The sequence below is a fragment of the Pseudomonas sp. SWRI179 genome (genome assembly GCF_014268705.1).
Lineage (GTDB): Bacteria > Pseudomonadota > Gammaproteobacteria > Pseudomonadales > Pseudomonadaceae > Aquipseudomonas > Aquipseudomonas zanjanensis.
The window spans coordinates 57,672-115,342 of record NZ_JABWRA010000014.1 but is presented as its reverse complement, the minus strand read 5'-3'; the positions used below and the strand labels follow the sequence as shown (position 1 = coordinate 115,342).

Genomic DNA, 57,671 nt, shown 5'->3' with positions numbered 1-57,671 from the left:
CCGCCATGCCAGTAGCGGTCGAGCATGACATCGCCGACCACCAATACAGGGGCTTGATCGAATCGCGGCATGGACAACTTCATGGAGCATCCCACATACAAAATGAACAGGGGCGCGATATTAGCACAGGGTTGAGGAAGGCTCTTGCACGGCTGCAACCGGATGCAATAGCCGCTTTCAGGGGCAACGCCGTACCAATGCCCACAACCGCTCGCAGGCCTCGCTCAGCGCCAGGCCGCCCGTGTCGATATTGCCCTCGGGGGCCAGGGGAGCTTCGTACGGGCTGTCGAGGCCAGTGAAATTCTTCAAGCGGCCGGCACGCGCTTCCCGATAAAGCCCCTTTGGATCCCGCTGGGCACAGACCTCAAAGGACGTGCTGACATAGACTTCCAGGAAGCTGCCCTCGGGAAACAACTTGCGCGCCGCCTCACGGTCGGATCGAAAGGGTGAGATGGCCGCAACGATGACAATCAACCCTGCGTCGACCATCAACCGCGCCACCTCGGCGATGCGTCGGATATTCTCATTGCGCGCTTCAGGCGTCATGCCCAGGTCACTGCACAAACCCCGGCGCAGGTTGTCACCGTCAAGCAGGCTGGTGTGAAGCCCCTGCTCGTGCAGCCGCACTTCCAGCGCATTGGCCAGTGTCGACTTCCCCGCCCCGGAAAGCCCGGTCAGCCAGACGCATAGCGGTTGTTGGCGTTTGATCGCGGCCCTGGCCTCGGGGGAAACCGTCGAGGCGTGAGGCGAGTTCTGTTGATGTGTCGATACCTTTGACATCTTTTCCATGAATCAAGCATCTCCCAGCGCTGCCGGCTGCTCAAAAGTAAAGCACAGGCGGGCTCGGGCACGTCAACGAATCAGGAGCGGCTGGCCTGGCGATCATCCTGCGACGAGGCGTCCAAATGCCGAACCCAGAAAAGCTCATGCCGCCGGACCGCCTTGCGGAAGAACTCGTCTTCTCCGGTGCGCGGCCAGCGGCGCCCGGCCAGCAGGCGCTGGATGGCGCGGCGCAAACGCCGCTTGAACGGAGGACGCCCCTGCAAGTCATGTTGCATGCCCAAGGCCATGGCCTTGTCCATACGGGTGGAAGCGTCCAACGACGGACTCCACAACCCATCGGCCGGCAAGGGTTCGATGGCCGGCGGCAGCGCAATGCCATGGCCTGCCGGCCCCATCGGCCAGCGGTCGTTGTCGTGCAGATGATTGGCATAGAGCAGCAAGGTCCGCGGCCGCCAGGCACTGAGCTCGATCGCCTCCATCAGCGCTCGGGTGCTGGCGACATGATCACTGTGCGGGTCCAGCTCGGGATGCGGCGTCAACACCACCTCGGGCCGGTGATGTTCGAGCAGACGTGCCAGGTCGGCCACCAGGTTGCGCCACGTCGGCAAGCCATCACTGTCACCCGGCAGGCTCAAGGAATTGAACCTGCGGACCTGGCGGATATCACTCTCGCCTGATTCCCGCGAGCCGAAGCCTTGGTCGGGTGCCTTCGCCATGGCTTCCAATTGCAGGCAGTAATAACCCAGCTGCGCGCATTGCTGTTGCGCCACGCCTCCCCATAACGGCACGGCCAGGCTGTCCCAACTGCGCAAGCGCCCCTTGAGACGAGCGGCCTCGGCGGGGTCCAGGCCCATGTCGCGATAGCGCTCGGCTTCGATTTCCCCTTGGGTCAGCGTCACGATAGCCACATCGCTGGCACGGCTGTACAGCCCGAATGCAGCGAGTTCGGCATCATCGGCGTGGGGCGCGACGATGAGCAGGCGCTGCTGGCCGAAATCCGGATTGCTCAGCACATGCAACGTAGCCTGCGGGGCAATGCTGCAAAAACGCCCGCGCAATGCCAGGGTGCCATCCGCGAGTGCCGAACCTTGTCCGGACAGGTTGAGAAAACGCTCGCCGAAAACGCCCCGTTCGAGATCCTGGCGATCATCTCCAATCCAGACTTGGGGGTCGAGGAAGCGTCCCAGCCAATGGCTTTTTACCCGTACCTGCAAGATCAGCGTCTGCCCGGCGTCGAATTCACCCGTGAGTTGCAGCTTCCCCCCCATCGAACTGACGGGAAACCGAGGCGTACCTGGCGGGAAGTCATAGCGATAATCGTCCCCCGGGGCATAGAACAGATGGTCGGAGAACCAGGCTTCGTGGCCAACCCAGCCCAGCAGGAGAAATACCGGCAACGACCACCACGAAACCGTAAAACCGAGCACCAGCGCCGCCAGCAGCACGCCAGCGAGTACCAGGCGCTTGCGTTGCCGATGGCGTTTGAGCAGTTGCTGCTTGCGTGCGCTCACGGTTCTCTTCTCTCTCTCATGGGCTGCGTGTGCTCCCTCAAACCTGATAGACCGGAACCCGGTTGCACCAGCGATCCTTGTATTCGCGATCGGCGCGGCCGAACGAGTAGCGCAGCGGCTTGCCCGCTGCCCGGGCGAGTTCCCACTCGGCCTGGGTGTTGACGAAGCTGAGCACGCTGCCCGGACTGAAGTCGCGGCTCTGCGGATCAACCCCGCCATTGATATATTCCAGGCTGAACCAGCCGGGCGCCTCGACCCGATACAGAATCTGGATCGCCACTGGTTCGTCATTCAGATAAATCAGCGACCCAGTCATGAATTCGCGCATCAGGCTGAACACCTCGGCCAGATGCGTCTTGCCCGGGACTTCGAAATTCCAGCGACGCTGGAACAGGTCGGCATACACGGCGGCCTGTTCGCCGGGGGTCAGTTCGAGCATGGGCCGGATACTGCCCCCCGCGTCTTCCAGCAGCCGCTGTTCGCGGCGCTGGTTGTAGCGGAATTTCTTGCTGTAGTCCTCTGGCTCGCGCGCCAGCGCCAGGCCTTCCGGTTGCTCGACGAGGCCAGTGACGTGCGGGGCATTGAGTTCGGACACATACCGCACGCGGTGCCGCAGGCGAACCTGGGCGCCTTGGCTGACGGGCAGGATGACCTCGGCATTGCCCAGGTCGAGCATGCCACGCTTGCCCTCACGCTTGAGCACATCCTTGGATAGCGCCACATGCCGCCCCCAGGTGGGCATGGCGGCGCGCAGTTGGCCATCGACGAGCCATCCCAGGTAGCGCACCGGAATACCCACCAGCCCGGCCAGGCGCTCGACCACATCGGGGTGTGTCGCCACGCTGCCGCCGAACTGATGCCAGGCTTGGGCATAAGTCGCTGCGTCTATCGGGGTCCAACCGCTTTCTCGCCAGGCCCGCCAGTAACTCAAGATCAAACGAAGGACTCCTTCGCCGGCTCGTCGGCGCCCTCGACGAAATCCTTTTCGTGCAGGCGTGCATAGAAGCCATTCAGCGCCAACAGCTCGGCGTGGGTGCCGCGCTCGACGATACGGCCCTTGTCCATCAGCAGGATCAGGTCGGCTTTTTCGATCGTCGACAACCGGTGGGCAATGACGAGCGTGGTGCGTCCTTTCATCACCTGGTCCAGGGCGGCCTGGATGTGGCGCTCGGACTCCGTGTCCAGGGCCGATGTCGCCTCATCGAGGATCAACAGCGGAGCGTTCTTGAGCAACGCCCTGGCAATCGCCAGGCGCTGGCGCTGGCCACCGGAAAGCAGCACGCCGTTCTCGCCCACCAGCGTGTCGTAGCCCTGCGGCATCTGCTCGATGAACTCGGCGGCGTAGGCATCTTCGGCCGCCCTGCGGACATCTTCGAACGGTGCACCGGCGAGATCGCCATAGGCAATGTTGTTCGTCACGCTGTCGTTGAACAGCGTGACCTGCTGGTTCACCAAGGCAATGTGTCGACGCAGGTTGTTCAGCCGGTATTGCTCGACATCCACGCCATCGAGCAGTATCTGCCCCTTGTCGTGGTGATAGAAACGCGGGATGAGGTTGGCAAGGGTCGACTTGCCGCTGCCCGAGCGCCCTACCAGGGCAACCATCTGACCCTCTTCGGCGGTAAAGGAGATATCGTCGAGCACGAGTTTTTCCGTGCCCGGGTACTGGAAGCTCAGGTTGCGCACTTCCAGGCGGCCATTGACCCGGGCCATCTCCTGGGTCCCCGTATCGACTTCAGGCTCTTCGTCGAGTTGCTCGAAAATGCTCTCTGCCGCGGCAAGCCCTTTCTGGATCGTGGCGCTGACTTCGGACAACTGGCGGATAGGCTTGGGTAGCAAGCCGGCGGCGGTGATATAGGCCACCAGCTCACCTGCCGAGGCATCGCCACGCAGGTAAAGCACCAGGTACATCAACACGGCCATGCCGATGTAGATCACCAGTTGCAGCATCGGCGTGTAGATCGACTGGGTGCGCGTCATGCCCAGGCTGCGGTTCATGTTATCGGCACTGGCCTTGTGGAACCGTTCGATCTCATAGCCTTCGCCACCGAAGCTGCGCACCACGCGGTAACCCTGGATGGTTTCCGAGGCCACATGGGTCACATCGCCCATCGCCACTTGGATTTTCTTGCTTTGCTTGCGGAATTTCTTGCTCGCGCTGCTCACCAGCAGGGCAATGACCGGCAGGATCGCCAGCAACACCAGGGTCATTTTCCAGTTGCTGTAGAGCAGATAGCCGAACAGGAACACCACGGTCAACCCCTCCCGGATGACGACCTTGATGGCATCGGTAGCGGCGCCGGTGACCATGGTCACGTTGTAGGTAATGCGGGAAATCAGGTGACCGGAGTTGTGGTTGTCGAAGTAGCGGTTGGGCAAGGTCAGCAGGTTATCGAACAACGCGCAACGCAGGTCATGGACCACACCCCGGGCGACCTTGGCCAGGTAGTAGTTGCCCAGGAAAGAACCGATACCCTGGTAGACCGCGATCAGCACGATCAGCAGCGGCACCCCCAGTACCAGCGACACACCCATGAACTGGGTGTCATTGGGCTTTTGCAGTGCGTCGAGGAAATGCTTGAGCATGTCCGCCAGCATCGGCTGGCTGGATGCGAACAACACGAAGCCAACGATACTGACGGCGAAAGCGCCCCAATACGGGAGTACGTACTTTAGCAATCGCATGTAAATTTTCATGCTCGATTGCTGGTCGGAATTGGCCATTCGGTGCGCCTCGCACGTTTGAAAAGACAGACAAGCTGCAGATTGTAACAGCGAACCAATTGCAACATTGGCCCAGCCAGGACGAAGGAGTGGGAGTGCCGTCAGGAGGGCTCCTCACGGCACGGCCGCATGGTCAGGAGGCAGGAGCACTCCCACTGGGAACCTCGATGTCGGGGTTACCCCGAGCCGCCAATACTATGCTCAGCGCAATGGGCAGCCAAGTAATCAGCCAGTCCGCGTTGGGCTTGAGCCATAGGCCAATGCCATCTGTCAGCAATGACACGCCGGAGAAGACCCACAGTATCAGCAGCACCTGACCCAGCGGTTGCGCACGCGAAATCCAACCACGCCAGCCCGCAGCCAGCCATAGCAAGCCATACAACATCAGGCCAGGCACACCGAGACGTACACCGGTATCCAGGAAAAGGTTATGGGGGTGCTTGAATGGTCGCCGGATTTCGGCGATAGGAATGAGATATTCATGGAAACCCAGCCCTGTTGCCCAATGCTCCAGCATCAATCGAATGCCAGCGCCCCATAGCTCTGGACGGTAGGACACACCACGCTGCAGAAAGATTTCCGGCGCGAATACAGCGATCAATGCGATCCCGGCAATCACCGGGGCGATCAATGCTGCGGTCAGTCGCGACGGTCGCGCCACGCCCGCCATCAACAGACCGGCCAGCAGGCCGATCCATACACCACGGGTCTGGTTGAAGCCCAAAAATACCGCGTACCCCAAGGCAGGAATGATCAGAAGCATCATCACCCAAGGGCTGAAACGTTTGGTCTGCAACATGAATGTGCCGATGATCGCAAGGGCTCCCACCGCATGCGCGGCAGGGATGGCGGTGTCCCACAAACCGATGGCAAGTACCCGCGCGCTGAAAGGCCGGGCGCTGAACGGATAGAAATAGACCCAAGAGGCCAAAGCAAAAAAACCGCCCACGATCGATGCATACAGCAACATCGACTCGAACCGCCATGCACGGTTCTGTGCCGCCAACAATATGCCAGACAGCGTCAGTGTCACATAGATCGTCACCTTGACCTTGCCAAGGACGTTCTCTCCTCCCTCGATCCAAAGCACCAGCAACGTCCAGGCCATGAACAATGCGTAGAACACGCACTCGGGCTGCTTGAGCAACAACCGAAAATCCCGACGGAACAACGCCAGCAAGGCAGGCAGCCACAGCAGGAAAATCAACAACTGGTGATAAAGCTTGTTTTCCGGCAGTACCCAAGCACCACATAGAAGAACCAGAAAGCCAATGGATGCCCATGCCACCAGGACATCCTGGTCGATAAGTCTTTTTATATTTTTGAACATTCAGGTTCTGCTCAAAATCCGATCGGCGACCCGTTGCAATTGAGCCTGATCGGCATTTTTCCAGCTGCCCTTGATGCAGTAGCTCTCGGAAAGATAATGAAGGAAGTTGCGCCTCAAGCGCTCATCGAGCGGCCATTGCGGGAATCCACGGGCCAGCGCCATGACCTGGTCGGCATTATCAGCATGCATCACCAGCCCTTCCACATTGAAAAAGGCTTGGCCAAGCGTGAGCACGGGCTTGCCCAGCAGCAGGCTTTCCAGCCCCACAGTCGAATTGACCGTGATCACGAACTGACTGGCCTCGATCAACTGTTGCGTGGCATTGCCGTTGGCGAAGAGCAGGCGTTCATGGGTGCGCTCGTGCAGCTCGGGGTAGGTCTCGCGGCTGGACGGGTGCTCCTTGAACACCACTGTCATGCCTGTCTCCTCGGCGAGTCGCTCGCCTAAGGCAAACATATCGCGCATGTTCCTGATCCAGGGGGAAAACAGGCGGACCTGACTGTCGCGATCATCCTGGAACGGAATGAAGACGAACTGCGCGGGCAGCATGATCGGGGCCGGTCCGGCGCTGCGTGGCGCACGAGGAATCAGCACCGGCGCAGCTTGGCTTTCTGGCACTGGATGCGGGTAATCAAGGTAGAAACTTGCGTCGCGCGGAACCGCGTTCAGGTAGTTCACGCCACGCGGATCCACCGTGGTGGTGTTGGGCAACAGGCCGTTTTCGAAGAAGAAGGTCTTGCAACCGGCCGGCGCCAGTGCCGCCAGCAACCGGCAGTAACGATGGGCGCCGTTCCAGAACGCCAACGCATCGGGGCGCTCCCGGTCAAGCAAGGCCTGGGCGCGCAGCGCCATCCACAGGAGTTCGAGGCGTAGCAACAGGCGATACAGCGCGCCATTGTTTTTTTTCTTGACCCGACGCTCCTCGCATTTCTCTTCGATCAGGCTCGGCCAATCGATGCGCGAAACAATCCTGGAAATTCGTAAAGACCTTGGCCAGGGCATGTGTTGAGGAGAAACGACTTTACCTTGCAGCTCGGTTTCGTTGAGCAAGCGATTGAAATAAAGACCCTGGTGCTTGGCCAGGGAAATGAACAGCGTTTTCGTCATGGAATATCCAGAAAGACGGCGCCAGGCGAGCCGTGAACAAGGCGAACGCCCCGGTGAAAATTGACGCGACTATACCACAGCGGTTTTTGCCGCCTGCACACTGCGCTAACATACCCGGCTGCCCCTCCCATCGGGCCAAGCCTTGGAGCCTTGATGCAAACGCTCGACCCTACTGTTTACCTCGACCTGCGCGAAGGTGCCGATGTCCTCGAAGCCGATCGCCAAGGGGATAAAGTGCTGCGCCTGGTCGATGGCTCGATACTCAAGCTGTTCCGGCGCAAGCGCCTGCTGACCTCCGCGCTATGGTCGCCGTATGCCAGGCGCTTTGCCGACAACTGTCAGGCCTTGCACGAGCGCGGGATTGAGTGTCCGCGGGTTCGCCAGGTCTTTCGCATTCCCTCCATCGAGCGTGACGCGGTCCATTACGACCCGCTGCCCGGCCGCACCCTTCGGCAATTGCTGGACGGGGATGCCCCCGCCGACCTTCAGGCACGACTCGGTGAGTTCATGGCTGGCCTGCACCAGAAGGGCATCTATTTTCGCTCCGCGCACCTGGGCAACGTCGTGCTGACACCTGAAGACACGCTGGGGCTGATCGACGTCGCCGACCTGAGGGCTTATGGCAAGCCGCTGCGCAAAGGGCTGCGCCTGCGCAACTTCAAACACATGTTGCGCTACCGCCAGGATCGCGAATGGCTGCTCAGGGACAATCGGTTCCTGGAGCACTACCTCAGCCATCAGCAAACCTGCAACGAACGGGAGCTGAGGCTCGCGCTCGGTACCTGAATCGCCAGTCAGCCGGCGGCAGGCAGCCTGGATAATTCGAAGTCCTGCGCGGGATCTCTGTCGCGCAACAAGTCATCGACCAGCTCGACGGTTTTTGCCAACCCCTTGGAACCGTGCACCAAGTGATACTCGGCGAAGCCGCGGGCCTTGACCACGCAATCCGTATAATCGCGCTCTAGCGCCTGCAACTGCTGGGAAAAAGCCTGCTCGTCGCGCACTTGCGGCCCGAAGAACAACGCGTGGGAAAAAATATCCACATCGTTGCCAGCATTCACATGTATCACCGGCCGGCCTGCCAGCCCCGCCTCGATGCCGGCATTAGACATGATATTGACGACTACGCTGGCCTGGGCAAGCGCCTGTGCCAGCGAGCAGTCGATACCCAGCAGCTCAATGTTGGCGAATCGCGTCGCCGCGTCGATCCAGAATTGCGCCTTGCTGCGCGGGTGGCGCTTGAACAGCAGGCGATAATGCGGATTGCGCCCGGCCCAATCGCGCAGCAGCCGATAGGTATCCTCATAACCGGACTCTTTTTCTCGATCAGGCCCTACCCCCAAGACCAACAATGTCTTGATGCAGGGATCAGCGACGGGCAGGTCATAGCTTTCATCGACAAGGTAGGAACCGACCAGCACCACTGTCGACTCACCGAACCGCAGCCGACGCTCTCGCAAGGCTTCCAGCGAACTGCGCCCGAAAACGCCGTAATAATCGTAGTCGTTCATGCCCAGCCGGCGGGATGACTCCAACGTCGTGGCATGGGCCAGGTGCAGCAACCGGGCACCCCGCGCGGCCAACGCCAGGCGCAGGAACGGCGCGTGGAGACTGCCATTGCGTTCGTTGATCAATACTTTGGGTTGATAGGTCTGCACCAGCCATTGAGCGTGGGCGGCATAGACCAGGTAACGCAGGGGGACGGCCTGTGGCGGCGCCACGAGCATGCGCTGGGCGCACGCGTCGGCGGGAGCGCGCAGCGCGGCCTCCGTCAGTTGATGGCCGCGCTTGCGCAGGGCATCGATCAGCACGTTCTTGCGCTGCAGTGCCATGGACTTCGGTGCCGAATGCAACAGCAGCACTTGGCAGGGTGCCGCGCCTGTCGGACGCTTCAGGCACGCCTTGGCGCGCAGTCCAATCGCGACATCCACCAGCACATCACGAGCCAGTCGCAACAGACTGCCAAGGCGACCGTGACGCTCGCGTAGCACTTTCCAGCGATAGCGGTCCAGTTCACGCGCCTTTCGGGCCCAGCTTCCGTCGGCCTGGAACCTATTGTCGTCAGACCTCGAGGCGCTCACTTGAACAACAACCGGATGGCCTTGCGCGTGTAGGACCAGCGCGTGATAGACCGAAGATCGGTACGAATGGCCTGGGCATAAAAAACCTTGGCATTGGCATAGTCGCCGGCACTGTAGCAATCGCGGAACAACGACAGGCATCGCTGGGCCATGAAGGCTTGGCGCAGGTCCTGCAGTTCCTGCGGCATGCGTACCGGGGAAAACACTTCGTCCACCATGCCCACGCCCGCCGCCAGGCTCTGCCTGAGGTCATGGCGCATGCTGTCGCCGTGCTTGTAGATCAGCGCCAACGGCTTTGGGAGTACGGTGCACGGAAAACGCGCCAGCACCTGGGCAAACACCGGGATATCTTCGACGTTGCGCAGATGCTCTGGGTAGTTGCCCGGCCCGAATACGTCGCGATGCATTGCACAGGCGCCGTTGGACAGCGTCACCGTCTTGTCCAGCAGATAACCCCGAACACGCCCACGCGGGGTGGCCGGTAGTGGTTTTACTTCATGCTCGACGCGACGTCCGTCCGCAAACACCGACCAGTGGCCGCCGATGACCAGGCGAGTCTCGGGATGACTGGTTATATGCTGGGTCACCGCGGCAAGGGCACCGGGTGCCATCTCATCATCGGCGTCGAGGAAGATCAGGTATTGCCCCCGAGCCTCCTCAATCCCGCGGTTGCGGACCGACGACAAACCGCCGTTGGGCTTGCGCAGGGCTCGGAAGCCCCCGGCATGTTCGGCCTGCAATTGCGCCAGGACCTGGGGCGTTGCATCGGTGGAACCATCGTCGATCACCAACAACTCAGCCTGGGCTTCGCTCAACTGCGCAATGACTGAATTCACCGCACGAGGCAAGGTCTCGGCGTAGTTGTAGGCCGGAATGATGACACTGACCAGCACCTCAGTCATAAGCGTCCACACCGTCCTTGACCACCAGAATGTCTTCCATGATCAGGTACTGCAGGTCGGAACCGAAGAACATGTTCAGCGCGTCGGTCGGCGAGCAGATCATCGGCTCGCCACGACGGTTGAGCGAGGTGTTCAGCGACACGCCGTTGCCAGTCAGGACTTCCAGGGCCTTCATCATGTCGTAGTAGCGCGGGTTGTATTCACGCTTGAGCACTTGGGCGCGGGAGGTGCCGTCTTCATGGACGACTTCCGGCACGCGGGTTTTCCATTCCTCGGCCACTTCAAAGGTGAAGGTCATGAAAGGGGCCGGGTGGTCGACCTTGATCATCTGCGGCGCAACGGTGTCGAGCATCGACGGGCAGAACGGCCTCCAGCGCTCCCGGAACTTGATCTGTTCGTTGATGCGATCGGCCACGCCGCTGGCGCTTGGGCACCCGATGATCGAGCGTCCTCCCAAGGCACGTGGGCCAAACTCCATGCGCCCCTGGAACCAGGCCACGGGGTTGCCGTCGACCATGATCTTGGCGATGCGCTCCGGGGTGTTGTCGATTTTGCGCCACTCAGGCTTGCTCGGATGACGAGCGCACGCGGCGATCACATCTTCGTTGCTGTAGGCGGGGCCGAGGTAGACGTGTTCCATCTTCTCCACCGGCACGCCACGGGCGTGGGACACATAAGCCGCCGCCCCCACCGCCGTACCGGCGTCGCCGGAAGCCGGTTGCACGAACAGCTCCTTGACGTCGTCACGGGCGATGATCTTCTGGTTCAGCTTGACGTTCAACGCACAACCACCGGCGAAGGCCAGCTTGCCGGTTTCCTTGAGCACGTCGCCCAGGTAGTGGTCGATCATTTGCAGTGCGAGCTTCTCGAACAGCGCCTGCATGCTCGCCGCGTAGTGGATGTACGGTTCGTCGGCAATGTCGCCTTCACGTTTCGGGCCGAGCCACTCGATCAGCTTCGGCGAGAAGTAGAAGCCCTTGCCCTTCTCTTTATAACGGCGCAGGCCGATGACGTTGGCGTAGTCGGTGTTGATCACCAATTCGCCGTTTTCGAACGAGGCCAGGCGCGAGAAATCGTACTTGCTGGCATCGCCGTAGGGCGCCATGCCCATGACCTTGAATTCGCCATCGAGCATTTCGAAACCGAGGAACTCGGTGATCGCGCCGTACAGGCCACCCAGGGAGTCCGGGTCGAAGAATTCCTTGATCTTGTGGATCTTGCCGTTTTCGCCATAGCCGAAGAAGGTCGTGGCGTACTCACCCTTGCCGTCGATGCCCAGGATCGCGGTTTTTTCCTGGAAACCCGAGCAGTGGTAGGCGCTGGAAGCGTGGGCCAGGTGGTGCTCGACCGGTTCGATCTTGATCTTTTTCGGATCGAAGCCCAGTTGTTCCAGGCACCAGACAATCTTGCGGCGATAACGCTTGTAGCGACGGTTGCCCATCAGGATCGCGTCGAGGGCGCGGTCCGGGGCGTACCAGTAACGCTTGGCGTAGTGCCAGCGCGCTTCGCCGAACAGGCTGATCGGGGCGAAGGGGATCGCCACCACATCAACGTCGGAAGGCTTGATGCCGGCCTGCTCCAGGCAGAACTTCGCCGACTCGTAGGGCATGCGGTTCTTTGCATGTTTATCGCGTACGAAGCGCTCTTCCTCGGCCGCCGCGATCAGCTTGCCGTCAATGTACAGCGCTGCGGAAGGATCATGGCTAAGGGCGCCGGACAGGCCAAGAATCGTCAATGCCACAGGGTCTAGCCTCTTATGTCTGCATACGGGCGACAAGCGCCGCGAAAAATGGATGTGCCGCGCACCAAGGGTGCGGGGCAGCTAAAGGGCGGGATTATAGCTTAAAAGCGGCCTTAAGCCTCTAGCGGTGAGTGGCGAACGTGCAGCAGACGATTGCTTGGCGCTGTTTGCAGGGCAGCGCATCGCACCTGTGGCGAGGGAGCTTGCTCCCGCTCGGCGGCGCAGCCGTCGTAAACCGGTTGATGCGGTTTTCCTGTGGGAATGCGCCGGCCTTTTGGGGCCGCTGCGCAGCCCAGCGGGAGCAAGCTCCCTCGCCACAGGGGCATCGGCGACCTCAAGTGAGCTAAAGGGTCTTCATCTGTGGTTCATAGGGCGGACGAAGCGCTATCGACCGTTTTGGGCAACCGCTGATCGATCACCCGATACAACCCACTGTCCTGCGGCCAATTGCGCACGAACCGCGCCCGATCCCGGGCGTAGGCCGGGGCGAAGCTGGCCTGGCTACGGTGCTGGCACATGGAGTCCAGGTCGATCAGCGCCCAGCGGTCGTCTTGCCAGAACAGGTTATGCCCTTTGAAGTCACCGTGACTGATGCGCTCGCGAATGAGGTCGGCGAACAAGCGATCCAGTGCCAGCAGCTCCGTCTCGGGGGCTTCGCCGCTCTCCACGTAAGGGGCGAAGCGCTCGATGATATCCGGGCCAGGCAGGTGCTCAGTGACCAGATAGGCACCACGACGCAGCCACAGGAAACGCTTTTCCAGCAGCGCCAGCGGCTTGGGCGTGGCGATGCCGAGGAAGGCCAGGCGATGGCCTTCGCGCCAGGCATGCCAGGCACGGCTCGGACGCCAGAAGCGCTTGAGCCAATGGGCGAATCCCTTGATGTTGTAGCGCTTGATGATCAGTGTGCGGCCGTTCGCGACCACTTTTCCAACACTCGCCGCGCCGCCGGTCTTGTACAGGTGGCCTTGGTCGAGCAAGGCATCGGCCTGCTCGAGCACTGGCATCATCGCGGCCTCTTCTTCACGGCGGATCGCCCGCAGCCCGAACGGCCCGCGCTGCACACTGAAAAGGCTGCACTCGCGCCCGACTTTTTCAAGAAAGTCCTTCAGTCGCCAGGCGTGGACCTTGTCGATCTGTTTTTGCAGCGCTTCCATGGGCAGCGCGTGTTCAGCGTTGCCCAGCAAGTAATGCACCAGCAATTCTTCGTTGAACGGCTCGATGGATTTGGGAAGCTGGGCGAAAAACACGCCCAGATTCTCCAGCACCTTCTGCCGCGACAATGGCTGGCCGGGGGTTTCGACGCGAATGCCAGCGCCATCGATGAGATAAAGCTTGCCGCCGTGGCGCAGCAGATTGTCCAGGTGCAGGTCTTCCTGCCACAGGCCTTTGCTGTGCAGCCGCGCAATCGCATCCAAGGCCTCGGCCAGCACCGCCGTTTGCTCATCCGCCAGTATCGGCAGATGTTCGACCTGCTTCCAGGCGTCACCAAGGCTCTCGGCATCTTCCAGCAGCTCGAACAGCAACCAGCCACCTTCGCCTTCCTTCAAGCCATCGGCCAGTAGCAACGGCGTCGTCAGCCCCTGCTCCGCCAGCAGGCGAACGCCTTGAAGCTCACGCTGGAAATGTCGGGGTGCCTTGCTGCCCACCAGTAACTTGGCCAACACCGGGCGGCCTCGCCATATGCCGGCGCCCACGTAGCGCTGCCCTGGCAAAACCCGCAGTAGCGTCAACAACTGCAACTGCGCCGGGCCGGCGGCGTCCGCCAGCTCCAGGCTCAGGGGCAGGCCAGGATTGCGACCGGCATTTTTCAGTTCGGACAAAAGCATCAACGAGCCTCCTTGTCGCTACGTCGGGCGGCCAGCCGGGTCATCCAGCTGTCGACCAGAGCGCTGTCGAGCGGCTGCTCTAGATAAACAGACAGCAATTGGCGCACATCGTCGCTCTTCCAGGCGCCTGCCCGTCGCAACAGCGGCTCGAGGTCCTTGACCCGGTCACGTTGGCCGAACAACAGCGGCCGGGTTTTCTCCAGGTCAATCAGCTGTGCCTGGTAGTGACCGTCGATGGCTTGCAGGAAAATATGCTTGGGATAGAAACAGCCATGCATTTGATGGGCATTGTGCAGGCGACGCGCCAAGTGACCACAGGCTTGAAGGATGCCTGTACGTTGGCCGCCACTCAGCGTCGACCAGCGTTGCAGCAGTGAATCAAGGTCATCCCAGCCGTCCAGCGCACGCGTCAGCAGGACCGCCCGCGCCTCGCCGTTCACTTTGCGCTGACCGTAGAACACCGCTTGCAGCGCGGGAATGTGCAACTGCCGATAACGGCTGATATTGCGAAATTCCCGGGAAAAGCTCGGTTCGCCAAACGGGTGGGACCAAGTCCGGGTCAGGTAATTGCTCTGGCGCTTGAGGTAATAACCCTGCCCTTCCAGTTCCAGCCGGAACACGCTGCTCCAGCCATCGCCCGAGGTGTTGGGTTCGTCCACCGCGTCCAGTTGCCGCGCCCACAAGGCCTCGAAGCTGTCCAGGCCATGACGTTGCAACAACGCCCGGTCTTCAGCGGCCAAAAAATCAGTCATTCGCGCCCCTCGAAAAATCTCACCACGTGGCGGATGCGCTTCTTGTCGCACGCATCGAGCCGGTCGCGCTGGCGGTATTGCAGGTAAAAACGCAGGCGCTGCGTGGCCGACAAATGGTATTTGGCCACTTTATCCAGGCACGCCAAGTCCTTGGTGATACGGTACTTGAGCCAGAAACCGCGCCAGAAATCGCCGTTCGGGCAGTCGATCAGAAACAGCTGCGAACGGTCGTCGATGAGCAGGTTGCGCCATTTGAGATCGTTATGGGTGAAGCGGTGGTCGTGCATGGTTCGCGTATAACCGGCCAGTTGCCGGCTGACGTTATCGACCCAGGCACGGTCCGCCAGCCTCGGATCTTGGCGCTCGGCGAGGGCCGAGAGGTCTTCGGTATGCGGCAGTTCGCGGGTGATCAGCGCCCCACGGGCATAGGTCGCGCCGTTTCGCTCCAAGCCCCAGCCCACGACTTCAGCGGTGGGGATGCCCCATTTGGCGAAGCGCTTGAGGTTCTGCCATTCGGACTTGACCCGTGGCTTGCCCAGGTAGCGCCGCAAGCCTTTGCCGGCCCCGACGTAGCGCTTGACGTAATAATTCACGCCGTTGCGCTGTACCCGGATCACCTCGGACAACGGGTCGCGGGTCAAGCGCTCTCCTTGCAATGCGAACACCGCTTCGAGGCTGCCAAAATCCTCTGCCAACTCGGCATATGCCGGTTCCAGATTCCAACCCGACATCAGAGCGCGTCCCCGTACCGCTGCTTGCGGGCATACAGTTTGTTGGCCTTGCCTTCGAGCCAGGCCAGCAGCGAAGCCTCTTCGGCGAGGATTCGACGCAGCGGCTGTTGGAAATAGCCTTTGAGAAAACGCAGTTTGTCGCGGCGGGTCAGACCGATGTCCAGCGCCGAAAAATACAGCGCCGCCAGGTCCTTGTTGCGCCAGCGAGTGGTGATGGCAGGACGGGTCTGGGCGCGGTGCAGGTCGATCACCGAGAGCTTGAAATCCCCAGGCGTCACCGGTTTGTCGGTGTGCAGGAGGAAGTGGCAGATGTAGCAGTCACGATGGTTGACCCCGGCGCGGTGCATCATGCCGGTCATGCGCGCCACTTCGGCGATCAGCGCACGCTTGAGCGTCGGCTGCGGCGGCTGCTTGACCCAGTCGATGCTGAAGTCTTCGAGGCTGACGGTCGGCGCCAGCTCTTCGGTGACGATGAACGAGTGCTGGTCCGCCGGGTTGCTGCCCTTCTCGCCGTAGGCGACCGCCGTCATGGTCGGCACACCCGCTTCCTGCAAGCGCTGGATCGCCTTCCACTCCTGCCCCGCGCCGAGTACCGGCAGCTTGGCGGTGAACAGGTTCTTGAAGATCTCGCCCCAACCGATTCCGCGGTGGATCTTCACGAAAAAACCGCGACCGTCCACCTCCGTGCGCAAGGTGCGCCGGGCCTCCAGTTCGCGATAGACCTCGCCCTTGAGCGCTTCGACTTCGGCGAACGCATCGCGCCCGGCCCAAAGGCTCTTGAACGGTTCGGCCAGCATCAACTTCATTGCGCGTGCTCCGCCAATATCACATCCGCCGCGTGCTGCGGCATGCTGTAGAGGTCGGCCGTCTCGGCGAAGGCCAGACCGTTGCGGCTCCAGGCCGCCCGTGCCTGGGCGTCGTTCAACATGCGCCCCAGGTAGTCGGTGAGCTGGGCTTGTTCGAACGGCTCATCCAGCACCAGGCCACTGTCGGCCTCGGCGATGTAATGGGCGTACCCACACACCGCGCTGACCAGCACCGGCAACCCGGCCACCAGTGCTTCGAGCAATACGGTGCCGGTGTTCTCGTTGTACGCCGGGTGGATCAACAGGTCGGCGCCCAGCAGGAAACGCGGGATATCGCTGCGGCCCTTGAGGAACCGCACGTTGTCGCCCAGGCCCAGCGCGGCGCTTTGCAGTTGGAATACTTTGGGGTCGTCCTGGCCAATTACAAACAGCCGGGTGCGTTTTCTCAGCTCGGCTGGCAACGCGGCCAGGGCCTTGAGGCTGCGATCCACGCCCTTGGTCTTGAACCCGGAGCCGATCTGCACCAGCAGCAGGTCGTCGTCGGCCAGCTCGAATTCGGCCCGGAACGCGGCGCGGATCTCGTCGGCGTCGGCGGGCCGGCGACGGTCCTGGGCGATGCCCGGCGGCAGCAGGTGGAAACGTTCCAGCGGCGTGCCGTAGTGCTTGATGAACAGCGGCTGCTGGACTTCGGAGATCATCAGGACTTCGGTCTTGGCATCCTTGGCGAACACGGCCCGCTCATACTCGGCGAAATGCCGGTAGCGGCCCCAGCGCCGGTACAGCGAATTGCGCAGGTTCTGCGCCTTGTCTTCGAAGCAGCCGTCGGCGGCGTAGTACACGTCCAGGCCGGGCATCTTGTTGAAGCCAATCAACCGATCCACCGGGCGCTTGGCCAGGTCGGCCTCCATCCACGCACTGAGTTTCTCGTTGCGACGATGATTGAACAGCGCCTTGACCGGTGCCACCAGCACCTCGAAGCCTGGCGGCACGTCACCTTCCCAGATCAGCGTGTAGACGCGGATCTGGTGGCCGCGTCGCTGACACTCCAGGGCGATGCGCATGAAGTCACGCTGCAGGCCACCGAAGGGGAAATACTTGTAAAGGACAAAAGCCAATTGCATCAGCGCGGCTCCTCAGCCAATAACGTGCTCAGGTGGCTGGCAACACGCTCGGGGTTCAGACGCGTGAAGCACAGGGGCTGCTCGCGTTTCAGGTCAAACCGCCGGGCATCCTCGGCGGTTGGCGGATAAGTGCAATGTTTCTGCATGCACGGCGCACAAGGGAAATCACTGGCGAGGTGAATCTGGCCCCTGCCATAGGCGCCGGTCAGCACCGGATTGGTTGGGCCGAGCAAGGAAATGGTCGGCACGTCCAGGGCCGCGGCCAAATGGCCGAGACCGGTGTCCACGGCCACGCAAGCCTGGGCCCCGGCAAGCACCTTGCCCATGCCGCCGAGGTTCAGCTTCGGCAGTACCAGGGCGTTGCGCAGCCCGTTGGCGATGCGTTCGGCCCGGGCCTTCTCGGCAGGGTTGCCCCACGGCAGCTTGACGACCACGCCGAACTGGCCCATGCGCTCGGTGAGCTGGCGCCAGTAAAGTTCGGGCCAATGCTTGGATTCCCAGGTCGTGCCATGCAGGAACACCACATAAGGGTAAGGACGCGGCAATTCGACCAGTCGGTCGATGTCGAGGCCATAGCTGCCTTGGGTTTTCGGTAAGTCATAGCCCAGCGCCAAGGCGAACAATTGACGCACCCGCTCGACCGCATGTTGACCACGGGCCACGGCCAGGCGACGCGAATAGAAGCGCGCCGCGAGGGGCTCACGCGCAGAGTCCTTATCCAGGCCAGCCACCGGCGCCTTGACGTAGCGGGTCAGCCAGGCACTTTTCAACAGGCCTTGGGCATCGATCACCAGGTCGTACTTTTCGGCGCGCACGCTCTGCTTGAAACGTCGCCATTCGCCACTCTTGATGGTCTGCCAAAGGTTCTTGCGCCAGCGACGGATCGCCACGGGAATGACTTTGCCCACGGCCGGGTGCCAGGTGGGGATTTCGGCAAAGCCTTCTTCCACCACCCAGTCGAACTTGATGCCGGGAATCGCCCGCGCCGCGTCGGTCAGCGCCGGCAACGTGTGGACCACATCCCCCAGCGAAGAGGTCTTGATCAGCAATACCCGCAAGTTACCGGACCTCCACGGGGGTGCCCTGCAAACGCTCCAGGGCCTCGTTCACCGACGGCGGCATGAGCTGGCGCAGGCAGTTGTAATGACCGAAACGGCAGGTACGATCGAAGCATGGACTGCACTCGATGCCCAGGCGCACGACTTCGACCTGGTCGGCCAGCGGCGGCGTGAAGCCTGGCGAGGTGGAACCGTAGACCGCCACCAATGGACGATTCAAGGCCGCGGCCACATGCATCAGGCCCGAGTCGTTGGAGACCACCGAATCGGCGCAGGACAGCAGGTCGATGGCCTCGGCCAGGGACGTGTCGCCACTGAGGTTCACCGACTCTTCCCGAAGACCCGGGATCAGCCGCGAGCGGATGTCCTCGCCCACCGGGTGATCTTTTTTCGAACCGAACAGCCAGACTTGCCAGCCTTCGCGAATTTTCGCCTCGGCCACCTGGGCGTAGTGCTCCGCCGGCCAGCGCTTGGATTCGCCGAACTCCGCACCTGGACACAGGGCGAGCACTGGGCGATCCAGGCTCAGGCCGAACTTGGCCAGCGCCGCGTCACGGGTCACCGGGTCGATCCGCAGGCTCGGCCGCGGATACGGCTTGGGCAACTCGGAGCCAGGTTCGTAGGCCAGGGCCATGAAGCGCTCGATCATCAACGGATAACGTTCTTTGTCCAGCTTGCGCACGTCGTTGAGCAGGCCGTAGCGAAACTCGCCACGCCAGCCGGTGCGCTTGGGGATGCCGGCGAAGAACGGCACCAGCGCCGACTTCAACGAGTTGGGCAACAGGATCGCCTGGTCGTACTGACCGGCCAGGGATTTACCGATGCGCCGACGGGTCGCCAGCTCCAGCGCGCCGTGGCCGAGCGGGAAGCTCAAGGCCTTGCGCACTTCGGGCATACGTTCCAGGATCGGCCGGCTCCACTCAGGGGCCAGGACGTCGATTTCGCACTGCGGATGACGCTGTTTCAAACACTGGAACAGTGTCTGCGCCATCACCATGTCACCGACCCAACTGGGCCCAACGATCAAAATATTCATGTGCTTTCCAAAAACGATACGGGGAGGCCTACGCCTCCCCGCCTCGAGAATCACTGTGGCTTAGGTCGTTGCCTGTTGCCCTAATCTACAACACACCGCCAATCAACTGTGGCAGTACTCATCTGTTTCAAGTACCGCGCAGCACCGCCAATCCACTGTGGGAGCGGGCTTGCTCGCGAAAGGGCCAGCCCATCCAACATCAATGTCGCCTGACACTCCGCTATCGCGAGCAGGCTCGCTCCCACAGGGGGCCTGCATACGTTTCCAACACCGTGCAGAACCACAAATCCATTGTGGGAGCGAGCCTGCTCGCGAAGGGGCCAGCACATCCAACATCAATGTCGCCTGACACTCCGCTATCGCGAGCAGGCTCGCTCCCACAGGGGGCCTGCATACGTTTCCAACACCGTGCAGCACCACCAATCCATTGTGGGAGCGAGCCTGCTCGCGAAGAGGCCAGCCCATCCAACATCATTGTCGGCTGACACTCCGCCTTCGCGAGCAAGCCCGCTCCCACAGGGGCCCGCAGAGGTTTCAAGCTCTGCGCAGCACCACCAATCCATTGTGGGAGCGGGCTTGCTCGCGAAGAGGCCGGGACATCCAACATCAATGTCACCTGACACCCCGCTTTCGCGAGCAGGCTCGCTCCCACAGGGGGCCTGCATACGTTTCCAACACCGTGCAGCACCGCAAATCCATTGTGGGAGCGGGCTTGCTCGCGAAGGGCCAGCCCATCCAACATCAATGTCGCCTGACACTCCGCCTTCGCGAGCAAGCCCGCTCCCACAGGGGCCCGCAGAGGTTTCAAGCTCTGCGCAACACCACCAATCCATTGTGGGAGCGAGCCTGCTCGCGAAGAGGCCGGGACATCCAACATCAATGTCGCCTGACACTCCGCTTTCGCGAGCAGGCTCGCTCCCACATTTAAAGCTTCAGCTCAGCCCCAGCTCCCGCCAGATCCGCACTACCTGCCGGCGCTCATCCACGAACTGGTCGCCTGCGATCACCCCGGCATCTTTCTGCAAGGCTTGCCGGTGAGCGGCGGAGCGGTAGGCTTTGTAGGCCTCGCGTAACAGCGTCGCGTCTTCGGACGGCATCAACCCGACTTCCTGCAACCCGTCCAGGATGCGGATGTTATCGGTGTAGCGCACCAGCGATGGATGCTCTTCGGACCACGCCAGGGCCGCGTATTGCACCATAAATTCAATATCGACGATACCTCCGGCATCCTGCTTGAGGTCGAAGGGCGCCGCGGCCTCGAAGGCATTCGGCGCGGTCCCGGCGGCGGTGGCCTTGCTGCCAAGGTTGTCACGCATCTTGGCGCGCATCTCGCTGACTTCCTGGCGCAGCGTCGGCAAGTCACGCTTGCGTCCCAACACCTGGATGCGGACCTTTTCGAACGCCTGGCCCACGTCCTGACTCCCCACCAGCACACGGGCTCGCACCAGCGCCTGATGCTCCCAGGTCCAGGCTTCGTTCTCCTGGTAGCGGGCAAACGCCCCGAGGGAACTGACCAGCAACCCCGACGCCCCGGACGGTCTCAGGCGCATATCCACTTCATACAACTGCCCGGAGTTGGTCTGGGCGGTCAGCAGGTGAATGATCCGCTGGCCAAGCCGGGTGAAGAATTGCGCGCCGTCGATGGGTTTCGGGCCGTCGGTTTCCGCCTGCGGGTCGCCATCGTGGATGAACACCAGGTCCAGGTCGGAACCATGGCCCAATTCCAGGCCGCCGACTTTCCCATAACCGACAATAATGAAGCCCGGGTCACACAGGCTGCCGTCGGTGCGCAACGGCACGCCGTGCTTGGCGGCCGTCTGGCGCCAGGCCAGGGCCAGCACTTGTTCGAGAATCGCCTCGGCCAGCCAGGTCAGGTAATCGCTGACCTTCATCAACGGCAGGCTGCCGGCGATTTCCGACGCCGCCACCCGCAGACGGTGCGCCAGCTTGAAATGCCGCAACGCCTCCATTTGCTGCTCCAGATCATCCTCGGGAATGCGCGTCAGGCGCTCACGCAACTCCGCCGCCAATTCCGGCGCCAGGGGCGGTTTGAACAGCCGGCCCTCGTTGAGCAACTCATCGAGCAGCAGCGGGAAACGGGTGATTTGCTCGGCAATCCACGGGCTCGCCGCGCACAGCGTCAGCAAGCGCCGCAGGGCACCGGGGTTTTCCGTCAACAACACAAGGTAGGCCGAACGGCGAGCCACGGCTTCTACCAAGGGCAGCACCCGCTCCAACACCAGGTCCGGATCGGCATGCTCCACAGCCTGGGCCAGCAGGCGCGGAATGAACGCATCCAGGCGTTCGCGCCCCAAGCGCTGCATGGCGCGCAATTGCGGGCTGCCGCGCAGGACGGCCAGGGCCTTGAGGGCTTTGGGCGCATCGACGAAGCCGCCCTCTTCCAACTGACGGCACGCCACTTCTTCATTCTGGCTGTCTTCCCACAACGGCAACCATTCGCCGCCGACCACCACTTCGCTTTCACCGCCCTCTTCTTCATCCGGGTCGGCGATGACCTGGCCGAAATGCCAGGCCACGCGCCCGCGCCAGTACATCAGTCGCTCATGAAAGGCCGACCAGTCGGCAAAACCCAGCATGAACGCAATGCGCGCCTGATCCTGCGGGCTGTCCGGCAGCATCTGGGTCTGGCGATCGGCAATGGCCTGGATCGCATGCTCGGTATAACGCAGGAATTCGTAGCCCTGGCGCAGCTCATCGATCACCTTGGCCGGCAGGTAACCCTGGCCCTCCAGGGTGTTCAACACCTTGAGCAGCGGTCGCTGCTGCAAGCTCAAGTCGCGTCCACCGTGGATCAGCTGGAAAGCCTGGGCAATGAACTCGACCTCGCGAATGCCGCCCGAGCCCAACTTGATGTTGTCGGCCATGCCCTTGCGCCGCACCTCCTGCTGGATCAACTGCTTCATGGTGCGCAGCGCTTCGATGGCGGAGAAATCCAGGTAACGGCGATAGACGAACGGACGCAGCATGTCGAGCAGTTGCGCGCCGGCCACCTGGTCGCCGGCCACCACCCGCGCCTTGATCATGGCGTAGCGTTCCCAGTCGCGGCCCTGGTCCTGGTAATACTGCTCCAGGGCATTGAAGCTCAGCACCAGCGCACCGGCCGAGCCGTAGGGGCGCAGGCGCATGTCGACGCGGAATACGAAGCCGTCGACGGTCATCGGGTCGAGGGCCTTGATCAGGCGCTGGCCGACGCGGATGAAAAATTCCTGGTTATCCAGCGGCCGCTTGACGCCCACGGTTTCACCGCCCTCGGGGTACGCGAAGATCAGGTCGATGTCCGACGACAGGTTCAGTTCCACCGCCCCCAGCTTGCCCATGCCGAGGATGACCATCTGCTGCGGCTCGCCGCTGCGCCGCCCGGTGGGCGTGCCGAATTGCTGGCTGAGGCGCTGATACAACCATTGGTAAGCCTGGTCGATGCAGGTGTCGGCCATGTCCGAGAGGTCGCGACAGGTCTGGACCAGATCGGCCTGGCGGGTCAGGTCGCGCCAGATGATCCGCACTTGCTGGCGGGTACGTTGGCGGCGCAGGACGCGGCCCAGTTCGTCTTCGGTTTCGGCGGCCTGGACGGCGGCGCCGATCTGCGCACACATTTCGCCGGGTGCCAGGCTACGGTCCAGTTCGCCGCTGCGCACCAGCTCCAGGAGCATCACCGGGTCACGAACACTCTGCTCGATGACAAAGTCGCTGGCGGCGGCAATGCGGTTGAACGCCTCCCAGCGTTGCGGGGTCCAGGCCGACAGCCCATGATCGTCGTCGAGGCAGGCGACCGCCGCACGGAACGACTGCTCGGCACGACTGACCAATGACTGGAGAATCGCAGGTACTTCGACAAGCGAGGGCAGGCTCATGGTCTATCCTTGATCGGCGCGGGAAAGGCTGGATGTAGTGTTTTTTCAAAAGACACTACCTGATCGACTGTCGAACAAAGATGATAAATAGCTGAAAATCTGATTTTATTGGCAGCCGGCATCAAGTTTTTACCTGTTCGAGTTGGCTAAAGACCAACAGTAACGATTATTCTCACAACGAAACGAGGGGCCACGAGCCGCTCAGGTGTAGTTTTACTACTCGTCTATACATTCGAAAGGCTGAAACGGCCGACGATTTGTAGTAAAACTACACGCCGCCGAAACAACCTTCGGCAATCCAAGAATTTATATCGTCTGCCCACAAGGCCAGTCGCAAACTCAGGCAACCGATTCTGGTAGCCTTTCCGCCCTGGAGCAAGCCATGCAAGACCTCGATCCCGTCGAAACCCAGGAATGGCTGGACGCCCTGGAATCGGTTCTCGACAAAGAAGGCGAAGACCGTGCTCATTATCTGATGACCCGTATGGGCGAACTCGCGACCCGCAGCGGTTCGCAACTGCCCTACGCCATCACCACGCCGTACCGCAACACGATCCCCGTTACCCACGAAGCACGCATGCCTGGCGACCTGTTCATGGAACGCCGCATTCGCTCGCTGGTACGCTGGAACGCGTTGGCCATGGTCATGCGTACCAACCTGAAAGATTCTGACCTGGGCGGTCACATCTCCAGCTTCGCCTCCAGCGCGACGCTGTATGACATCGGCTTCAACTACTTCTTCCAGGCCCCGACCGACGAACACGGCGGCGACCTGATCTACTTCCAGGGTCACGCATCGCCAGGCGTCTACGCCCGTGCGTTCATGGAAGGCCGCATTACCGAAGACCAGATGAACAACTTCCGCCAGGAAGTGGACGGCAACGGCCTGTCCTCGTACCCGCACCCTTGGCTGATGCCGGACTTCTGGCAGTTCCCGACCGTTTCCATGGGCCTGGGCCCGATCCAGGCGATCTACCAGGCACGCTTCATGAAGTACCTGGAAGCCCGTGGCTTCATCCAGCCAGGCAAGCAGAAAGTCTGGTGCTTCATGGGCGACGGCGAGTGCGACGAGCCGGAATCCCTGGGCGCAATCTCCCTGGCCGGCCGCGAGAAGCTGGACAACCTGATCTTTGTCATCAACTGCAACCTGCAGCGCCTCGACGGCCCGGTTCGCGGCAACGCCAAGATCATCCAGGAACTCGAAGGCGTGTTCCGTGGCGCCCAGTGGAACGTCAACAAAGTCATCTGGGGCCGCTTCTGGGACCCACTGCTGGCCAAGGACGTCGACGGTATCCTGCAACGTCGCATGGACGAAGTCATCGACGGCGAATACCAGAACTACAAGGCCAAGGACGGCGCGTTCGTCCGTGAGCACTTCTTCAACTCGCCTGAACTCAAGGCCATGGTCGCCGACCTGTCCGACGACGAGATCTGGAAGCTCAACCGTGGCGGCCACGACCCGTACAAGGTCTACGCGGCGTACCACCAGGCGGTCAACCACAAAGAACAGCCGACCGTCATCCTGGCCAAGACCATCAAGGGTTATGGCACCGGTGCCGGCGAAGCGAAGAACACCGCGCACAACACCAAGAAAGTCGATGTCGACAGCCTGAAGTTGTTCCGCGACCGCTTCGATATTCCGGTCAAGGACAGCGAGCTGGAAAACCTGCCGTTCTTCAAGCCTGAAGAAGGCAGCGCCGAAGCCCGTTACCTGGCCGAGCGCCGTGCCGCACTGGGCGGTTTCGTGCCACAGCGTCGCGCCAAGAGCTTCAGCATCCCGACCCCGCCACTGGAAACCCTCAAGGCGATCCTGGACGGCTCGGGCGACCGTGAAATCTCCACCACCATGGCCTTCGTGCGGATCCTCGCGCAATTGGTCAAGGACAAGGAAATCGGCCAGCGCATCGTCCCGATCATCCCGGACGAAGCCCGTACCTTCGGTATGGAAGGCATGTTCCGCCAGTTGGGCATCTACTCGTCCGTCGGCCAGCTCTACGAGCCAGTCGATAAAGACCAGGTGATGTTCTACCGCGAAGACAAGAAGGGCCAGATCCTCGAGGAAGGCATCAACGAAGCGGGCGCCATGAGCTCCTTCATTGCCGCCGGTACTTCGTACTCCAGCCACAACCAGCCGATGCTGCCGTTCTACATCTTCTACTCGATGTTCGGCTTCCAGCGTATCGGTGACCTGGCCTGGGCCGCTGGCGACAGCCGTACCCGTGGCTTCCTGATCGGCGGTACCGCCGGCCGTACCACGCTGAACGGTGAAGGCCTGCAGCACGAAGACGGCCACAGCCACATGCTGGCCGGGACTATCCCGAACTGCCGCACCTATGATCCGACCTACGGCTACGAGCTGGCGGTGATCATCCAGGACGGCATGAAGAAGATGACCGAAGAGCAACAGGACGTCTTCTACTACATCACCGTGATGAACGAGTCCTACCAGCAGCCAGCCATGCCGGCCGGCGTGGAAGCAGGCATCGTCAAGGGCATGTACCTGCTCGAGGAAGACACCCGCGAAGCGGCGCACCATGTCCAACTGATGGGCTCCGGCACCATCCTGCGCGAAGTGCGTGAAGCGGCGAAGATCCTGCGTGAAGAGTTCAACGTCGGTGCCGACGTCTGGAGCGTCACCAGCTTCAACGAACTGCGTCGCGACGGCCTGGCCGTAGAACGCAGCAACCGCCTGCACCCTGGCCAGAAGCCAAAGCTGAGCTACGTCGAAGAGTGCCTAAATGGCCGCAAAGGTCCGGTCATCGCCTCCACCGACTACATGAAGCTGTTCGCCGAGCAGATCCGCCAGTGGGTGCCTTCCAAGGAATTCAAAGTGCTGGGCACCGACGGTTTCGGCCGTAGCGACAGCCGCAAGAAGCTGCGTCACTTCTTCGAAGTCGACCGTAAGTTCGTTGTGTTGGCAGCCCTGGAAGCCTTGGCTGACCGTGGCGATATCGAACCTAAAGTGGTGGCCGAAGCCATCGCCAAGTTCGGCATCGATCCAGAAAAACGCAACCCACTGGACTGCTGAGGAGAATTTTCGTGAGCGAACTCATTCGCGTACCTGACATCGGCAGCGGTGAAGGTGAAGTAATTGAACTGTTTGTGAAGGTCGGCGACCGTATCGAAGCCGACCAGAGCATCCTGACGCTTGAATCGGACAAGGCCAGCATGGAAGTGCCCGCGCCGAAGGCCGGTGTCATCAAGAGCCTGAAAGTGAAGCTGGGCGACCGCTTGAAGGAAGGCGACGAACTGCTGGAGCTGGAAGTCGAGGGCGCCGCTGCGGCGCCTGAAGCGGCCGCCCCTGCGGCTGCCCCGGCAACGGCTGAAAAGCCTGCCGCCGCGCCGGCTGCCGAAGCGGCTCCCGCGCCCGCTGCGGCGCCTGCCGCTGCCAGCGTCCAGGATATTCATGTCCCGGACATCGGTTCGTCGGGCAAGGCCAAGATCATCGAAGTGTTGGTCAAGGCTGGCGACACCGTCGAAGCCGACCAGTCGCTGATCACCCTGGAATCCGACAAGGCCAGCATGGAAATCCCATCGCCGGCCGCCGGTGTGGTGGAAAGCGTCGAGGTCAAGCTGGACGACGAAGTCGGCACCGGTGACCTGATCCTGAAGCTGAAAGTAGCCGGCGCCTCGGCACCTGCCGCGCCTGCCCCGGCCGCTGCGCCAGCCGCCAAGGCTGAAGCCGCTCCAGCACCAGCCGCCGCGCCTGCGACCAAGGCTGAAGCAGCCCCTGCTCCTGTCGCCGCTGCGCCTGCGCCTAGCGGTGCCAAGGTGCATGCCGGCCCTGCGGTGCGTCAGTTGGCCCGTGAATTCGGTGTCGAGCTGTCCGCCGTAGGCCCGAGCGGCCCTCACGGTCGCGTGCTCAAGGAAGACGTGCAAGCCTACGTCAAGGCCATGATGCAGAAGGCCAAGAACGCACCGGCCGAAGGCGCCACCGGCGGCGCGGGCATCCCGCCGATCCCGGCGGTGGACTTCAGCCGCTTCGGCGAAACCGAAGAAGTGGCCATGACTCGCCTGATGCAGATCGGCGCGTCGAGCCTGCACCGCAGCTGGCTGAACATCCCGCACGTGACTCAATTCGACCAGGCCGATATCACCGAGCTGGAAGCTTTCCGCGTCGCGCAGAAAGCCGTGGCGGAAAAGGCCGGCGTGAAGCTGACCGTGCTGCCACTGCTGCTCAAGGCCTGTGCACACCTGCTCAAGGAACTGCCGGACTTCAACGCCTCCCTGGCCCCAAGCGGCAAGGCTGTGATCCGCAAGAAATACGTGCACATCGGCTTTGCCGTCGACACCCCGGAAGGCCTGCTGGTACCGGTCATCCGCAACGTCGACCAGAAGAGCCTGCTGCAACTGGCTGGCGAAGCCGCTGCCCTGGCCGAAAAAGCCCGGAACAAGAAGCTCACCGCCGACGACATGCAGGGCGCCTGCTTCACCATCTCCAGCCTCGGCCACATTGGCGGCACCGGCTTCACGCCGATCGTCAACGCGCCGGAAGTGGCGATCCTGGGCGTCTCCAAGGCCACCATCCAGCCAGTCTGGGACGGTAAAGCCTTCCAGCCGAAGCTGATGCTGCCACTGTCGCTGTCCTACGATCACCGAGTGATCAATGGCGCCGCCGCCGCACGCTTCACCAAGCGTCTGAGCGACTTGCTGGGCGACATCCGCACCATCCTGCTGTAACACCGGGCGGCCCTCCCTTGGGAGGGCCATTCGGCGCACCGTTTCCGAGCGCCACGCTCGTACCTCAACCCCGTCCGTTTGGCGGGGCTTTTTTTGCCTGGAATTCAGACCTGTGGGAGCGGGCTTGGTGGGAGCAAGGCTTGCCCGCGATGAAAACACCGCGGTCTCTTGAGTGCTGCGGTGCCTGGATCGCGAGCAAGCTTTGCTCCCACCAGGCTCGCTCCCACAATGGATTTGTGGCGCTGCACCTTAACTTGAAACCAACCAAGCCCCCCCTGTGGGAGCGAGCCTGCTCGCGATGGCGGTAGGTCAGGCGACGCGGTAATTTTCCTACCGCCCAAGTTTTAAATGACTACGCCCCCTGTAGTCATTCCCCACACCCCGCGCCCCCTTCCCTATCGATATTTATCGCCCACCGAGCTTTAGCATCGAACCGCCAAGGCACCTTGATGGGTGTCCCATTAAAACTTCGAATGGATTCGAATATGTTCAAACCTACCGTCGGCCCGATTGTCGGGCACACGACCACGGACCATGCCCGGATATTCCTGCGCGGTGATCATGGCAACAGCCAGGTATTTGCCGGCATTCGCCACCGACGCCGAGGGGACACAGGCTGGTCGATAGGGCAATTTGTCCAACTGAAGGCCTACCGCGACATGTCCGATGTCATCGTGTTGAAAGGTCTTCAACCCGACACCGCCTACGAATACCAGGCCGGCTGGTTCAGCCCCCTGAGCCCGACCCACACCGTGGAAACCATCCAGGAACTGCCCTTGCAATGGCCCAGGAACACCTATTGCTTGCGCACGCCGACCGATAAAACCGATGCGCCGCGGACTTACATCGTGGGCTCATGTCGCTACTTGCGGATCGTCGCCAATACCCCGCTGCTACCCGCGCTCGGGGATCGCACCTTTGCCGGCATCAATCGCGTCGTCGAACAAGCCGACCCGCCGATCAGCGCGGTAGTGATGACCGGCGACCAGGTTTACCTCGATGACCTGAATGTCATCGGCCCGGACCGAACCTATGAAAACATCCTCTTCAGATACCGAACGGTATTTGCCCAGCCGCAGATCCGCAAGCTGATGGCTGGCACCCCGACCTACATGATCCTCGACGACCATGAAATCGAAGACAACTGGCCCGCCAGGAGAACCGCCCAGGACGACCTCCTGTATGCCAATGCCATGAGCGCTTATCGGCTTTACCAGGCCAGCCACGGACCCGTCCATGAACTGTCGGGCGACGGAACATTGAACAGGGCGTTGACCCGCTACTGGTACACCTTTGCCCACGGGGATATCCATTGGTTCGTTACCGACAGCCGGACGCAACGCAACCTGTCGGCGGACGACCGGCGCATCCTCGACCAGGAACAGGAACAGGCCCTGCTTGAATGGCTTGTCAGCAGCCCCGCCCGGGTCAAGCTCGTCGTCACCAGTGTGATGTTTTTCCCTGACCACAAGCGCAATGACGGCGATGCCTGGCAGGCGTTTCCGGCACAACGGCTGCGACTGCTGGACAGCATCCGTCGCCAGCGGATCAAAAACGTAGTGTTCATTTCGGGTGACGTCCACGGTTCCATGACCAGCCGGCTGCGCCACAGCGAGGATCCTGATTTCGAGGTCAACACCGTCGTTTCCTCGCCGTTCTACAACAGCAAACTGCTGCCTTTTGCAAAAGCCGCGGATTTTATTTTCCATCGGCCCATGGCCCGCACGGACAGCGGTGAGTACCGCTATGAACTGACCAGCGAAGTGGTGAGCCAGGACAACTTCGCCCGCCTGCAGGTCACGGCGCAGAGCCTCCAAGTCACCTTCCACGACCGTGACGGCAGGCCCTTGCAGACGGTCGATATCCCGCTGCGATGAACTTCCATGCCCTCTGATCGGCTGGCGACTGGAGAAATCCCGTTGTCGGCCGATAAAAGGTTTATAGCACTTGGCCTTCATCTCTCTTGTCAGCCAGTGCCGCAATGATGCAACCTTGCGCCAATCCGTAATAACGAGGGCGTCAGCCCGGCGCGATCAGCATTTTCGAAGCGAGTTTCCCCATGAAAAGCCAACCCGATGCCGCCAGCCGTATGGCGGCCGAGGTAGTGACGCAGTTACCGGTGCCCGCGCGGCTCGGTATGCTGCGTTTCGAACGGCTGAATGAAGCTAGCTGGGCGCTGTTGTTCCTCGACCCCAATTGCGAGCGACACTTCGGCCTGCCGGCGGTAGAGCTGTGCTCGCTGGTCAGTTCGCCCTACGCCAGCCTGATGGAACCCGAAGCGCGCTATCAACTGCATGACGCCATCCAGCAGCAGTTGGCCCAGGCCGCGCATTACCAGATTCGCTACACGCTCCACACCGCCAAGGGGCCGATGAACGTGCTGGAGACGGGCGAAGCCTATAAACAGCACAATCGCCACCTGCTGCGCGGCTACCTGCTGGTGGTGGACAATTTGCTGCAAAGCGAACCCTCCATGCCGGCCCTGGACCTGGAAACCCAGAACTCGCGCCTGCAGATCGCCCTGGAACTGAACCAGCGCGCCCAGCAAGAGCAGCTCCAGCATCTGGACCGCGTACGCGCCCAACAGGACCTGATCCTGCTGCTGACCCGCCAACGCTACAGCGCCAACAATTCCCTGCTCGAAGCGGCCGAACTCATCACTCGCAGCGCCTGCGACATCTACCAGATCGATTGCGCCAGTATCTGGAACCTCGACGATGGCAAGCTGGTGCCGATTTCCGCCTATAACCGCGCATCCCAGGAATATTTCCTGCCAGCGGTGATCGACGCCAACGAGTTTCCCGACTACATGGAGGCGCTGCAGACCTGCCGCGCCATCGACGCCCACAATGCGATGCGCGACCCGCGTACCCGGGAAATGGCCGGGAACCTGCGCGCTCGCGACGTCAACGCCATTCTAGACGCCAGCGTGCGTATCGACGGCCAAGTGGTGGGCGTGCTGTGCCTGGAACAAGTGGGCGCCACCCGCGCCTGGCAGTCGGATGAGATCGCCTTTGCCGGCGAGCTGGCGGACCAGTTCGCCCAAGTCATCAACAACCACAACCGACGCACCGCCACCAGCGCCCTGCACCTGTTCCAGCGCGCCGTGGAACAGAGCGCCAACGCGTTCCTGCTGGTCAATTGCGACGGCGTGGTGGAGTACGTCAACCCAAGCTTCACCGCCATCACCCAGTACACCACCGAGGAAGTCCACGGCCAGCGCCTCTCGGAACTGCCGGCCCTGGAAAACCTCAGCGAACTGCTGTTCGATGCGCCCTCGGCACTGGCCCAGAGCAACAGCTGGCAGGGTGAGTTCAAGAGCCGGCGCAAGAACCTGGAGCCCTACTGGGGCCAGTTGTCGATTTCCAAGGTCTACGGCGACAACCGCGAGTTGACCCACTATATCGGCATCTACGAAGACATCACCCAGACCAAGCTGGCCCAGCAGCGCATCGAGCGCCTGGCGTACACCGACAACCTGACCAACCTGGGCAACCGCCCGGCGTTCATCCGCAACCTCGATGAACGCTTCGCCCGGGACAGTGACTCGCCCATCAGCCTGCTGCTGGTGGACATCGACAATTTCAAGCGCATCAACGACAGTCTCGGCCACCAGACCGGCGACAAACTGTTGATCAGCCTGGCCCGGCGCCTGCGCAACAGCTTGAGCCCCAGTGGCAGCCTGGCGCGCTTCGCCAGTAACGAATTCGCGGTGCTGCTGGACGACACCGATCTGGAGGCCGGGCAGCAGATCGCCAGCCAGTTGCTGATGACCCTCGACAAACCGATGTTCGTCGACAACCAGTTGATCAGCGTGACCGGCTCCGTGGGCCTCGCCTGCGCGCCGCTGCACGGTCGCGACCCGCAGACCCTGATGCGCAATGCCGGCCTCGCCCTGCACAAGGCCAAGGCCAACGGCAAGCACCAGGTCCAAGTGTTCACCGAAGCACTGAATGCCGAGGCCAGCTACAAGCTGTTCGTGGAAAACAACCTGCGACGTGCCTTGACCCAGAACGAACTGGATGTCTTCTACCAGCCCAAGCTGTGCCTGCGCAGCGGCCGCCTGCTGGGCATGGAAGCGCTGCTGCGCTGGAACCATCCGGAAAAGGGCATGATCCGCCCGGACCAGTTCATCAGCGTGGCCGAAGAAACCGGCCTGATCATCCCCATTGGCAAATGGATCGCCCGCCAGGCCTGCCGGATGAGCAAACAACTGACCGCCGCCGGCCTGGGTAACCTGCAAGTGGCGATCAACTTGTCACCCAAGCAGTTCTCCGACCCGGACCTGGTCGCCTCCATCGCCAGCATCCTCAAGGAGGAACAACTGCCGGCGCGGCTGCTGGAGCTGGAGCTGGAGCTTACCGAAGGCCTGCTGCTGGAAGCCACCGAAGACACCCACTTGCAGCTCGACCAGCTCAAGCGCCTGGGCCTGACCCTGGCCATGGACGACTTCGGCACCGGTTATTCGTCCCTCAGCTACCTGAAGAAATTCCCGATCGACATCATCAAGATCGATCGCAGCTTCATCCATGAGATCCCCGACAACCAGGACGACATGGAAATCACCTCGGCGGTGATCGCCATGGCCCACAACCTGAAACTCAAGGTCGTGGCCGAAGGCATCGAAACCGCCCAGCAACTGACGTTCCTGCGGCGTCATCGTTGCGACGTCGGCCAGGGCTACCTGTTCGACCGGCCAATCCCTGGCGCGGAGCTGATCGAAAAGCTCAAGCGCTACCCGCGCGGGCCTCTGGTCTGACAGCTGCGTATAGCTTGCGGCGGCTTTTCTGAGGCACACTGACGGTCTATTTCGCTCAACTCCATCTGACTGAGAGGACTGATCATGGTCTTGCGCTCGGAAATCCTGGTGAATAAAAACGTGCTTCCTACTCCTGATCAAGCTCTGCCTGGCCGTGAAACCCCGATGACCGTGCCGGAAAAACACTTCGTCCACGACGCGCCCCTGCTGGGCCCGTTTGCCATGGACGTAGACTTCGCAATCTTCGGCCTCGGTTGCTTCTGGGGCGCAGAGCGCAAGTTCTGGCAGCGTGAAGGCGTGGTCAGTACCGCGGCGGGTTACGCCGGCGGTTTCACGCCGAACCCGACGTATGAAGAGGTCTGCTCGGGCCTTACCGGCCACAGCGAAGTGGTGCTGGTGGTCTACGAGCCAGCGAAAGTCAGCTACGAAGAGCTGCTGAAGATGTTCTGGGAACTGCACAACCCGACCCAGGGCATGCGCCAGGGGAACGACATCGGCACCCAGTACCGTTCGGTGATCTATGCCACGAACCCGGCTCAACTGGCAGCGGCCAGACACAGCGAGCAAGTCTTCCAGGCTGAGCTGACCAAGGCCGGCAAAGGCACCATCACCACCGAAATCGAAGAAGCGCCGACGTTCTACTTCGCCGAGGCCTATCACCAGCAATACCTGGCGAAGAACCCTGAAGGCTATTGCGGGATCGGCGGCACCGGCGTGACCTGCCCGATCTGACTACAAGCTTCGCGAGCAGGCTCGCTCCCACAGGTCCAGCGGCATATCCAAATGTTGCATGCACACCAGGGCCAATGTGGGAGCGAGCCTGTGGGAGCAAGGCTTGCCCGCGATGCAAACACCTCGGTGTAGCTGGTAGACCCAGGCGATGCCATCGCGAGCAAGCTCGGCTCCCACAGGGGCCCGGGGCGGGCACGATAAGGGGGTACACCCCAAAAGCCATGTGGGAGCGGGCTTGCTCGCGAAGGCGCCCTTCCAGACGCCATCAAACCATCAGCTCTCAGCGATCAACCAATCCATCTGCCACCCACCTTGGGTCTGCCCGAGCTTTTTCGACAGCCATGGCAGCAGCTCACGCAACTCTTCTTCCAGTCCCCACGGCGGGTTGGCAATCGCCAGGCCGGAACCGTTCAGGCTGTTGGGCGTCGCCAGCGGGTGCACCAACAGTTCCACCCGCAACAGCTTCGGCGCGCCCGTGCCAGCCAGGTCTTGGTAGAAACGACGCAACATCCGTTGGTCCTTCACCGGGTACCAGATGGCTGCCACCGTCTGGCGCATCCGGCCAATCGCCTCCTTGAGCGAGGCGGCACAGCGCTGCATTTCGTCAAGCTGTTCGAAGGGTGGATCGATCAGCATCAGCGCACGCTTTTCCGCCACCGGCAGCAACGCCCGCGGCACATGCCAGCCTTCACCCAGGTGCACCACCACGCGACGGTCGCCTTTCATGTTGTCCTTGAGCAACACGCCGTCTTCCGGATGTTTCTCATTAAGCAGCACACGGTCCTGAGGCCGGGTCAGGCGCCGCGCCAGCTCCGGCGAGCCCGGGTAGTAGCGCAATTGCCCGTCCGGGTTCATCTCGTGCAGCACTTTCATGTAGTCGGCAGTCAACGGCGGCAGGTCGCCCTCGCCCCACAACCGCGCGATGCCTTCCAAATACTCACCGGTACGGTTGGCCTGGTCGCCCTGCAAGTCATACAGCCCGATGCCCGCGTGGGTATCGAGGTAGGCAAAGGGCTGTTCCTTGCGCGACATCAGCGCGATGAGGCGGGTCAAGGTCAGGTGTTTGAACACGTCGGCGTGATTGCCGGCGTGGAAGGCGTGGCGATAATTCATGGCGGCTCCTGCGAAGGGCGACGAGTTTACCTTGAAGCGCGCCGAACGTCAGGGGGTGGCAGCCCGGCGGACACGCCACGATCAGCCTAGCTCGCGCAGCAAGTACGCCTGCAAGGGCGCCTTGGGCGCGGCAAGCGGCTTCGATCGCTGAAGAAAGTGGGCAATCTTGCACCGCAGGATGCGCTGGTCGACCCGCTCACACAGAGATGGATGCTCTTCGCCCAGCCATGTGAGCAAGTTATCCACAAGACACTCCGTCGGCGCCTCGGCCATGGCTTCCAGCAGCGCCACCGGTACGTCCCACCAAGGAAAAATCCGGGCCGGCCGCTGGGCATCTCCCACGAACTCAAGGGATCGACCGTTGATCAGGCAACGGTTGATCACCGGCAAGAGCTGCCCGGCGTCCACCGCCGTCGATTGCAGGATCGGCCCCATGAACCGCCCATCCCAAAAGCGCAGGAAAACCGCCTTGCCACCTGGCAGCAACACCTGGGTGAGCCCACGCAAATGCTCGGCAAGGTCTTCCTGGTCGGCACGCGACACTGCCAGCCACCCCCAATCGAGTGAATCGGTGGCCGCTATCCAGTCAAGGAACTCACTGTCTGCGCGAACAAGCCCCACATAGGGCATGACCGCTTCCCACCCGGCGTACAGCGTGTCGGCCCAGATCGGTGTGGGTGTCGCGCCAATCGAGCGCCGCCAGGCCGATAACGCCCCGGCGCTGCTGGCGTTGCTGAATATAGCGAAAAGCTGCTCGGACGCCAGCAACGGACGGTGCTCAAGCCAGGCGCGGGGCGTTTGATCGCTGTTCATGGGCGCTCCTGTATGTCGACAGATGTGTGAAAGCCCGACGGCACTGCGCAGACGCCGTTTCTGCAACGTTCACATTCCTCGCAGAACGGCGCCGAGCCTTGGAAACTGAGGATTTGCGCCAGGGAAAGCCGAGGTGCCGCCGCAGGGACCGGCCTTCCGGCGCTGCCCGGCGAAACCGCTGCCGCGCCCATGACCGCCATCGGCGCCCCACCGACCTCGATCGGCACGCTGCTGAAAATCCCGTCGGCGCCGATGTTGATCCAATGGCCGCCAGCCTGCAGGGTCACACTGGCGCCAGCCTCCAGGACCACTTGCTGGCCGGCGCTGACATGAAACTGCTTGCTGGCGTTCAGGACCTGGCTGGTCACACGGATATGCCGATCGCCACTCACCAGCAAGTGATCGTCCTGGCGGACTTCAGCCCGGCGCCTTCCGTGGGTCACGCGCTGCTCATCGGCCTTGAGCTCGTGCCGCGCCGTGCCGGTGACGACGATACTGCGCTCGTGATCGACCCGCACCCGCTGGTCATGCAACACATGCTGGGTCCAGTTTCGCTGGGCCCGCAGGTAGATCTCCTCGCCCCCCTTGCGGTCCTCGATGCGCAGCTCGTTATAGCCTTCCCCACCAGGGCTGCTCCGGCTGCGCCAGATACTGCGGGTGTTGTCCGCCGGCAGTTCCAGCGGAACCTGGTTGGCGCCATTGGGCAGGCAACCGACCACCAGCGGCTTGTCCACGTCGCCATCGATGAACCCCACCAGCACTTCCATGCCGACCCGGGGAATCATCACTGCACCATAGTGATCATGGGCCCAGCCCGTGGCCACGCGCAGCCAGCAACTGGAATGCTCATCGCGCCGGCCGTGACGATCCCAGACCAGTTGCACCTTGACCCGCCCGAATTCATCGCAATGGATCTCGCTGCCCTGCGGCCCGGTCACCACCGCTGATTGATAGCCGTGGGCATGGGGCTTTTCGTGCTGCAAGGACGGCCGAAAGAACACGTCCCATGGCGTGGCGAGAAAGGTATTCCTATAACCCTGGAATTCATCCGGACTGGAGGAGGCTGTTTCTTCCAGCACCTGGGGTTGACGGCCATGATGGTTGATCTGGGTCAGGAGCCACAGATCGTTCCACTGTTCCCGGGGATGGTCCTTGATGCGCATGAAATGCCCGCTGACGAAGGCGCTGTCATCGCTGTCGCCCTGTGCCACGCGATAATGGGCGCCGTGACGCTCAAGGGTGCGTCGGGTCAGGTGCTTGCCATCGTCACGGTCGCAGAACCCACCGGGGTACCGATAGTCCTCCAGGACAGGACGTTGCCGATTGTAGAGCTCGGCTTGCAATGTCACGCCAGGCTTGCGGAAGTCGTAGTCGCGCAACGTCACGGCCGTGGTATGGGTCTGGATTCGCACCGCCAAGCGCTTGATGGCCGGCGCGTCGGCAGCCATGCCGCTGTCGGGAAGGTACAGCGTCGATTCGGGCAGGCAAGGAAACACGGTCTGGTCATCACCGAACACCAGCAGATGACCGTCAGGGCGGTGGCGAAAATGGTAGTGGATACCGACTTCAGCGCAGATCCGCTCAATGAACGTCAGGTCGCTTTCACCGTACTGCACACAGTATTCACGCTCGGGGTATTGCCCTGCGAGCGTGAATTCGAAGGCACCCGCCAGGATCCCGTGATCCTTCAAGACTTGGGCGACGATAGCGGGCACGCTCAAGTGCTGGAAGATCCGCTGGTTGATACGATGGCGCAAGTAGGCCAGGCGCGGCACCAAAGTGACCTGGTAGCGGGTCAGACGCTTGCCCGAGTCGCCTTGGGCGACGCTATAGAGCTGACCGTGTATGCCACCCTCCCGGTCGTCGAACCCCAGAAATGCCTGACGATGCAGAAGCTCTTCCAGTGCCAGGTCGGACCGTTCGCTGACCAGTTCCAGGTCAAAACGATAGGGCTGGCTGATGGCTTCCGTGCCCTTGAACTCAAGCACCTTGAGCTCGCTCGGCGGGTTGTCGAGCGTCAGCGTGAATCGCGGCGGGAACATCCTATGTGCCTCTGCTGAATGGAGGCGGATGATTCTGCATGAGCACCAGGGACGTGTATTGGAGGCGCAAAAAAACAGATTTGCCCTACATCCAAGAAGCTAAAAGCTGCTAAGCGTGATGCATTTTCCGATAGACATTCGAAGCATCACGACCAACCGCTACCGTCCTACAAACGAATCAGCAGTTTCTTGCAACGTGCTCGATCTCTTGCCAACAGTGGGCGTGATAACGTGCGCCGGTCGCAAAAAAGCAAAGGACGCAGGACATGACGACACGCTACGCAAAAATCGCAATGACCCTGGCACTCGCTGCATTCGCCTTCCTGACGGTGTTCAACAACCTCACGGACTACCGCTCCAACTTCAATTTCGTCCAGCATGTACTGAGCATGGACACCACCTTCCCCGACAATGCCGCCCGGTATCGCGCCCTCGATAAACCGTGGATGTGGCACGGCGCCTATTGGCTGATCATCTTCGGCGAGGCATTGACGGCGGGGCTGCTGGGCTACGGCGCAGTGAAACTGTGGCAGGCACGCCGGGCCGAGGCCGGGGCATTTGCCCGCGCCAAACGATGGACCGTGGCCGGCTTGACGGTCGGTTTCTTCGTCTGGTTCTTTGGTTTCATGGTGGTCGGCGGCGAATGGTTCCTGATGTGGCAATCAGAAATCTGGAATGGCCAGGACGCTGCGTTCAGGTTCTACATGGCGATCCTGGGCGTGTTGATCTTTCTCAACCAGCCTGATGCCGAGATGAAGTGATATCCGTGGCGAGGGAGCAAGCTCCCTCGCCACATTGGATCACCTGCGGGCTCAAGGCCGCGCAGAAAGTCTTACTGGTTCAGACGGAAGTCTTTCTCGGCCGCTTCGAAGCGCTGCACCATACCGGTGGTAGGCGTGCCCATCTTGCTGACGAAGTAGATAGCCAGGCTGGCGAAGATGAAGCCTGGGATGATTTCGTACAGACCCAGCAGTTCGAAATGCTTCCAGACCACGACGGTGATCGCACCGACCAGGATACCGGCCAGGGCGCCGTTGCGAGTCATGTTCTTCCAGACCACGGAGATCAGGACCACCGGACCGAAGGCGGCACCGAAGCCGGCCCAGGCGTAGCTCACCAGGCCCAGTACGCGGTTTTCCGGGTTGGCGGCCAGGGCAATGGCGACCAAGGCCACCAGCAGCACCATGGCGCGACCGACCCAGACCAGTTCCAGCTGGGAAGCGCTCTTGCGCAGGAAGGTCTTGTAGAAGTCTTCGGTCAGGGCACTGGAGCACACCAGCAGCTGGCAGCTCAGGGTGCTCATCACCGCCGCCAGGATGGCCGACAGCAGGACACCGGCAACCCAAGGGTTGAACAGGATCTTCGCCAGCTCGATGAACACGCGCTCAGGGTTTTCGGTCACGGGACCGGCGACTTCAGGGTGCGCAGAGAAGTAGGCGATACCGAAGAAGCCAACCGCCACGGTGCCGCCCAGGCACAGGATCATCCAGGCCATGGAGATACGACGCGCCTTGGCAATCGACTTGACCGAATCCGCCGCCATGAAGCGCGCCAGGATGTGCGGTTGGCCGAAGTAGCCCAGGCCCCAGCCCATCAGCGAAATAATGCCGATGAAGGTGGTGTTTTTCAGCATGTCGAAGGACGTAGGATCTTTCGCTTCGATCGCCAGGAACGTGGTGTCCACGCCGCCGGTGGCCAACAGTACGATGATCGGCGTGAGAATCAGCGCGAAGATCATCAGGGTGGCTTGTACGGTGTCGGTCCAGCTCACCGCCAGGAAACCACCAACGAAGGTATAGGCGATGGTCGCGGCAGCACCGGCCCACAGCGCGGTCTCGTAGGACATGCCGAAGGTGCTTTCGAACAGACGGGCACCGGCCACGATGCCGGAAGCGCAGTAGATGGTGAAGAACACCAGGATCACCACCGCAGAGATGATCCGCAGCAGGCCGCTCGTGTCTTCGAAACGGCTGGAGAAGTAATCCGGCAGCGTCAGGGCGTCACCGTTGTGCTCGGTCTGCACTCGCAGGCGACCGGCCACGAACAGCCAGTTCAGGTAGGCACCGATGACCAGGCCGATGGCGATCCAGCTTTCCGACAGGCCGGACATGTAGATGGCACCCGGCAAACCCATCAACAACCAGCCGCTCATGTCGGAAGCACCGGCGGACAACGCCGTGACCACGCTGCCGAGGCTGCGACCGCCCAGGATGTAGTCGGAAAGGTTATTGGTGGAGCGGTAAGCCATCAGGCCGATCAGGACCATGGCTGCGATGTAGATCACGAAAGTGATCAAGGTGGGATTACTAACACTCATGAGTTACGCCCTGGCTTTGTTTTTATGATGCGGTGGCAGTTGAAAGCGTCGACAACGCTGAAGTTGTAGCAACGATTTGCAGTCCCGCGAATTTATGACTGATGTTTCCCCAGGAAAGCCATCAGCCGATGCCCCTCGGCTTGGAACCGGTTGCACCTTGGCCGCGAATGCTATTCAACAAATCAAATAAGGTGCAACCAGTTTCGCTCGAATAAGTTGCACCTGATCGGTTTTGTCGCGAAATCACTGTTTTTTGCGCCCTTTTAGTGCAGTGAACGGCCCTTCTCTAGAAGCCAAAGCACTAAGGCGGTGCAGGAATGGCGGGGCAGTATTTACTTCCAGATGAGCTGCCTGTCATTTCGAGAAAAAAAGGGTTGCACCCGGTTGCACCTCAATCAGCGCGCAGCTAATCTTGCCGCCAGCTGATGCCACGCCATACGTGGTAAACATGAGGATAAAAATATGGCTACCACCACCCTTGGGGTCAAACTCGACGACCCGACCCGCGAACGCCTCAAGGCGGCCGCAACCTCGATTGATCGCACGCCGCACTGGCTGATCAAGCAGGCAATTTTCAATTACCTGGAAAAACTCGAGGGTGGTGCAACCCTGACCGAGCTGAACGGTTCCCCTCGTGCCGACAGCGACGACGCTGGCGATGTACAGGTCGACCACGCTCACCAGTGCTTCCTCGAGTTTGCCGAGAGCATCCTGCCGCAATCGGTCCTGCGCGCCTCCATCACCGCTGCTTACCGTCGCCCGGAGCCGGAAGTGGTGCCGATGCTGATGGAGCAGGCCCGACTGCCGGCCGAAATGGCCGAAGCCACCAATAAGCTGGCGGCGTCGATTGCTGAAAAACTGCGTAACCAGAAGAGTGCCGGCGGCCGTGCCGGTATCGTTCAGGGCCTGCTGCAGGAATTTTCCCTGTCGTCCCAGGAAGGCGTGGCGCTGATGTGCCTGGCCGAGGCGCTGCTGCGCATCCCGGACAAAGGTACCCGCGATGCCCTGATCCGCGACAAGATCAGCACCGGCAACTGGCACCCACACCTGGGCAACAGCCCGTCGCTGTTCGTCAACGCCGCCACCTGGGGCCTGTTGCTGACCGGCAAGCTGGTCGCCACCCACAATGAAGCAGGCCTGACTTCGTCCCTGAGCCGCATCATCGGCAAGAGCGGCGAGCCGATGATCCGCAAGGGCGTCGACATGGCCATGCGCTTGATGGGCGAGCAATTCGTCACCGGCGAAACCATCGCCGAAGCCCTGGCCAACGCCAGCAAGTTCGAATCCAAGGGTTTCCGCTATTCCTACGACATGCTGGGTGAAGCCGCACTCACCGAACATGACGCCCAGAAGTACTTGGCCTCGTACGAACAAGCCATTCACTCGATCGGCAAAGCCTCCCATGGTCGTGGGATTTATGAAGGCCCGGGCATTTCCATCAAGCTCTCGGCCCTGCACCCGCGCTACAGCCGCGCCCAGTACGAGCGCGTCATGGACGAGCTGTACCCGCGCCTGCTGTCGCTGACCCTGCTGGCCAAGCAATACGACATCGGCCTGAACATCGACGCCGAAGAAGCCGACCGCCTCGAACTGTCCCTGGACCTGCTGGAGCGCCTGTGCTTCGAGCCGCAGTTGACCGGCTGGAACGGCATCGGCTTCGTGATCCAGGCGTACCAGAAGCGCTGCCCATACGTGATCGATTACGTCATCGACCTCGCCCGCCGCAGTCGCCACCGCTTGATGATTCGCCTGGTAAAAGGCGCGTACTGGGACAGCGAGATCAAGCGCGCCCAGGTCGAAGGCCTGGAAGGCTATCCGGTCTACACCCGCAAGGTGTACACCGACGTGTCCTACATCGCTTGCGCCCGCAAGCTGCTGTCGGTGCCGGAAGTCATCTACCCGCAGTTCGCCACGCACAACGCCCATACCCTGTCGGCCATTTACCACATCGCCGGTCAGAACTATTACCCGGGCCAGTATGAATTCCAGTGCCTGCACGGCATGGGTGAACCGCTGTACGAACAGGTTGTAGGCAAGGTCTCCGAAGGCAAGCTGAACCGTCCGTGCCGTGTGTACGCCCCGGTCGGCACCCACGAAACACTGCTGGCCTACCTCGTACGTCGCTTGCTGGAAAACGGCGCAAACACTTCGTTCGTCAACCGCATCGCCGACCAGTCGATTTCCATCCAGGAACTGGTCGCCGATCCAGTGGCCAGCATCGAGCAAATGGCAACCCTGGAAGGCGGTTTCGGCCTGCCGCACCCGCGCATCCCACTGCCACGCGACCTGTACGGCAGCGACCGCGCCAACTCCAGCGGCATCGACCTGGCCAACGAACATCGCCTGGCATCGCTGTCTTGCGCCCTGCTGGCTACCGCCCATAACGACTGGAAAGCCGTGCCTATGCTCGGGTGCGCCGCTAGCGAAGAAAGCCCGGCAGCGGTGCTCAACCCGTCCGATCACCGCGATGTGGTTGGCCATGTGCAGGAAGCCACGGTTGCCGACGTCGACAACGCCATTCAGTGCGCCCTCAACGCCGCACCGATCTGGCAGGCCACGCCACCGGCCGAGCGCGCTGCGATCCTCGAGCGCGCCGCCGACCTGATGGAAGGTGAGATCCAGCCGCTGATGGGCCTGCTGGCCCGCGAAGCCGGCAAGACCTTCGCCAACGCGATTGCCGAAGTACGTGAAGCCGTGGACTTCCTGCGCTACTACGCAGTGCAGGCGCGCAACGATTTCACCAACGACGCCCACCGCCCATTGGGCCCGGTGGTCTGCATCAGCCCGTGGAACTTCCCACTGGCAATTTTCAGCGGCCAGGTCGCTGCCGCTCTGGCCGCCGGCAACCCGGTTCTGGCCAAGCCCGCCGAACAGACCCCACTGGTCGCGGCCCAGGCGGTGCGCCTGATGCTCGAAGCCGGTATTCCAGAAGGCGTCCTGCAACTGCTGCCGGGTCGCGGCGAAACCGTCGGCGCCCGCCTGGTGGGTGACGAGCGCGTCAAGGGCGTGATGTTCACCGGTTCCACCGAAGTTGCCCGCCTGCTGCAACGCAACATCGCCGGACGCCTGGACAACCAGGGCCGGCCGATCCCGCTGATCGCCGAGACCGGTGGCCAGAACGCGATGATCGTCGATTCCTCGGCCCTGACCGAACAAGTGGTCATCGATGTGGTGTCGTCGGCCTTCGACAGCGCCGGCCAGCGTTGCTCGGCCCTGCGGGTCCTGTGCTTGCAGGAAGATTCCGCCGACCGCGTCATCGAAATGCTCAAGGGTGCCATGGCCGAATCGCGCCTCGGCAATCCTGAGCGCCTGTCCGTGGACATCGGCCCGGTAATCGACGCCGAAGCCAAGGCCGGCATCGAGAAACACATCCAGGCCATGCGCGACAAGGGTCGCGCCGTGTACCAGATGGCAATCGCCGACAGTGACGAGTGCAAGCGCGGCACCTTCGTGATGCCGACCTTGATCGAACTGGAAAGCTTCGACGAGTTGCAGCGTGAAATCTTCGGTCCGGTGCTGCACGTGGTGCGTTACAAGCGCAAGGAGCTGGATCAGTTGATCAACCAGATCAACGCTTCCGGCTATGGCCTGACCCTGGGCGTGCACACCCGCATCGACGAGACCATCGCCAAGGTCATCGACAATGTGCATGCGGGCAACGTGTACGTGAACCGCAACATTGTCGGCGCCGTGGTCGGTGTCCAGCCGTTTGGTGGCGAAGGCCTGTCGGGCACCGGCCCCAAGGCCGGTGGTCCGCTGTATCTGTACCGCCTGCTGTCGATGCGTCCTACCGATGCGATCCAGCAATCCTTCGTCCGTGGCGATGCGCTGGCGGCGCCGGACCTGCGTTTGCGCGAGGCCATGGGCAAACCGCTGGCGGCGCTGCAAGCCTGGGCTGACAGCCAGAAGCTCGCCGAACTGAGCGCCCTGTGCGTGCAGTTCGCGGCTCAGTCGCAAAGCGGTATTACCCGCCAGCTGACCGGCCCGACCGGTGAACGCAACAGCTACGCCATCCTGCCGCGCGAGCACGTGCTGTGCCTGGCCGACGTGGAAGGCGACCTGCTGACGCAACTGGCGGCCGTTTTGGCCGTAGGCGGCTCAGCCGTGTGGCCGGAAACCGACACCAGCAAGGCCGTACTCACACGCTTGCCGAAGGATATTCAGGCGCGCATCCAGCGGGTGGCCGACTGGACCAAGGACGAAGTGCTGTTCGACGCGGTCCTGCACCATGGCGATTCGGACCAACTGCGCGGCGTTTGCCAGCAAGTGGCCAAGCGCGCCGGCGCCATCGTCGGTGTGCATGGGTTGTCCCAGGGCGAAACCAATATTGCCTTGGAGCGCTTGGTGATCGAACGCGCGCTGAGCGTCAACACCGCCGCGGCGGGTGGCAACGCCAGCCTGATGACCATCGGCTAAATGCTGTAAGCCAGGCACCTGCAATAGGTGCCTGGCAATCAAAATCCAATGTGGGAGCGAGCCTGCTCGCGAAGACGGAGTATCAGACGACTTTAATGTGGCTGATCCGCCGCTTTCGCGAGCAGGCTCGCTCCCACATTTTTGATTAGCGTCACCCTCGCTCCTCCATCACCCAAATCAATCATCCTGTTCAGCCTCCATCCCCACGCCTAGACTCGGCCCATTCCAAAAAAAGGTAGGCCGCCATGTCCGAGACGTTGCTCAGTTCCCGCAATCTGGCTTTCGAGCTGTACGAAGTCCTCGATGCAGAGGGCCTGACTCAGCGCGAGCGGTTTGCCGAGCACAATCGCGAAACCTTCGACGCTGCCCTCGGCACGGCCCGCAGCATCGCCGAGAAATTTTTCGCGCCTCACAACCGCAAGAATGATGAAAACGAACCGCGCTACGAGAACGGCGAGGCGATCCTGATTCCCGAGGTGAAACCTGCGGTGGATGCCTTCCTGGAGGCCGGGTTCCTCAATGCCGCGCGCAGTTTCGAGGCCGGTGGCATGCAACTGCCTACATTGCTGTCCCAGGCCTGTTTCGCGCACTTCCAGTCAGCCAATGCCGCGTCGACCTCTTACCCGTTCCTGACCATGGGCGCGGCGAACCTGATCGAAAGTTTCGGCAGCGATGATCAGAAGCAACGCTTCCTGCAACCGATGATCGACGGACGCTTCTTCGGCACCATGGCCCTGACCGAGCCCCACGCTGGATCATCGCTGTCGGATATTCGTACGCGCGCAGAGCCGGCATCCGACGGCACCTATCGACTCAAGGGCAACAAGATCTTCATCTCCGGTGGCGATCATCCGCTGTCGGAAAACATCGTGCACATGGTCCTGGCGAAATTGCCGGATGCACCGCCGGGCGTGAAAGGCATTTCGCTGTTTATCGTGCCCAAGTTCCTGGTCAACGACGACGGCAGCCTCGGCCCGCGTAACGACGTGCTGCTGGCCGGGTTGTTCCACAAGATGGGCTGGCGCGGCACCACGTCCACCGCGTTGAACTTCGGCGACAACGGCGACTGTGTCGGTTACCTGGTTGGCAAACCGCACCACGGCCTGAGCTATATGTTCCAGATGATGAACGAGGCGCGGATCGGGGTCGGCATGGGCGCGGTGATGCTCGGTTACGCCGGTTACCTGTATTCCCTTGAGTACGCCCGCGAACGCCCGCAAGGACGGGTGCCCGACAGCAAGGACCCGACCACCGCCCCCGTGGCAATCATCCAGCACGCCGACGTGCGGCGCATGCTGCTGACCCAGAAGGCCTACGTCGAGGGTTCGTTTGACCTGGGCCTTTATGCAGCCCGGCTGTTCGACGACACCACCACCCTGGAAAGCGAAGCCGAACGTCGGCGCGCCCATGAACTGCTGGACCTGCTGACCCCCATCGTCAAATCCTGGCCCTCGGAGTTCTGCCTGAAAGCCAACGAACTGGCGATCCAGATTCTCGGCGGGCACGGCTACACCCGCGAATACCCGGTGGAGCAGTACTACCGCGACAACCGCTTGAACCCGATCCATGAAGGCACCCACGGTATCCAATCCCTGGACCTGTTGGGACGCAAATTGGCGCAGAACGGCGGTGCCGGTCTCAAGCAGTTGATCCGCCTAGTGGCCGACACCACGGAGCGGGCCCAGGCGCACCCATCGCTGACGCCGCTGCGCCAGCCGCTGGAAGCGTTGGTGGCGCGCCTGCAAACCGTCACCCTCGGTTTGCTGACGGACTTGGCCCAGGGCAAGGTCAACGGCAGCCTCGCCAACTCGGCGCTGTACCTGAAGGTGTTCGGGCACATGGTGATTGGCTGGCGCTGGCTGGAGCAAGCGATTCGTGCCGAGGAAGGCCTGGCCAAGGGCAACGCGGCGGACAGCGACTTCTATAGAGGCAAGCTGCAAGCGGCGCGCTATTTCCTGACCTGGGAAGTACCGGGGTGTCACCATGAGCTGGCGATTCTTGAGGCGCGGGATGATACGTGCCTGGGGATGCGGGATGAGTGGTTCTGAGCCGGACTTTGCTGCGCTGCTGAATTCATTCGCGAGCAGGCTCGCTCCCACAATTAGCTCACTGCCAGACCTTGGTCAGACCTGCTGAATCGTCTTGGCAATCACCTCGACCGTGGCGCTGACTTGCTCTTGGTAACGGTCGAGTTCCGCTTGATGCTGCTTCTGCATTTCCATTTGCTGCGAACACAGGTTCATCGCCGCCAATACCAGCAGGCGATCACCGATCAGCGTCGGGTATTTCCTTTTGGTATCGGCCAGTGCGGCCTTGAGCATCGAAGCGGCGTCCAGCAGGGCCTGTTCCTGCCCGGCCGGCGCTTTGATTGAATAGTCTTCTCCCAGGATCGAGATGACCGTCACCCCGTCGGCGCCGTGCTTCATGCGCTGACAGGACCGGCGCTGGCGCGCTCGATCAGGGCCTGGATGCGGGCCGCGGTGGCGCCGTGCAGTTCTTCCTGTTCCATCAGGCTCAGTTGCAGGCTTTCGTTTTCATCCTTGGCCTTGGCAAGTTCGGCGCTCAGGGTTTCGTTCAGGCCGGTGAGGTGCAGGTTCTGTTGCACCAGGTCATTGACCAGTTGCTCCAGTTGGCTGAGGGATGCTTCCAACATATTGATTTCCAGGCTTTTCCAAGGGGCGCGTACGATAAAGAAAAGTCACCGCCGATGCCACGCTTTACACGGGGCGGTGCTTCGCTCGCGAGCTGTAGAGACTGTGATTCAAGCATCTGGTTCCTACCCTTCGTCGCACGGCGACTGCTGCACTGCGACAAAAGCACGCACGCCGCTCAAGACTTCGGTCGCTAGACCGATAAGTCAGTGAAACCAGTCACAGCCCCGCACGGACGCGCTTCTTCACGGTAACTTCCATGTCCCTACGTAATATGAACATCGCGCCGCGGGCGTTTCTGGGGTTTGCCCTGATCGGCGCCCTGATGCTGGCCCTTGGGGTGTTTGCCCTGACACAGATGAATAAGATTCGCGTGTCTGGCGACAACATCGCCCAGAACAGCGTGCCCAGTATCAAGGCCCTGAACGAGTTCACCCAGCTCACCCTGCGTTTACGCGTGTTGTCCTATCGCCTGCTGACCAACCGCGAAGCGGATACCCAGCAAAAAACCCTGGATCTGTTCGAGCAGCGCAACCAGCAGGTCCGCGCCGCACAGGTTGCCTATGAAAAACTCATCAGCGCTCCTGAAGAACGGGCCGCATATGAGCAGTATGTGCAGTTGCTCAATCAGTACCGCCAGCTCGAAGAGCGGATGAAAACCCTGTCGCGCAACAATCAGGTCAACGAACTGCAAGCGCTGCTCAACACCGAGCTGATGAGCAATTCCGACGCCGTCAACGCCGTGCTAGCTCGCTTGACGGACATCAATAACCAGCAAGCGGACGCATTCAATAAAAACGCGGCGCAACAATATTCCACCGCGTTCAACTGGGTCGTCACCCTGCTGGTCATCGCCACTGGCCTGACCGTGCTGTTCGCCTGGCTGCTGACCAACAGCATCACCAAGCCGATCGCCAACGCATTGGATGCCGCCGAGGAAATCGCCAAGGGCAACCTGACCCGGCCGATCACCGTGGACGGCAGCGACGAAGCCGGCCGCCTGCTGCGGGCGATGTCGACCATGCAGGACAAACTGCGCGACACCCTGCAGCGGATCTCCGGCTCGGCCACGCAACTGGCGTCCGCCGCTGAAGAACTCAACAGCGTCACCGACGAAAGCGCCCGTGGCCTGACCCAGCAGAACAACGAAATCGAACAGGCCGCCACGGCGGTCAACGAGATGACCAGCGCCGTGGAAGAAGTCGCCCGCAACGCCGTCAGCACGTCGGAAGCGTCCAGGAACGCCACTACGTCCGCTGGTGACGGCCGCGATCTGGTGCAGGAAACGGTCGGCGCCATCGAACGCATGAGTGCCGACGTACAAAGCACTGCCTCGTTGATCGGCAACCTGGCCAATGAGTCCCGGGATATCGGCAAGGTTCTGGATGTGATCCGCGGCCTGGCCGACCAGACCAACTTGCTGGCCCTGAACGCCGCCATCGAAGCCGCTCGCGCCGGTGAGGCCGGACGAGGCTTTGCCGTGGTCGCCGACGAAGTCCGTGCCCTGGCCCATCGCACCCAGCAGTCGACCAGCGAAATCGAACGCATGATCGGCAGCATCCAGAGCGGCACCGAACAGGCCGTGGATTCGATGCGCAACAGCACCGAACGCGCCGAATCGACGCTGAACATCGCCCGCGGCGCCGGCATGTCCCTGGACACAATCAACAGCGCCATCGTCGAGATCAACGAACGCAACCTGGTGATCGCCAGCGCCGCCGAGGAGCAGGCCCAGGTGGCCCGTGAAGTGGATCGCAACCTGGTGAACATCCGCGACCTGTCGGTGCAATCGGCCACCGGCGCCAACCAGACCAGTGCCGCCAGCGCCGAACTGTCGCGCCTGGCCGTGGACCTGAACAGCATGGTTGGGCGGTTCAGCCTCTAATCCGCGCAGTTGTTGATCGCTCACCAAATGTGGGCGATCAACTATCCGGCTTTTGTGGCGAGGGAGCTTGCTCCCGCTGGGTCGCGCAGCGGCCCCGTCCTGAAAAGCGACGACTGCTTCGCAGCCGAGCGGGAGCAAGCTCCCTCGCCACATGGGCTGCACCCAGAACCCGATCTCCCAAACCTTTTTTGACAGCATCACATTTCAACAGGTTAGAATCGCTGGCACGCAGACTGCATGGTCAGTTTGCGCCCGTCCTTCAGTTCTCCCGGAGTAACGCCTTTGACTGCAACGACCATCAACAGCCTGTTCTTGATCGGCGCGTTGCTGGTAGGTGCGAGCATCCTGGTGAGTTCTCTTTCGTCCCGCCTGGGCATTCCGATCCTGGTGATCATCCTGGCCGTGGGCATGGCGGCCGGTGTCGACGGCGCCGGTATTCTTTTCGATAACTACGCCACGGCCTATCTGGTCGGCAACCTCGCGTTGGCGGTCATCCTGCTCGATGGCGGCTTGCGTACGCGGGTGTCGAGCTTTCGCGTGGCGCTGTGGCCGGCGTTGTCGCTGGCGACGGTCGGGGTGTTGATTACCACCGGACTGACCGGCCTGGCGGCGGCGTGGCTGTTTGACCTCAATTTGATGCAGGGCTTGTTGATCGGCGCCATCGTCGGCTCCACCGACGCCGCAGCGGTGTTCTCGCTACTGGGCGGCAAAGGCCTGAACGAACGGGTCAGCGCCACCCTGGAAATCGAGTCCGGCAGCAACGACCCCATGGCGGTGTTCCTCACCGTCACCTTGATCGGCATGCTGTCCAGCGGTGAAACCGGCCTGCACTGGAGCTTGTTGGGGCATCTGGTGCAAGAGTTCGGGATTGGCGCCGTGATCGGCCTGGGCGGTGGCTGGCTCATGCTGCAGATGGTCAACCGCATCAACCTGGCCAACGGGCTCTACCCGATCCTGGTTATCAGCGGCGGCCTGGCCGTGTTCGCCCTGACCAACGCCCTGCACGGCAGTGGCTTCCTGGCGGTGTACCTGTGCGGCCTGGTACTGGGCAACCGTCCGGTGCGCAGCCGCCATGGCATCCTGCACATGCTCGATGGCATGGCATGGCTGGCGCAGATCGGCATGTTCCTGGTGCTGGGGCTGCTGGTCACGCCCCACGACCTGTTGCCGATCGCCCTGCCGGCCCTGGGGCTGGCGTTGTGGATGATCCTGTTTGCCCGCCCGCTGTCGGTCATGGTCGGCCTGCTGCCGTTCAAGGCGTTCCATGGTCGTGAAAAAGCGTTTATCTCCTGGGTCGGGCTGCGCGGCGCGGTGCCGATCATCCTGGCGGTGTTCCCGCTGATGGCCGGCTTGCCCCAGGCGCAGCTCTATTTCAACCTGGCATTTTTTATCGTGCTGGTCTCGCTGCTGGTGCAGGGCACGAGCTTGCCGTGGGTCGCCAAGTTGTTGCATGTGACCGTCCCGCCCGAGCCACTGCCGATTTCCCGGGCGGCGCTGGAAGTGCACGTCACCAGCGAGTGGGAGCTGTTCATCTATCGCCTGGGCAAGGAAAAATGGTGCATCGGCTCGCCCCTGCGGGACCTGAAAATGCCCGATGGAACCCGCATCGCGGCCCTGTTCCGTGGCCAGCAATTGCTCCATCCGTCGGGTAGTACGGTGCTGGAAGTCGATGATTTGCTGTGTGTTATCGGCCATGAACACGATTTGCCAGCCCTGGGAAAACTGTTCAGCCAGGCACCGCAACGAGGCCTGGATTTGCGCTTCTTCGGCGACTTCGTACTCGAAGGAGACGCCCAGCTGGCCGCGGTTGCCGCACTCTACGGGTTGAAGCTGGACGGCATCGATCCAGACATGACCCTGGGCCGCTTCATTGCCCAGAAAGTGGGCGGTGCGCCAGTAGTCGGCGACCAAGTGGACTGGAACAATACCCTGTGGACCGTCGCGGCCATGGACGGGAACAAGATCGGCAAAGTGGGCGTCAGATTCCCCGAAGGAAGTCGCCCGGGTCCCGGCTTGTTCCTCTAAACTGCTCCCACTCTCACTTGCTTGACCGGTCTCTATGCCTACCCTGCGCTCCTTTTTCGCCATTGCCCTGCTCGGCCTGAGCCTTTCCATCTGCACGGTGCTCGCCGCCGAGCCGCCCACCAGTGTCTCGGTACAGGCCAGCCTGGACAAGATCGGCGACCGCAAGCTCCCGGAAGCTGATCAGAAAGCCCTGCAGGCCGTCTTGCAGAACACGCTGACCCAGCTCAACAACAAGGCTGATTACGAACAGAAGCTGCAGGCGCTCAAACAGCAACTGGCCACGGCGCCCAAGCAGAACATCGAGAACCAGCGCGAACTGGCGCGGCTCAAGGGCACCACGGTGGTGCCGGTGGCGCAACGCTATGCCAACCTGCCGATTCCCCAGCTCGAACAAATGCTCACGGAGCGCTCCACCCAGCAGAGCGACCTGCAAAAAGCCCTGGCCGATGCCAACAGCCTGGTCATCACCGCCCAGACCCGCCCCGAGCGCGCCCAGGCGGAAATCTCCACCAGCCAGACCCGCATCCAGCAGATCAACACGATTCTCAAGGCCGGGCGAGACGCCGGCAAGGCCCTCAGCGCCGAGCAGCGCGACCAGCTCAACGCCGAGTTGGCGGCACTCAATGCACTGATCCCGCTGCGCCGCCAGGAACTGGCCGGCAACAGCCAACTGCAGGACCTGGGCAACGGCCAGCACGATCTGCTGATGGAAAAAATCGCCCGCATGGAGCAGGAAATCCAGGACCTGCAGAACCTGATCAACCAGAAGCGCCTGGCCCAGTCCCAGGAGACAGTGACCCAGCAGTCCATCGAAGCCCAGAAGGCCGGTGGCAGCAGCTTGCTGGCGACCGAAAGCTCAGCCAACCTGAAGCTCTCCGACTACCTGCTCAAGAGCACCGACCGCCTCAACGAAGTCACCCAGCAGAACCTGCAGACCAAGCAACTGCTGGACAGCGTGACCCAGACCGACGCGGCCCTGGACGAGCAAATCAGCGTGCTCAAGGGCAGCCTGCTGCTCTCCAAGATTCTCTACAAGCAGCGCCAGACCCTGCCGCGCCTGAAGCTGGACCAGACCCTGGCCGACCAGATCGCCGACATCCGCCTGTACCAGTTCGAAGTCAGCCAACAACGTGAGCTGCTGAACAACCCCAGTGCCTATGTCGACAACCTGCTGGCCTCGCAACCCTCGGAACAAGCCACGCCGCAACTGCGCAAGACCTTGCTGGAGCTGGCACTGACCCGCGTCGACCTGCTGGAGCGCCTGAACCGGGAGTTGAGCGCGGTACTCAACGAATCCATCACCTTGCAGCTCAACCAGAAGCAACTGCTCAGCACCGCCCAGAACCTGCGGGCGACGCTTGAAGAGCAGATGTTCTGGATTCCCAGCAACAAGCCGCTGGATTTCGAATGGATGCGTGCCGTGCCGACGCGCCTGGAGAAACAGATCGACTCGCTGCCTTGGGCGTCGAGCCTCAGTGAACTGGCCGATGGCCTGACCCAACGCCCGTTGCTGTTCCTGCCCCTGGTGCTGCTGATCGGCGTGCTGCTGTGGCGGCGCAAGAATCTCTATGCCCGCTTGAACAAGGTTCACCAGGACGTCGGCCACTTCAAGCGCGACAGCCAGTGGCACACGCCCCAGGCGATCCTGATCAACATCCTGCTGGCCATGCCGGTAGCCCTGGCACTGACCCTCTGCGGTTATGCCTTGCAGATCGACGCACGCGGCCAGAACGCCAACCTCGGCGCGGCGCTGCTGCAGATCGGCCAGGCCTGGCTGGTGTTCTACACCGCCTATCGGGTGCTGGCGCCAGGCGGCGTGGCCGAGTTGCATTTCCGTTGGGAGAAACCCCAGGTCGAATTCCTCCAAGGCTGGATTCGCCGGCTCGGGCTGGTGGTACTGGCGCTGGTGGCCGTGGTGGCCGTGGCCGAGTTGCAACCTTCGACCTTGGCCGATGACGTGCTCGGCATGCCGGTGGTGCTGACCTGCTACGCGCTGATGGCGTGGCTGCTCAGTCGCCTGTTGCTGAGCAGTCCGACGCACAAGAACACTTCGCTGTTTCGCAAGGCCGTCGGGGTGCTGTTCACCGCGCTGCCGATCGCCCTGTTCGTGGCGGTGTGCTTCGGCTACTACTACACCGCGCTGAAACTCAGCGACCGACTGATCAATACCTTGTACCTGCTGATGTTCTGGCTGGTGATCGAAGCCACCTTCGTGCGCGGCCTGTCGGTCGCGGCGCGGCGCCTGGCCTACCAGCGCGCCCTGGCCAAGCGCCAGGCGGCCAAGGAAGCCGGCGACGGCGAAGCGGTGGTCGAAGAGCCGACCCTGGATATCGAGAAGGTCAACGAGCAATCCCTGCGCCTGATCCGCCTCGCCCTGCTCGGCGGCTTCATGGCCGCGTTGTATTGGGTCTGGTCGGACCTGATCAGCGTGTTCTCGTACCTGGACAACATCACCCTCTACGAGTACACCAGCGGTACCGGCGTCAACATGAGCATGGTGCCCATCAGCATTGGTGACATGCTCGGCGCGCTGATCATCATCGGCATTACCTTCGCCCTGGCACGCAACCTGCCGGGCTTGCTGGAAGTGTTCGTGCTGTCAAAGCTCAACCTTGCCCAAGGCAGCGCTTACGCGACCACCACGCTGTTGTCCTACGTCATCGCCGGCGTCGGTTTCGTCACTACGCTCTCTACCCTGGGCGTGAGCTGGGACAAGCTGCAATGGCTGGTGGCGGCACTGTCGGTAGGCCTGGGTTTCGGCATGCAGGAGATCTTCGCCAACTTCATCTCCGGCATCATGATCCTGTTCGAGCGCCCGGTGCGCATCGGCGACACCATCACCATCGGCAACCTGTCGGGCACGGTCAGCAAGATCCGCATTCGCGCGACCACCATCACCGACTTCGATCGCAAGGACATCATTGTCCCGAACAAGACCTTCATCACCGGGCAACTGATCAACTGGTCGCTGACCGACACCGTGACCCGCGTGACCCTGAAGCTGGGCGTGGACTATGGCTCGGACCTCGACCGAGTGCGCGAACTGCTGCTCAAGGCCGCCCGCGACAACCCGCGCGTGCTGAAGGAGCCAGAGCCCATCGTGTACTTCCTGAACTTCGGTGAAAGCACTCTGGACCATGAACTGCGCATGCACGTACGCGACCTGGGCGACCGCAACCCGGTGCTGGACGAGATCAACCGTTTCATCAATCGGGAATTCAAGAAGGAGCACATCAACATCTCCTTCCGGCAGATGGAAATCTATCTGAAGAACCTGCAAGGCCAGGAATACAAGCTGGTGCCTGCCGAGCCCGACAAAAAGACCATTCCGCCCGTGCCCTCGGCTGTCGCCAGCATCAAGCCGGTGCCTGAGCCGCCGCAAGGCACACTCGACTGATTGCGGGTTGCCTGCGAGCGTCCCGCCGGAGAAGGCCATGAAAACGCTGGAAACGCTGACCTTCGATAACCGTTTCGCTCGCCTGGGCGACGGTTTCTCGGCCCACGTGCTGCCCGAGCCCATCGACAATCCACGGCTGGTGGTCGCCAGCCCGGCGGCCATGGCGTTGCTGGACCTCGACCCCGCTGAAGCCGACGCACCGCTGTTCGCCGAGATCTTCGGCGGCCACAAGCTCTGGGCTGAAACCGAGCCTCGGGCGATGGTGTATTCGGGGCATCAGTTCGGGCATTACAACCCGCAATTGGGTGATGGCCGCGGGTTGCTGCTGGGCGAGGTGTACAACGAGGCCGGCGAGCACTGGGATCTGCACCTCAAGGGCGCCGGCCAGACGCCGTTCTCACGCATGGGCGACGGGCGCGCGGTGCTGCGCTCCTCGATCCGCGAATTCCTCGCCTCGGAGGCCTTGCACGCCCTGGGCATCCCCACCACTCGCGCCTTGTGCGTGATCGGCTCGGACACCCCCGTGTGGCGCGAAAAACAGGAGCGCGCCGCCATGGTGCTGCGCCTGGCGCCGAGCCATGTGCGTTTCGGCCATTTCGAATACTTCTACTACACCAAGAAACCCGAACTGCACGCAGCCCTCGCCGAGCACGTCTTGAACCTGCATTTTGCCGAGTGCCGTGAGCAGCCGGAGCCGTACCTGGCGATGTACCGCGAAATCGTCGAGCGCAACGCCGAGCTGATTGCCAAATGGCAGGCCTACGGTTTCTGCCACGGCGTGATGAACACCGACAACATGTCGATCCTGGGCATCACCTTCGACTTCGGGCCGTTCGCCTTCCTCGATGACTTCGACGCCAACTTCATCTGCAACCACTCCGATGACCAGGGCCGCTATTCGTTCAGCAACCAGGTGCCCATCGGCCAGTGGAACCTCAGCGCCCTGGCCCAGGCCTTGACCCCTTTCATCAGCGTCGACGCGCTGCGTGAGACCCTCGGGCTGTACTTGCCGCTGTACCAGGCTCACTACCTGGACTTGATGCGCCGCCGCCTCGGTTTGACCGTCGCCGAAGAGGATGACCAGAAACTGGTGGAACGCCTGCTGCAACTGATGCAGAACAGCGGCGTCGACTACAGCCTGTTCTTCCGTCGACTCGGCGACCAGGCGCCCGAGCAAGCCATTGCCACCCTGCGCGACGACTTCGTCGACCTCAAGGGCTTCGACGCCTGGGGCGAGCTCTATACCGCCCGCGTCAACCGCGAAGGCCCCGTCGATCAAGACCAACGCCGCGCCCGCATGCACGCCGTCAACCCGCTGTACGTGCTGCGCAACTACCTGGCACAGAAAGCCATCGACGCCGCCGAATCAGGCGACTACGACGAAGTCCGCCGCCTGCACACCGTCTTGAGTCACCCATTTGAAGAACAACCGGGCATGGACAGCTACGCCGAGCGCCCGCCGGAATGGGGCAAACATCTGGAGATCAGTTGCTCGTCGTAGCGCAGGCCCTGGCTAAAACAGACCTCCCACCAAACACATAACCCTGTGGCGAGGGAGCTTGCTCCCGTTGGGCTGCGCAGCGGCCCCAAGCCCTCAAAAGCGACGACTGCTTCGCAGCCGAGCGGGAGCAAGCTCCCTCGCCACAAGAGCCCTGCAATCACCGCGTTTATTTCGATGTAGGACCACGTAGGAGCAGGCTACGCCGCCTTGCGCCATTGCCTACAACTACGCCAGAATCCGCCGGCTTGTGCGCCTTGGGCTCGGGCTTTATCGTTTCCCCGTCGCTGAAAATCAGCGATCGGGTTTAGCAGCTCGAACAACATCAAGGCACGCCAGCGTCGCCATTCGAACAGTCGATCATCATCGACTTGTCAGCATTATGGCGGCTATGCGTGGGGCACTTCGGTGCGCCGGGTTCCTTGATGCCTGGTCTGCTAACCCGCGTACAGCCGCCACCCTCTTCGTTTAGCAGCGACGGGGGACGACTCCACTCATCAAGGAGTTTCATCTATGTTCAAAGCAACCCCCAACCCGCCAGATACCGACCCAGCCAACCCGAACTCAAAAGAGTTCGACGAAACAGCTGACCGCGTCCTCGACTACTACCTCAACCCAAAACCCAGCAAACCCGAGGCCGATCCAAGCCAACTGTTCACCGTCGTCAATGGCGTCGACACCGAAACCCTGCTCGCCAACCTCAGCGAAAACCTGGCCTCGGCCAACGCCATGGTCAGCGACCTGGCATTCGACCTGAAAGGCTCCAGGCGGCAAGTCGCCCTAGGCATTCAGCAATTGATCGAACTAAGCGTTTTACTGGCGAACCGGGCACTGGACAACGTCGAACCCCGCCAGTCGACATAGCGCATCCCCCTGTGGCGAGGGAGCTTGCTCCCGTTGGGTTGCGCAGCGGCCCCAAGCCCTCAAAAGCGACGACTGCTTCGCAGCCGAGCGGGAGCAAGCTCCCTCGCCACAGTTAGTGCGCCAAGCCATCAAATAAAGGTCTCAACCGATACGCCGAAGCGCTCCGCCAGCCAGCGGATCTGCCTTAAATTGAGCTGACGCTTGCCGCTCAATATCTCCGATACCACCGACTGGGTACCGACACCCGGCAAGTCGCTCTGGCTCTTCCCATGCTCGCGCATCAAATAACGAAGCGCCTCAACGCCAGTGGCCTTGGGCATCGGTCGGTGTTGATGATCCCAGGCCTCGATCCATTCACCGATAATGTCCACCAGGCTCATCAGCGGATGGGCTTCTTCTTCGCCAACCAACTCCAACAATTCATCGAGCGCTGCGACCAACCGGTCGTAATCCTCTTCGCTCCTGGGCTTACGCAGCAAGGGAGACACAAACTCCCAATGGGCGGCGACTTGTTCTATTAGGGGACTCATATTTTTTCTCATCGCATTTTGCTATGGATGAGCTAACCACAGATTGGATCTATCGTAAATTGCGATAACCTCGGCAAGAGAGATTACGCAGCCTTTGTGGCGAGGGAGCTTGCTCCCGCTGGGCTGCGCAGCAGCCCCAAAACCTCAAAAGCGACGACTGCTTCGCAGCCGAGCGGGAGCAAGCTCCCTCGCCACGGATTCAGGATGTCTGGACGAGAGTCATCGCGAGCTTGCTCGCGATGGCAATCTTCAATTTATCGCAGGTTACTCACCCAACCTTATCGTTCCCCTGCTCAGGCGTCTCGATCCCCGGCTCTGCCTCTTCAACCCCCTTCTCCTTGGGTTTTGCCGGCGGCTTTTCCTCGGGATAACCGGGCATGCCGCGGGCGTCTTCAGGGGTCAGTTCGTCCCGATCATGGCGACGGTCGGTGGCGTAGGCCGGGGCGGCGTTGGGGTCTTCATCGCGGCCGGCGGTGCCGAGGACGAAGCCGTCGTCGTTGGGGTTGTCCACTGTTTGGGGAGTGGCTGGGTCTTGAGGATGGCTCATGGGACCTCCTGAGTCTGCAAA

40 protein-coding genes (1 of these 40 only partly in view) are annotated in these 57,671 nt (G+C 61.8%); 14 read left to right on the top strand and 26 right to left on the bottom strand.

Translation table 11 applies throughout. From position 1 onward, the window contains the following. The 7 genes from hldE to HU767_RS10635 form a co-directional block, all read right to left on the bottom strand. Positions 1 to 83 carry the start of a bifunctional D-glycero-beta-D-manno-heptose-7-phosphate kinase/D-glycero-beta-D-manno-heptose 1-phosphate adenylyltransferase HldE gene (gene hldE, locus HU767_RS10665; RefSeq protein WP_186708047.1) on the bottom strand. The gene continues 1,339 nt to the left of window position 1, outside the view, so the window shows 83 of its 1,422 coding nt (coding positions 1–83); the start codon lies at positions 81 to 83; its stop codon lies beyond the left edge, outside the window. A 94-nt stretch (positions 84 to 177) separates the two neighbouring features. Further along, on the bottom strand, positions 178 to 789 hold the full coding sequence (gene cysC / locus HU767_RS10660) for an adenylyl-sulfate kinase (protein ID WP_186708049.1): 612 nt from the start codon (positions 787 to 789) through the stop codon (positions 178 to 180). A gap of 71 nt (positions 790 to 860) precedes the next feature. Next, the gene (locus HU767_RS10655; RefSeq protein ID WP_186729497.1) at positions 861 to 2,294 is read right to left on the bottom strand and encodes a PIG-L family deacetylase; all 1,434 of its coding nucleotides are present in this window, start codon (positions 2,292 to 2,294) and stop codon (positions 861 to 863) included. A 37-nt stretch (positions 2,295 to 2,331) separates the two neighbouring features. Further along, entirely contained in the window at positions 2,332 to 3,228 is an 897-nt protein-coding gene (locus HU767_RS10650) for a GNAT family N-acetyltransferase (RefSeq protein ID WP_186729502.1), read from the bottom strand. Then, the gene (gene msbA, locus HU767_RS10645; RefSeq protein WP_186708053.1) at positions 3,228 to 5,018 is read right to left on the bottom strand and encodes a lipid A export permease/ATP-binding protein MsbA; all 1,791 of its coding nucleotides are present in this window, start codon (positions 5,016 to 5,018) and stop codon (positions 3,228 to 3,230) included. The genes HU767_RS10650 and msbA overlap by 1 nt, the downstream gene beginning before the upstream one ends. A 133-nt stretch (positions 5,019 to 5,151) precedes the next feature. Then, positions 5,152 to 6,348 carry an O-antigen ligase family protein gene (locus HU767_RS10640; protein ID WP_186708055.1) on the bottom strand — a complete coding sequence of 399 codons (1,197 nt, stop codon included), beginning with the start codon at positions 6,346 to 6,348 and terminating at the stop codon, positions 5,152 to 5,154. Then, on the bottom strand, positions 6,349 to 7,455 hold the full coding sequence (locus tag HU767_RS10635) for a capsular biosynthesis protein (RefSeq protein WP_186708057.1): 1,107 nt from the start codon (positions 7,453 to 7,455) through the stop codon (positions 6,349 to 6,351). Positions 7,456 to 7,608: 153 nt separating this feature from the next. Here HU767_RS10635 and HU767_RS10630 point away from each other — a divergent pair, with 153 nt between their 5' ends. After that, the gene (locus HU767_RS10630) at positions 7,609 to 8,241 is read left to right on the top strand and encodes a toluene tolerance protein (RefSeq protein ID WP_186729496.1); all 633 of its coding nucleotides are present in this window, start codon (positions 7,609 to 7,611) and stop codon (positions 8,239 to 8,241) included. A gap of 8 nt (positions 8,242 to 8,249) precedes the next feature. Here the strand turns inward: HU767_RS10630 and HU767_RS10625 are convergent, their stop codons facing one another. The 11 genes from HU767_RS10625 to glnE all read right to left on the bottom strand — a co-directional run bounded on the left by HU767_RS10625 (position 8,250) and on the right by glnE (position 23,381). After that, positions 8,250 to 9,536 carry a capsule biosynthesis protein gene (locus HU767_RS10625; RefSeq protein ID WP_186729495.1) on the bottom strand — a complete coding sequence of 429 codons (1,287 nt, stop codon included), beginning with the start codon at positions 9,534 to 9,536 and terminating at the stop codon, positions 8,250 to 8,252. After that, positions 9,533 to 10,438: a glycosyltransferase family A protein gene (locus HU767_RS10620; RefSeq protein ID WP_186708063.1), complete on the bottom strand. Its 906-nt coding sequence runs from the start codon at positions 10,436 to 10,438 to the stop codon at positions 9,533 to 9,535. The genes HU767_RS10625 and HU767_RS10620 overlap by 4 nt, the downstream gene beginning before the upstream one ends. Continuing rightward, positions 10,431 to 12,179: a carbamoyltransferase gene (locus HU767_RS10615; RefSeq protein WP_186708065.1), complete on the bottom strand. Its 1,749-nt coding sequence runs from the start codon at positions 12,177 to 12,179 to the stop codon at positions 10,431 to 10,433. The genes HU767_RS10620 and HU767_RS10615 overlap by 8 nt, the downstream gene beginning before the upstream one ends. A 365-nt stretch (positions 12,180 to 12,544) precedes the next feature. After that, positions 12,545 to 14,005, bottom strand: coding sequence for a lipopolysaccharide kinase InaA family protein (locus HU767_RS10610; protein WP_186729494.1), 1,461 nt, complete (start codon positions 14,003 to 14,005; stop codon positions 12,545 to 12,547). Continuing rightward, on the bottom strand, positions 14,005 to 14,757 hold the full coding sequence (locus HU767_RS10605; RefSeq protein ID WP_186729493.1) for a lipopolysaccharide kinase InaA family protein: 753 nt from the start codon (positions 14,755 to 14,757) through the stop codon (positions 14,005 to 14,007). The genes HU767_RS10610 and HU767_RS10605 overlap by 1 nt, the downstream gene beginning before the upstream one ends. Then, complete coding sequence (locus HU767_RS10600) at positions 14,754 to 15,488, bottom strand: lipopolysaccharide kinase InaA family protein (RefSeq protein WP_186708072.1); 735 nt, start codon at positions 15,486 to 15,488, stop codon at positions 14,754 to 14,756. Before HU767_RS10600 ends, HU767_RS10605 begins: the two co-directional genes overlap by 4 nt. Further along, positions 15,488 to 16,294 carry a lipopolysaccharide core heptose(I) kinase RfaP gene (gene rfaP / locus HU767_RS10595; protein WP_186708074.1) on the bottom strand — a complete coding sequence of 269 codons (807 nt, stop codon included), beginning with the start codon at positions 16,292 to 16,294 and terminating at the stop codon, positions 15,488 to 15,490. The genes HU767_RS10600 and rfaP overlap by 1 nt, the downstream gene beginning before the upstream one ends. Continuing rightward, positions 16,291 to 17,415 (bottom strand): glycosyltransferase family 4 protein, encoded by a 1,125-nt coding sequence (locus tag HU767_RS10590; RefSeq protein ID WP_186708076.1) that lies wholly within the window; start codon positions 17,413 to 17,415, stop codon positions 16,291 to 16,293. Before HU767_RS10590 ends, rfaP begins: the two co-directional genes overlap by 4 nt. Further along, the gene (gene waaC / locus HU767_RS10585; RefSeq protein WP_186729492.1) at positions 17,415 to 18,473 is read right to left on the bottom strand and encodes a lipopolysaccharide heptosyltransferase I; all 1,059 of its coding nucleotides are present in this window, start codon (positions 18,471 to 18,473) and stop codon (positions 17,415 to 17,417) included. Before waaC ends, HU767_RS10590 begins: the two co-directional genes overlap by 1 nt. Before the next feature lies 1 nt (position 18,474). Further along, positions 18,475 to 19,509: a lipopolysaccharide heptosyltransferase II gene (gene waaF, locus HU767_RS10580; protein ID WP_186708080.1), complete on the bottom strand. Its 1,035-nt coding sequence runs from the start codon at positions 19,507 to 19,509 to the stop codon at positions 18,475 to 18,477. Between the two features lie 932 nt (positions 19,510 to 20,441). Then, entirely contained in the window at positions 20,442 to 23,381 is a 2,940-nt protein-coding gene (gene glnE, locus HU767_RS10575; protein WP_186706018.1) for a bifunctional [glutamate--ammonia ligase]-adenylyl-L-tyrosine phosphorylase/[glutamate--ammonia-ligase] adenylyltransferase, read from the bottom strand. Positions 23,382 to 23,763: 382 nt separating this feature from the next. On the opposite strand from glnE, the gene aceE reads away from it, so the two are divergent. The 5 genes from aceE (at position 23,764) to msrA (ending at position 33,552) form a co-directional block, all read left to right on the top strand. Then, positions 23,764 to 26,409: a pyruvate dehydrogenase (acetyl-transferring), homodimeric type gene (aceE, locus tag HU767_RS10570; protein ID WP_053117793.1), complete on the top strand. Its 2,646-nt coding sequence runs from the start codon at positions 23,764 to 23,766 to the stop codon at positions 26,407 to 26,409. 11 nt (positions 26,410 to 26,420) lie between these two features. Continuing rightward, complete coding sequence (aceF, locus tag HU767_RS10565; protein ID WP_186729491.1) at positions 26,421 to 28,061, top strand: dihydrolipoyllysine-residue acetyltransferase; 1,641 nt, start codon at positions 26,421 to 26,423, stop codon at positions 28,059 to 28,061. A 485-nt stretch (positions 28,062 to 28,546) separates the two neighbouring features. Beyond that, positions 28,547 to 29,938: an alkaline phosphatase D family protein gene (locus HU767_RS10560; RefSeq protein WP_186729490.1), complete on the top strand. Its 1,392-nt coding sequence runs from the start codon at positions 28,547 to 28,549 to the stop codon at positions 29,936 to 29,938. 182 nt (positions 29,939 to 30,120) lie between these two features. Beyond that, positions 30,121 to 32,820 carry a GGDEF and EAL domain-containing protein gene (locus tag HU767_RS10555; RefSeq protein ID WP_186729489.1) on the top strand — a complete coding sequence of 900 codons (2,700 nt, stop codon included), beginning with the start codon at positions 30,121 to 30,123 and terminating at the stop codon, positions 32,818 to 32,820. An 84-nt stretch (positions 32,821 to 32,904) separates the two neighbouring features. Further along, entirely contained in the window at positions 32,905 to 33,552 is a 648-nt protein-coding gene (gene msrA / locus HU767_RS10550; RefSeq protein ID WP_186729488.1) for a peptide-methionine (S)-S-oxide reductase MsrA, read from the top strand. A gap of 273 nt (positions 33,553 to 33,825) precedes the next feature. Here the strand turns inward: msrA and rlmJ are convergent, their stop codons facing one another. From rlmJ to HU767_RS10535, 3 genes are all read right to left on the bottom strand, one after another. Next, a complete protein-coding gene (rlmJ, locus tag HU767_RS10545) occupies positions 33,826 to 34,665 on the bottom strand; it encodes a 23S rRNA (adenine(2030)-N(6))-methyltransferase RlmJ (protein ID WP_186729487.1) in 840 nt (279 codons plus the stop codon). 81 nt (positions 34,666 to 34,746) lie between these two features. Continuing rightward, the gene (locus HU767_RS10540; RefSeq protein WP_186729486.1) at positions 34,747 to 35,478 is read right to left on the bottom strand and encodes a DUF4123 domain-containing protein; all 732 of its coding nucleotides are present in this window, start codon (positions 35,476 to 35,478) and stop codon (positions 34,747 to 34,749) included. After that, positions 35,475 to 37,520, bottom strand: a complete 2,046-nt coding sequence (locus HU767_RS10535; protein WP_186729485.1) for a type VI secretion system tip protein VgrG — start codon at positions 37,518 to 37,520, stop codon at positions 35,475 to 35,477. The genes HU767_RS10540 and HU767_RS10535 overlap by 4 nt, the downstream gene beginning before the upstream one ends. A gap of 266 nt (positions 37,521 to 37,786) precedes the next feature. Here HU767_RS10535 and HU767_RS10530 point away from each other — a divergent pair, with 266 nt between their 5' ends. Continuing rightward, positions 37,787 to 38,281, top strand: a complete 495-nt coding sequence (locus HU767_RS10530; protein WP_186706026.1) for a DUF2165 domain-containing protein — start codon at positions 37,787 to 37,789, stop codon at positions 38,279 to 38,281. 71 nt (positions 38,282 to 38,352) lie between these two features. On the opposite strand, the gene putP is transcribed toward HU767_RS10530, so the two are convergent. Beyond that, entirely contained in the window at positions 38,353 to 39,837 is a 1,485-nt protein-coding gene (gene putP, locus HU767_RS10525) for a sodium/proline symporter PutP (RefSeq protein ID WP_186706027.1), read from the bottom strand. 462 nt (positions 39,838 to 40,299) lie between these two features. Here putP and putA point away from each other — a divergent pair, with 462 nt between their 5' ends. Together putA and HU767_RS10515 are read left to right on the top strand one after the other, a co-directional pair. Continuing rightward, positions 40,300 to 44,253: a trifunctional transcriptional regulator/proline dehydrogenase/L-glutamate gamma-semialdehyde dehydrogenase gene (putA, locus tag HU767_RS10520; protein WP_186729484.1), complete on the top strand. Its 3,954-nt coding sequence runs from the start codon at positions 40,300 to 40,302 to the stop codon at positions 44,251 to 44,253. Positions 44,254 to 44,498: 245 nt separating this feature from the next. Further along, positions 44,499 to 46,301: an acyl-CoA dehydrogenase gene (locus HU767_RS10515; RefSeq protein ID WP_186729483.1), complete on the top strand. Its 1,803-nt coding sequence runs from the start codon at positions 44,499 to 44,501 to the stop codon at positions 46,299 to 46,301. 75 nt (positions 46,302 to 46,376) lie between these two features. Here the strand turns inward: HU767_RS10515 and HU767_RS10510 are convergent, their stop codons facing one another. Together HU767_RS10510 and HU767_RS10505 are read right to left on the bottom strand one after the other, a co-directional pair. Next, positions 46,377 to 46,679 (bottom strand): cell division protein ZapA, encoded by a 303-nt coding sequence (locus HU767_RS10510; RefSeq protein WP_186706030.1) that lies wholly within the window; start codon positions 46,677 to 46,679, stop codon positions 46,377 to 46,379. After that, the gene (locus HU767_RS10505; RefSeq protein WP_186706031.1) at positions 46,676 to 46,906 is read right to left on the bottom strand and encodes a hypothetical protein; all 231 of its coding nucleotides are present in this window, start codon (positions 46,904 to 46,906) and stop codon (positions 46,676 to 46,678) included. The genes HU767_RS10510 and HU767_RS10505 overlap by 4 nt, the downstream gene beginning before the upstream one ends. 257 nt (positions 46,907 to 47,163) lie before the next feature. On the opposite strand from HU767_RS10505, the gene HU767_RS10500 reads away from it, so the two are divergent. The 5 genes from HU767_RS10500 to HU767_RS10480 all read left to right on the top strand — a co-directional run bounded on the left by HU767_RS10500 (position 47,164) and on the right by HU767_RS10480 (position 56,573). Further along, positions 47,164 to 48,789, top strand: coding sequence for a methyl-accepting chemotaxis protein (locus HU767_RS10500; RefSeq protein ID WP_186729482.1), 1,626 nt, complete (start codon positions 47,164 to 47,166; stop codon positions 48,787 to 48,789). A gap of 282 nt (positions 48,790 to 49,071) precedes the next feature. Then, a complete protein-coding gene (locus HU767_RS10495) occupies positions 49,072 to 50,814 on the top strand; it encodes a potassium/proton antiporter (protein WP_186706033.1) in 1,743 nt (580 codons plus the stop codon). A 34-nt stretch (positions 50,815 to 50,848) separates the two neighbouring features. After that, a complete protein-coding gene (gene mscK / locus HU767_RS10490) occupies positions 50,849 to 54,211 on the top strand; it encodes a mechanosensitive channel MscK (protein WP_186729481.1) in 3,363 nt (1,120 codons plus the stop codon). 37 nt (positions 54,212 to 54,248) lie between these two features. After that, positions 54,249 to 55,712 carry a protein adenylyltransferase SelO gene (locus HU767_RS10485; RefSeq protein WP_186729480.1) on the top strand — a complete coding sequence of 488 codons (1,464 nt, stop codon included), beginning with the start codon at positions 54,249 to 54,251 and terminating at the stop codon, positions 55,710 to 55,712. Between the two features lie 510 nt (positions 55,713 to 56,222). Next, positions 56,223 to 56,573 (top strand): DUF6124 family protein, encoded by a 351-nt coding sequence (locus HU767_RS10480; protein WP_186706036.1) that lies wholly within the window; start codon positions 56,223 to 56,225, stop codon positions 56,571 to 56,573. Between the two features lie 128 nt (positions 56,574 to 56,701). On the opposite strand, the gene HU767_RS10475 is transcribed toward HU767_RS10480, so the two are convergent. Continuing rightward, entirely contained in the window at positions 56,702 to 57,103 is a 402-nt protein-coding gene (locus HU767_RS10475; RefSeq protein ID WP_186729479.1) for a transcriptional regulator, read from the bottom strand. A 268-nt stretch (positions 57,104 to 57,371) separates the two neighbouring features. Beyond that, on the bottom strand, positions 57,372 to 57,650 hold the full coding sequence (locus tag HU767_RS10470; RefSeq protein ID WP_186706038.1) for a hypothetical protein: 279 nt from the start codon (positions 57,648 to 57,650) through the stop codon (positions 57,372 to 57,374). Between the last annotated feature and the right edge of the window lie 21 nt (positions 57,651 to 57,671).

What these genes read in the sequence shown, in the direction of transcription:
- HU767_RS10535 (WP_186729485.1), bottom strand. Translation starts at nt 37,520, where the DNA reads ATGTTCCCGCCGCGATTCACGCTGACGCTCGACAACCCGCCGAGCGAG.
- HU767_RS10640 (WP_186708055.1), bottom strand. Translation starts at nt 6,348, where the DNA reads ATGTTCAAAAATATAAAAAGACTTATCGACCAGGATGTCCTGGTGGCA.
- msbA (WP_186708053.1), bottom strand. Translation starts at nt 5,018, where the DNA reads ATGGCCAATTCCGACCAGCAATCGAGCATGAAAATTTACATGCGATTG.
- mscK (WP_186729481.1), top strand. Translation starts at nt 50,849, where the DNA reads ATGCCTACCCTGCGCTCCTTTTTCGCCATTGCCCTGCTCGGCCTGAGC.
- msrA (WP_186729488.1), top strand. Translation starts at nt 32,905, where the DNA reads ATGGTCTTGCGCTCGGAAATCCTGGTGAATAAAAACGTGCTTCCTACT.
- HU767_RS10540 (WP_186729486.1), bottom strand. Translation starts at nt 35,478, where the DNA reads ATGAACAGCGATCAAACGCCCCGCGCCTGGCTTGAGCACCGTCCGTTG.
- HU767_RS10605 (WP_186729493.1), bottom strand. Translation starts at nt 14,757, where the DNA reads ATGACTGATTTTTTGGCCGCTGAAGACCGGGCGTTGTTGCAACGTCAT.
- waaF (WP_186708080.1), bottom strand. Translation starts at nt 19,509, where the DNA reads ATGAATATTTTGATCGTTGGGCCCAGTTGGGTCGGTGACATGGTGATG.
- HU767_RS10510 (WP_186706030.1), bottom strand. Translation starts at nt 46,679, where the DNA reads ATGAAGCACGGCGCCGACGGGGTGACGGTCATCTCGATCCTGGGAGAA.
- HU767_RS10600 (WP_186708072.1), bottom strand. Translation starts at nt 15,488, where the DNA reads ATGTCGGGTTGGAATCTGGAACCGGCATATGCCGAGTTGGCAGAGGAT.
- rlmJ (WP_186729487.1), bottom strand. Translation starts at nt 34,665, where the DNA reads ATGAATTATCGCCACGCCTTCCACGCCGGCAATCACGCCGACGTGTTC.
- HU767_RS10470 (WP_186706038.1), bottom strand. Translation starts at nt 57,650, where the DNA reads ATGAGCCATCCTCAAGACCCAGCCACTCCCCAAACAGTGGACAACCCC.
- putA (WP_186729484.1), top strand. Translation starts at nt 40,300, where the DNA reads ATGGCTACCACCACCCTTGGGGTCAAACTCGACGACCCGACCCGCGAA.
- glnE (WP_186706018.1), bottom strand. Translation starts at nt 23,381, where the DNA reads ATGAGCCTGCCCTCGCTTGTCGAAGTACCTGCGATTCTCCAGTCATTG.
- HU767_RS10630 (WP_186729496.1), top strand. Translation starts at nt 7,609, where the DNA reads ATGCAAACGCTCGACCCTACTGTTTACCTCGACCTGCGCGAAGGTGCC.
- HU767_RS10480 (WP_186706036.1), top strand. Translation starts at nt 56,223, where the DNA reads ATGTTCAAAGCAACCCCCAACCCGCCAGATACCGACCCAGCCAACCCG.
- putP (WP_186706027.1), bottom strand. Translation starts at nt 39,837, where the DNA reads ATGAGTGTTAGTAATCCCACCTTGATCACTTTCGTGATCTACATCGCA.
- HU767_RS10515 (WP_186729483.1), top strand. Translation starts at nt 44,499, where the DNA reads ATGTCCGAGACGTTGCTCAGTTCCCGCAATCTGGCTTTCGAGCTGTAC.
- HU767_RS10485 (WP_186729480.1), top strand. Translation starts at nt 54,249, where the DNA reads ATGAAAACGCTGGAAACGCTGACCTTCGATAACCGTTTCGCTCGCCTG.
- HU767_RS10590 (WP_186708076.1), bottom strand. Translation starts at nt 17,415, where the DNA reads ATGCAATTGGCTTTTGTCCTTTACAAGTATTTCCCCTTCGGTGGCCTG.
- HU767_RS10475 (WP_186729479.1), bottom strand. Translation starts at nt 57,103, where the DNA reads ATGAGTCCCCTAATAGAACAAGTCGCCGCCCATTGGGAGTTTGTGTCT.
- HU767_RS10500 (WP_186729482.1), top strand. Translation starts at nt 47,164, where the DNA reads ATGTCCCTACGTAATATGAACATCGCGCCGCGGGCGTTTCTGGGGTTT.
- HU767_RS10560 (WP_186729490.1), top strand. Translation starts at nt 28,547, where the DNA reads ATGTTCAAACCTACCGTCGGCCCGATTGTCGGGCACACGACCACGGAC.
- rfaP (WP_186708074.1), bottom strand. Translation starts at nt 16,294, where the DNA reads ATGAAGTTGATGCTGGCCGAACCGTTCAAGAGCCTTTGGGCCGGGCGC.
- HU767_RS10610 (WP_186729494.1), bottom strand. Translation starts at nt 14,005, where the DNA reads ATGCTTTTGTCCGAACTGAAAAATGCCGGTCGCAATCCTGGCCTGCCC.
- HU767_RS10555 (WP_186729489.1), top strand. Translation starts at nt 30,121, where the DNA reads ATGAAAAGCCAACCCGATGCCGCCAGCCGTATGGCGGCCGAGGTAGTG.
- HU767_RS10530 (WP_186706026.1), top strand. Translation starts at nt 37,787, where the DNA reads ATGACGACACGCTACGCAAAAATCGCAATGACCCTGGCACTCGCTGCA.
- HU767_RS10505 (WP_186706031.1), bottom strand. Translation starts at nt 46,906, where the DNA reads ATGTTGGAAGCATCCCTCAGCCAACTGGAGCAACTGGTCAATGACCTG.
- HU767_RS10635 (WP_186708057.1), bottom strand. Translation starts at nt 7,455, where the DNA reads ATGACGAAAACGCTGTTCATTTCCCTGGCCAAGCACCAGGGTCTTTAT.
- HU767_RS10620 (WP_186708063.1), bottom strand. Translation starts at nt 10,438, where the DNA reads ATGACTGAGGTGCTGGTCAGTGTCATCATTCCGGCCTACAACTACGCC.
- cysC (WP_186708049.1), bottom strand. Translation starts at nt 789, where the DNA reads ATGGAAAAGATGTCAAAGGTATCGACACATCAACAGAACTCGCCTCAC.
- aceE (WP_053117793.1), top strand. Translation starts at nt 23,764, where the DNA reads ATGCAAGACCTCGATCCCGTCGAAACCCAGGAATGGCTGGACGCCCTG.